Annotated in this window: 61 protein-coding genes and 1 riboswitch (2 of these 62 running past the window's edge); of the genes, 30 read left to right on the top strand and 31 right to left on the bottom strand. The window is 35.1% G+C overall.

The genetic code is table 11. From position 1 onward, the window contains the following. The 3 genes from AC2A1G_RS10855 to AC2A1G_RS10865 form a co-directional block, all read left to right on the top strand. Window positions 1-34 carry the end of a T9SS type B sorting domain-containing protein gene (locus tag AC2A1G_RS10855; RefSeq protein WP_484046935.1) on the top strand. The gene continues 4,166 nt to the left of window position 1, outside the view, so only the last 34 of its 4,200 coding nucleotides appear in the window; its start codon lies off the left edge, out of view; the stop codon is at window positions 32-34. Window positions 35-241: 207 nt separating this feature from the next. Next, entirely contained in the window at window positions 242-658 is a 417-nt protein-coding gene (locus AC2A1G_RS10860) for an endonuclease domain-containing protein (protein ID WP_484046936.1), read from the top strand. Between the two features lie 254 nt (window positions 659-912). Next, the gene (locus tag AC2A1G_RS10865; RefSeq protein ID WP_484046937.1) at window positions 913-2,898 is read left to right on the top strand and encodes a urocanate hydratase; all 1,986 of its coding nucleotides are present in this window, start codon (window positions 913-915) and stop codon (window positions 2,896-2,898) included. Window positions 2,899-3,091: 193 nt separating this feature from the next. On the opposite strand, the gene AC2A1G_RS10870 is transcribed toward AC2A1G_RS10865, so the two are convergent. Further along, entirely contained in the window at window positions 3,092-3,532 is a 441-nt protein-coding gene (locus AC2A1G_RS10870; RefSeq protein WP_484046938.1) for a hypothetical protein, read from the bottom strand. Between the two features lie 2 nt (window positions 3,533-3,534). Next, a complete protein-coding gene (locus AC2A1G_RS10875) occupies window positions 3,535-4,311 on the bottom strand; it encodes an exonuclease/endonuclease/phosphatase family protein (RefSeq protein WP_484046939.1) in 777 nt (258 codons plus the stop codon). Between the two features lie 489 nt (window positions 4,312-4,800). Here AC2A1G_RS10875 and AC2A1G_RS10880 point away from each other — a divergent pair, with 489 nt between their 5' ends. Next, window positions 4,801-5,496 (top strand): DUF6261 family protein, encoded by a 696-nt coding sequence (locus tag AC2A1G_RS10880; protein WP_484046940.1) that lies wholly within the window; start codon window positions 4,801-4,803, stop codon window positions 5,494-5,496. 970 nt (window positions 5,497-6,466) lie between these two features. Further along, window positions 6,467-6,787: a GIY-YIG nuclease family protein gene (locus tag AC2A1G_RS10885; RefSeq protein ID WP_484046941.1), complete on the top strand. Its 321-nt coding sequence runs from the start codon at window positions 6,467-6,469 to the stop codon at window positions 6,785-6,787. 374 nt (window positions 6,788-7,161) lie between these two features. Here the strand turns inward: AC2A1G_RS10885 and AC2A1G_RS10890 are convergent, their stop codons facing one another. Further along, window positions 7,162-7,797 (bottom strand): hypothetical protein, encoded by a 636-nt coding sequence (locus AC2A1G_RS10890; RefSeq protein ID WP_484046942.1) that lies wholly within the window; start codon window positions 7,795-7,797, stop codon window positions 7,162-7,164. Window positions 7,798-8,060: 263 nt separating this feature from the next. Here AC2A1G_RS10890 and AC2A1G_RS10895 point away from each other — a divergent pair, with 263 nt between their 5' ends. The 5 genes from AC2A1G_RS10895 to AC2A1G_RS10915 all read left to right on the top strand — a co-directional run bounded on the left by AC2A1G_RS10895 (window position 8,061) and on the right by AC2A1G_RS10915 (window position 11,233). Further along, window positions 8,061-8,516: a hypothetical protein gene (locus AC2A1G_RS10895; protein WP_484046943.1), complete on the top strand. Its 456-nt coding sequence runs from the start codon at window positions 8,061-8,063 to the stop codon at window positions 8,514-8,516. Between the two features lie 51 nt (window positions 8,517-8,567). Beyond that, on the top strand, window positions 8,568-9,326 hold the full coding sequence (locus AC2A1G_RS10900) for an NAD(P)-binding domain-containing protein (RefSeq protein WP_484046944.1): 759 nt from the start codon (window positions 8,568-8,570) through the stop codon (window positions 9,324-9,326). 259 nt (window positions 9,327-9,585) lie between these two features. After that, the gene (locus AC2A1G_RS10905; protein WP_484046945.1) at window positions 9,586-9,927 is read left to right on the top strand and encodes a hypothetical protein; all 342 of its coding nucleotides are present in this window, start codon (window positions 9,586-9,588) and stop codon (window positions 9,925-9,927) included. Next, window positions 9,911-10,213, top strand: a complete 303-nt coding sequence (locus tag AC2A1G_RS10910; RefSeq protein WP_484046946.1) for a type II toxin-antitoxin system RelE/ParE family toxin — start codon at window positions 9,911-9,913, stop codon at window positions 10,211-10,213. Before AC2A1G_RS10905 ends, AC2A1G_RS10910 begins: the two co-directional genes overlap by 17 nt. 12 nt (window positions 10,214-10,225) lie before the next feature. After that, a complete protein-coding gene (locus tag AC2A1G_RS10915) occupies window positions 10,226-11,233 on the top strand; it encodes a cytochrome-c peroxidase (protein ID WP_484046947.1) in 1,008 nt (335 codons plus the stop codon). 46 nt (window positions 11,234-11,279) lie between these two features. Here AC2A1G_RS10915 and AC2A1G_RS10920 read toward each other — a convergent pair whose 3' ends face one another. The 3 genes from AC2A1G_RS10920 to AC2A1G_RS10930 all read right to left on the bottom strand — a co-directional run bounded on the left by AC2A1G_RS10920 (window position 11,280) and on the right by AC2A1G_RS10930 (window position 13,055). After that, a complete protein-coding gene (locus tag AC2A1G_RS10920) occupies window positions 11,280-11,780 on the bottom strand; it encodes a hypothetical protein (protein ID WP_484046948.1) in 501 nt (166 codons plus the stop codon). 47 nt (window positions 11,781-11,827) lie between these two features. After that, window positions 11,828-12,505, bottom strand: a complete 678-nt coding sequence (locus AC2A1G_RS10925) for an RDD family protein (protein ID WP_484046949.1) — start codon at window positions 12,503-12,505, stop codon at window positions 11,828-11,830. A 100-nt stretch (window positions 12,506-12,605) separates the two neighbouring features. Continuing rightward, the gene (locus AC2A1G_RS10930; protein WP_484046950.1) at window positions 12,606-13,055 is read right to left on the bottom strand and encodes a GNAT family N-acetyltransferase; all 450 of its coding nucleotides are present in this window, start codon (window positions 13,053-13,055) and stop codon (window positions 12,606-12,608) included. Window positions 13,056-13,224: 169 nt separating this feature from the next. Between AC2A1G_RS10930 and AC2A1G_RS10935 the strand changes: the two genes are divergently transcribed. Then, on the top strand, window positions 13,225-14,253 hold the full coding sequence (locus AC2A1G_RS10935) for a hypothetical protein (RefSeq protein ID WP_484046951.1): 1,029 nt from the start codon (window positions 13,225-13,227) through the stop codon (window positions 14,251-14,253). Between the two features lie 59 nt (window positions 14,254-14,312). On the opposite strand, the gene AC2A1G_RS10940 is transcribed toward AC2A1G_RS10935, so the two are convergent. After that, window positions 14,313-14,831: a thioredoxin family protein gene (locus tag AC2A1G_RS10940; RefSeq protein ID WP_484046952.1), complete on the bottom strand. Its 519-nt coding sequence runs from the start codon at window positions 14,829-14,831 to the stop codon at window positions 14,313-14,315. A 272-nt stretch (window positions 14,832-15,103) separates the two neighbouring features. Here AC2A1G_RS10940 and AC2A1G_RS10945 point away from each other — a divergent pair, with 272 nt between their 5' ends. The 3 genes from AC2A1G_RS10945 to AC2A1G_RS10955 all read left to right on the top strand — a co-directional run bounded on the left by AC2A1G_RS10945 (window position 15,104) and on the right by AC2A1G_RS10955 (window position 18,992). Further along, window positions 15,104-15,556 carry a T9SS type A sorting domain-containing protein gene (locus AC2A1G_RS10945; RefSeq protein ID WP_484046953.1) on the top strand — a complete coding sequence of 151 codons (453 nt, stop codon included), beginning with the start codon at window positions 15,104-15,106 and terminating at the stop codon, window positions 15,554-15,556. 17 nt (window positions 15,557-15,573) lie between these two features. Continuing rightward, window positions 15,574-16,662: an NHL repeat-containing protein gene (locus tag AC2A1G_RS10950; RefSeq protein ID WP_484046954.1), complete on the top strand. Its 1,089-nt coding sequence runs from the start codon at window positions 15,574-15,576 to the stop codon at window positions 16,660-16,662. Between the two features lie 110 nt (window positions 16,663-16,772). Beyond that, a complete protein-coding gene (locus AC2A1G_RS10955) occupies window positions 16,773-18,992 on the top strand; it encodes an NADP-dependent isocitrate dehydrogenase (protein ID WP_484046955.1) in 2,220 nt (739 codons plus the stop codon). Between the two features lie 102 nt (window positions 18,993-19,094). Here AC2A1G_RS10955 and AC2A1G_RS10960 read toward each other — a convergent pair whose 3' ends face one another. The 15 genes from AC2A1G_RS10960 to AC2A1G_RS11030 form a co-directional block, all read right to left on the bottom strand. After that, window positions 19,095-19,535 carry a nuclear transport factor 2 family protein gene (locus AC2A1G_RS10960; RefSeq protein ID WP_484046956.1) on the bottom strand — a complete coding sequence of 147 codons (441 nt, stop codon included), beginning with the start codon at window positions 19,533-19,535 and terminating at the stop codon, window positions 19,095-19,097. A 207-nt stretch (window positions 19,536-19,742) separates the two neighbouring features. Then, a complete protein-coding gene (locus AC2A1G_RS10965) occupies window positions 19,743-20,165 on the bottom strand; it encodes a hypothetical protein (protein ID WP_484046957.1) in 423 nt (140 codons plus the stop codon). Between the two features lie 243 nt (window positions 20,166-20,408). Further along, on the bottom strand, window positions 20,409-21,470 hold the full coding sequence (locus tag AC2A1G_RS10970; protein WP_484046958.1) for a diphosphomevalonate decarboxylase: 1,062 nt from the start codon (window positions 21,468-21,470) through the stop codon (window positions 20,409-20,411). Window positions 21,471-21,472: 2 nt separating this feature from the next. Beyond that, complete coding sequence (locus AC2A1G_RS10975; protein ID WP_484046959.1) at window positions 21,473-22,186, bottom strand: hypothetical protein; 714 nt, start codon at window positions 22,184-22,186, stop codon at window positions 21,473-21,475. A gap of 46 nt (window positions 22,187-22,232) precedes the next feature. After that, window positions 22,233-24,002: an AMP-dependent synthetase/ligase gene (locus AC2A1G_RS10980; protein ID WP_484046960.1), complete on the bottom strand. Its 1,770-nt coding sequence runs from the start codon at window positions 24,000-24,002 to the stop codon at window positions 22,233-22,235. Continuing rightward, on the bottom strand, window positions 24,003-25,016 hold the full coding sequence (locus AC2A1G_RS10985) for an NAD-dependent epimerase/dehydratase family protein (protein WP_484046961.1): 1,014 nt from the start codon (window positions 25,014-25,016) through the stop codon (window positions 24,003-24,005). A gap of 4 nt (window positions 25,017-25,020) precedes the next feature. Then, complete coding sequence (locus AC2A1G_RS10990) at window positions 25,021-27,177, bottom strand: peptidase domain-containing ABC transporter (protein ID WP_484046962.1); 2,157 nt, start codon at window positions 27,175-27,177, stop codon at window positions 25,021-25,023. Between the two features lie 4 nt (window positions 27,178-27,181). Continuing rightward, entirely contained in the window at window positions 27,182-28,189 is a 1,008-nt protein-coding gene (locus AC2A1G_RS10995) for an MvdC/MvdD family ATP grasp protein (protein ID WP_484046963.1), read from the bottom strand. Then, window positions 28,179-29,138, bottom strand: coding sequence for an MvdC/MvdD family ATP grasp protein (locus AC2A1G_RS11000; protein WP_484046964.1), 960 nt, complete (start codon window positions 29,136-29,138; stop codon window positions 28,179-28,181). Before AC2A1G_RS11000 ends, AC2A1G_RS10995 begins: the two co-directional genes overlap by 11 nt. A gap of 80 nt (window positions 29,139-29,218) precedes the next feature. Then, complete coding sequence (locus tag AC2A1G_RS11005; RefSeq protein WP_484046965.1) at window positions 29,219-29,413, bottom strand: microviridin/marinostatin family tricyclic proteinase inhibitor; 195 nt, start codon at window positions 29,411-29,413, stop codon at window positions 29,219-29,221. A gap of 114 nt (window positions 29,414-29,527) precedes the next feature. Next, window positions 29,528-30,313, bottom strand: coding sequence for an alpha/beta fold hydrolase (locus AC2A1G_RS11010; protein WP_484046966.1), 786 nt, complete (start codon window positions 30,311-30,313; stop codon window positions 29,528-29,530). Between the two features lie 90 nt (window positions 30,314-30,403). Then, window positions 30,404-31,123, bottom strand: coding sequence for a pyridoxine 5'-phosphate synthase (locus AC2A1G_RS11015; RefSeq protein WP_484046967.1), 720 nt, complete (start codon window positions 31,121-31,123; stop codon window positions 30,404-30,406). 115 nt (window positions 31,124-31,238) lie between these two features. Next, entirely contained in the window at window positions 31,239-31,460 is a 222-nt protein-coding gene (locus AC2A1G_RS11020) for a hypothetical protein (protein WP_484046968.1), read from the bottom strand. A 10-nt stretch (window positions 31,461-31,470) separates the two neighbouring features. Further along, a complete protein-coding gene (locus tag AC2A1G_RS11025) occupies window positions 31,471-31,803 on the bottom strand; it encodes a DUF2085 domain-containing protein (RefSeq protein ID WP_484046969.1) in 333 nt (110 codons plus the stop codon). Between the two features lie 23 nt (window positions 31,804-31,826). Further along, a complete protein-coding gene (locus AC2A1G_RS11030) occupies window positions 31,827-33,092 on the bottom strand; it encodes a mechanosensitive ion channel family protein (protein ID WP_484046970.1) in 1,266 nt (421 codons plus the stop codon). A gap of 169 nt (window positions 33,093-33,261) precedes the next feature. Here AC2A1G_RS11030 and AC2A1G_RS11035 point away from each other — a divergent pair, with 169 nt between their 5' ends. The 3 genes from AC2A1G_RS11035 (at window position 33,262) to AC2A1G_RS11045 (ending at window position 35,496) form a co-directional block, all read left to right on the top strand. Next, a complete protein-coding gene (locus AC2A1G_RS11035) occupies window positions 33,262-34,437 on the top strand; it encodes a carboxypeptidase-like regulatory domain-containing protein (protein WP_484046971.1) in 1,176 nt (391 codons plus the stop codon). A gap of 69 nt (window positions 34,438-34,506) precedes the next feature. Beyond that, entirely contained in the window at window positions 34,507-34,998 is a 492-nt protein-coding gene (locus AC2A1G_RS11040) for a DUF456 domain-containing protein (protein WP_484046972.1), read from the top strand. Between the two features lie 3 nt (window positions 34,999-35,001). Beyond that, window positions 35,002-35,496 carry a hypothetical protein gene (locus AC2A1G_RS11045; protein ID WP_484046973.1) on the top strand — a complete coding sequence of 165 codons (495 nt, stop codon included), beginning with the start codon at window positions 35,002-35,004 and terminating at the stop codon, window positions 35,494-35,496. Here the strand turns inward: AC2A1G_RS11045 and AC2A1G_RS11050 are convergent. Together AC2A1G_RS11050 and AC2A1G_RS11055 are read right to left on the bottom strand one after the other, a co-directional pair. Next, window positions 35,483-36,124, bottom strand: a complete 642-nt coding sequence (locus AC2A1G_RS11050) for a uracil-DNA glycosylase (RefSeq protein WP_484046974.1) — start codon at window positions 36,122-36,124, stop codon at window positions 35,483-35,485. The two genes, AC2A1G_RS11045 and AC2A1G_RS11050, sit on opposite strands and share 14 nt — an antisense overlap. Window positions 36,125-36,208: 84 nt before the next feature. After that, the gene (locus AC2A1G_RS11055) at window positions 36,209-36,712 is read right to left on the bottom strand and encodes a GNAT family N-acetyltransferase (RefSeq protein ID WP_484046975.1); all 504 of its coding nucleotides are present in this window, start codon (window positions 36,710-36,712) and stop codon (window positions 36,209-36,211) included. A gap of 342 nt (window positions 36,713-37,054) precedes the next feature. Here AC2A1G_RS11055 and AC2A1G_RS11060 point away from each other — a divergent pair, with 342 nt between their 5' ends. Next, window positions 37,055-39,202 carry an endonuclease MutS2 gene (locus AC2A1G_RS11060; protein ID WP_484046976.1) on the top strand — a complete coding sequence of 716 codons (2,148 nt, stop codon included), beginning with the start codon at window positions 37,055-37,057 and terminating at the stop codon, window positions 39,200-39,202. A 5-nt stretch (window positions 39,203-39,207) separates the two neighbouring features. Then, a complete protein-coding gene (locus tag AC2A1G_RS11065) occupies window positions 39,208-39,696 on the top strand; it encodes a YcxB family protein (RefSeq protein ID WP_484046977.1) in 489 nt (162 codons plus the stop codon). Between the two features lie 39 nt (window positions 39,697-39,735). Here AC2A1G_RS11065 and AC2A1G_RS11070 read toward each other — a convergent pair whose 3' ends face one another. Then, window positions 39,736-41,292 carry a T9SS type A sorting domain-containing protein gene (locus AC2A1G_RS11070; RefSeq protein ID WP_484046978.1) on the bottom strand — a complete coding sequence of 519 codons (1,557 nt, stop codon included), beginning with the start codon at window positions 41,290-41,292 and terminating at the stop codon, window positions 39,736-39,738. Between the two features lie 239 nt (window positions 41,293-41,531). Here AC2A1G_RS11070 and AC2A1G_RS11075 point away from each other — a divergent pair, with 239 nt between their 5' ends. Both AC2A1G_RS11075 and AC2A1G_RS11080 read left to right on the top strand, forming a co-directional pair. Then, window positions 41,532-42,326: a hypothetical protein gene (locus tag AC2A1G_RS11075; RefSeq protein WP_484046979.1), complete on the top strand. Its 795-nt coding sequence runs from the start codon at window positions 41,532-41,534 to the stop codon at window positions 42,324-42,326. A gap of 241 nt (window positions 42,327-42,567) precedes the next feature. After that, window positions 42,568-42,746: riboswitch (cobalamin riboswitch) on the top strand. Between the two features lie 112 nt (window positions 42,747-42,858). Further along, a complete protein-coding gene (locus AC2A1G_RS11080; RefSeq protein WP_056032228.1) occupies window positions 42,859-43,242 on the top strand; it encodes an acyl-CoA thioesterase in 384 nt (127 codons plus the stop codon). A 184-nt stretch (window positions 43,243-43,426) separates the two neighbouring features. Here the strand turns inward: AC2A1G_RS11080 and AC2A1G_RS11085 are convergent, their stop codons facing one another. Beyond that, window positions 43,427-43,948: a DUF6624 domain-containing protein gene (locus tag AC2A1G_RS11085; RefSeq protein WP_484046980.1), complete on the bottom strand. Its 522-nt coding sequence runs from the start codon at window positions 43,946-43,948 to the stop codon at window positions 43,427-43,429. Window positions 43,949-44,423: 475 nt separating this feature from the next. Further along, window positions 44,424-45,014, bottom strand: a complete 591-nt coding sequence (locus AC2A1G_RS11090) for an HD domain-containing protein (RefSeq protein ID WP_484046981.1) — start codon at window positions 45,012-45,014, stop codon at window positions 44,424-44,426. Window positions 45,015-45,342: 328 nt separating this feature from the next. Between AC2A1G_RS11090 and AC2A1G_RS11095 the strand changes: the two genes are divergently transcribed. The 9 genes from AC2A1G_RS11095 (at window position 45,343) to AC2A1G_RS11135 (ending at window position 53,544) form a co-directional block, all read left to right on the top strand. Then, window positions 45,343-45,672 carry a PadR family transcriptional regulator gene (locus tag AC2A1G_RS11095; protein ID WP_484046982.1) on the top strand — a complete coding sequence of 110 codons (330 nt, stop codon included), beginning with the start codon at window positions 45,343-45,345 and terminating at the stop codon, window positions 45,670-45,672. A gap of 11 nt (window positions 45,673-45,683) precedes the next feature. Then, window positions 45,684-47,369, top strand: a complete 1,686-nt coding sequence (locus AC2A1G_RS11100; protein ID WP_484046983.1) for a PspC domain-containing protein — start codon at window positions 45,684-45,686, stop codon at window positions 47,367-47,369. A gap of 312 nt (window positions 47,370-47,681) precedes the next feature. Continuing rightward, window positions 47,682-48,275 (top strand): 1-acyl-sn-glycerol-3-phosphate acyltransferase, encoded by a 594-nt coding sequence (locus AC2A1G_RS11105; RefSeq protein ID WP_484046984.1) that lies wholly within the window; start codon window positions 47,682-47,684, stop codon window positions 48,273-48,275. Window positions 48,276-48,419: 144 nt separating this feature from the next. Further along, window positions 48,420-48,854, top strand: coding sequence for a PaaI family thioesterase (locus tag AC2A1G_RS11110; RefSeq protein ID WP_484046985.1), 435 nt, complete (start codon window positions 48,420-48,422; stop codon window positions 48,852-48,854). A 116-nt stretch (window positions 48,855-48,970) separates the two neighbouring features. Continuing rightward, a complete protein-coding gene (locus AC2A1G_RS11115) occupies window positions 48,971-49,429 on the top strand; it encodes a protease complex subunit PrcB family protein (RefSeq protein WP_484046986.1) in 459 nt (152 codons plus the stop codon). 51 nt (window positions 49,430-49,480) lie between these two features. After that, window positions 49,481-50,557 (top strand): hypothetical protein, encoded by a 1,077-nt coding sequence (locus AC2A1G_RS11120; RefSeq protein ID WP_484046987.1) that lies wholly within the window; start codon window positions 49,481-49,483, stop codon window positions 50,555-50,557. A 3-nt stretch (window positions 50,558-50,560) separates the two neighbouring features. Then, window positions 50,561-51,658 carry an RNA polymerase sigma factor gene (locus tag AC2A1G_RS11125; RefSeq protein ID WP_484046988.1) on the top strand — a complete coding sequence of 366 codons (1,098 nt, stop codon included), beginning with the start codon at window positions 50,561-50,563 and terminating at the stop codon, window positions 51,656-51,658. Window positions 51,659-51,669: 11 nt separating this feature from the next. Continuing rightward, window positions 51,670-52,551 (top strand): outer membrane beta-barrel protein, encoded by an 882-nt coding sequence (locus AC2A1G_RS11130; protein WP_484046989.1) that lies wholly within the window; start codon window positions 51,670-51,672, stop codon window positions 52,549-52,551. Between the two features lie 24 nt (window positions 52,552-52,575). Next, the gene (locus AC2A1G_RS11135) at window positions 52,576-53,544 is read left to right on the top strand and encodes a chorismate-binding protein (RefSeq protein WP_484046990.1); all 969 of its coding nucleotides are present in this window, start codon (window positions 52,576-52,578) and stop codon (window positions 53,542-53,544) included. 54 nt (window positions 53,545-53,598) lie between these two features. Here the strand turns inward: AC2A1G_RS11135 and AC2A1G_RS11140 are convergent, their stop codons facing one another. The 4 genes in view from AC2A1G_RS11140 to AC2A1G_RS11155 are tightly spaced (at most 43 nt apart) and all read right to left on the bottom strand, a layout consistent with a single transcriptional unit that may run on beyond the window. Beyond that, window positions 53,599-53,793 carry a hypothetical protein gene (locus tag AC2A1G_RS11140; RefSeq protein ID WP_484046991.1) on the bottom strand — a complete coding sequence of 65 codons (195 nt, stop codon included), beginning with the start codon at window positions 53,791-53,793 and terminating at the stop codon, window positions 53,599-53,601. 2 nt (window positions 53,794-53,795) lie between these two features. Then, window positions 53,796-54,401, bottom strand: coding sequence for a MarC family protein (locus tag AC2A1G_RS11145; protein ID WP_484046992.1), 606 nt, complete (start codon window positions 54,399-54,401; stop codon window positions 53,796-53,798). Between the two features lie 43 nt (window positions 54,402-54,444). Beyond that, window positions 54,445-56,184 (bottom strand): BatD family protein, encoded by a 1,740-nt coding sequence (locus tag AC2A1G_RS11150; RefSeq protein ID WP_484046993.1) that lies wholly within the window; start codon window positions 56,182-56,184, stop codon window positions 54,445-54,447. Continuing rightward, on the bottom strand, window positions 56,184-56,445 hold the 3' end of the coding sequence (locus AC2A1G_RS11155; protein WP_484046994.1) for a tetratricopeptide repeat protein. The gene runs 476 nt beyond the window's last position; the window shows 262 of its 738 coding nt (coding positions 477-738); its start codon lies off the right edge, out of view — the gene reads right to left on this strand; it ends in the stop codon at window positions 56,184-56,186. The genes AC2A1G_RS11150 and AC2A1G_RS11155 overlap by 1 nt, the downstream gene beginning before the upstream one ends.

The raw sequence follows: 56,445 nt of genomic DNA on the forward strand, positions 1-56,445 counted from the left end.
TACCGGTTGGATCTTGGTTAAGAACACAAATTAATTATATATATTGAACGATAAAACCTCACTTTTGTGGGGTTTTGTTGTTTTGTACTTTGCCAAACTTATTCTTTGGAGCATGAGAATTCCCCTCCTTTGGAGGGGTGGATTCGATTGAAAATCGAAGACGGGGTGGTTATGCGCGATTTAATTCATTAAAATTTCCACTTTCTAAAAAAATACTTATCTTTCATTAAACACTTACACAATGAAAGAAATACTCACAGAAATAAAAGGAATTCCCATCTACAAAAATTCCGTTTACAATCTTCCATACAATCCCAATTTAAAGAAATTGCTATCGCAAAAAAGAAAAGCCGGAATCTTAAATGAAGTCATATTCTGGAAAAAAGTTCGGGCAAAAACATTTCATAAAATTGATTTTGACAGACAGAGAATCATTGGAAATTATATTGTTGATTTTTATGTAAAAAATCTTGGCTTAATCGTAGAAATCAATGGTTCAAGCCATGATAAAAAAGAGATTTATGATGGCATCAGACAAGATTATCTGGAATCATTGGGATTGAAAATGTTCAGAATTTCAGATTTTGATATTAAAAACAATCTGTGCGTAGTTATGAAAGAACTGGAAGATTTTATTATCAAAAACTATAGCATGTAAAATTCCTCTCCTCTGGAGGGTTGGATTCAATCAAAGGGAAAAAGTAAGGGTGGTTTAATTGCGCATAAACCAACCCGTCAAAAAATCAAAGATTTTTCGCCACCCCTCCAAAGGAGGGGAATTTTCATCGCCCCTTTATATTCTCTTTCTTTATTTGCAGGGATTTTCTAATTTGAATATCTTTAAAACCTTAATTAATTTCAAATATCAACCTGTCATCCTGAGCTTGTCGAAGGATCTAATGTAAGTACATAATGACATTTAAAGAACAAATACAACAAGGAATCCCAACAGAATTACCACAGCCAAAACCATACGAAACCCAAATCAACCACGCTCCGAAACGTAAAGAGATTTTATCCGAAGAAGAGAAAAAACTCGCTCTGAAAAACGCTTTACGTTATTTCGAACCAAAATTACACGCAGAATTGTTGCCGGAATTTAAAGAAGAACTGGAAAAATACGGAAGAATTTATATGTACCGCTTCCGTCCCGATTATGAGATGAAAGCGAGAGACATTGCCGAATATCCAGGAAAATCTGAGCAGGCAAAAGCCATTATGCTGATGATTCAGAACAATCTGGATTATGCCGTGGCTCAACATCCTCACGAACTGATTACTTACGGTGGAAATGGTGCGGTGTTCAGCAATTGGGCGCAGTATCTTCTGACGATGAAATATTTGTCGGAAATGACAGACGAACAAACATTAACAATGTATTCCGGTCATCCGATGGGATTATTTCCTTCGCATAAAGATGCACCGAGAGTAGTCGTGACCAACGGAATGATGATTCCAAATTATTCCAAGCCGGATGATTGGGAAAAATTCAATGCGCTGGGTGTTTCACAGTATGGACAAATGACTGCAGGATCTTATATGTACATCGGTCCGCAGGGAATTGTGCACGGAACAACGATTACCGTTTTAAATGCTTTCAGAAAAATTAATAAAGAACCAAAAGGCGGATTATTCGTTACTTCAGGTTTAGGCGGAATGTCCGGAGCTCAGCCAAAAGCCGGAAATATCGCAGGTTGCATTACGGTGATTGCGGAAGTGAATCCAAAGATTACCAAAATCCGTCACGAACAGAAATGGGTGAATGAAATCCACGAAAATCTGGGTGAACTGGTGGTAAGAGTAAGAAAAGCTCAGGAAAATCGGGAGACGGTTTCTTTAGCTTACCTTGGAAACATCGTCGATATCTGGGAGAAATTTGATGAAGAAAATTTAAGAATCGATATCGGTTCAGACCAGACTTCGCTTCACAATCCTTGGGCGGGCGGTTATTATCCGGTCGGGCAAACCTTTGAGGAATCGAATACGATGATGGCAGAAAACCCTGAGTTATTTAAAGAAAAAGTTCAGGAAACCTTGAGAAGACACGCTTCCGCCATCAATAAACATACAGCAAAAGGAACTTATTTCTTCGATTACGGAAATGCTTTTTTACTCGAAGCTTCCAGAGCCGGAGCCGATGTAATGTCAGACAATCCTACGATTGGAAGGGAGTTCAAATATCCTTCGTACGTTCAGGATATTATGGGGCCGATGTGTTTTGATTATGGTTTCGGACCGTTCCGTTGGGTTTGTACCAGCGGAAAACCGGAAGATTTACAGAAAACCGATGATATTGCGTGTGCCGTTTTAGAGGAAATGATTAAAACATCGCCGGAGGAAATTCAGCAGCAGATGAAAGACAATATCACGTGGATAAAAGGCGCTCAGGAAAACAATCTGGTCGTTGGTTCGCAGGCGAGAATTCTGTACGCCGATGCGGAAGGGAGAATGAAGATCGCTGAAGCCTTCAACAAAGCCATTGCCAACGGAGAAATCGGAGCGGTGGTTTTGGGAAGAGACCATCACGATGTTTCGGGGACGGACTCGCCGTACAGAGAGACTTCCAATATTTATGACGGCTCGAGATTTACGGCAGATATGGCGATTCACAATGTGATTGGCGACAGTTTCCGTGGGGCGACCTGGGTGAGTATTCACAACGGTGGTGGCGTTGGCTGGGGCGAAGTGATCAACGGTGGTTTCGGGATGTTGCTCGATGGAAGCGATGATGCCGACAGAAGATTAAAATCAATGCTTTTCTGGGACGTCAACAATGGAATTTCCCGCCGAAGCTGGGCAAGAAATGAAGGTGCTGTTTTTGCGATTAAAAGAGCAATGGAAGCCGAACCAAATTTGAAGGTGACGTTGCCGAATTTTGTGGATGAGAGTTTGTTTTAAACGTCATTGCGAGCAAAGCGAAGCAATATGTTGAACTTGCTTAATAAGCTCGAAAGATTGCTTCGTCCCTAGCAATGACAGAAAATAGGAAACCTGCTGTGAGGCAGGTTTTATTGGTTATAATGATTTCGATTATATTCTAATTAATTTTTATGTTTGCTCAGGGATCGCAAACCATTAAATCCACGTTGTTTTATTTAGAAAGAAATGTACTAGCAATCTTCATTATACCAGAAACAATTTCAACGAATTTTTCACCTTTAAATATTTTTTCTACTTTTTCTTTAAACAATTCTTCTGAATCGAAAACTTCAACCTTTGGGGTAAAGGGCCAATTCGGATCTTCAACATTTTCAAATATATTATCAGAGACTTCCAACTTAACAGGATAAATTTCTATATCATATCCAAACTTAAACACAGTCATTCTGTAATCAGGTATAAATTCGCTATATAATATTACCTCAAATTGAAATAGAGTTTCTAAACTTGAACTTAAACGTCTACTATTCGCAGCTTTTTTAATTCCAAGATCAGCTAGCCCTTTTGTTGCTTTTGAAAATCCTTCAAGTAGTGAATTTACAGTACTTTCGGGTAAATCAACTTTCTTTTCTTCAAATTGGTTCCATTCCATATCTATTTTATTTTAAATTTATAATGTAAAGGTAGATGATCAGATATTTCTAATCTAAATGTTTCCTGGTTTAAAAATACATTATTTTCTGTTTTTTCTATCACTGAAATGAATTCATATTCTAAATGATCCTTTAATTTCAAACTTATCAAGACCTGATCTAAAATATGATGTTCCAAGATATCGTATGAAGTCGCAGATGGTCTTTGGTAATAATGAGTTCCTGGAAATTGATTACGACTAAATAATTGCCAAGTAGGATTATAGTACAGTGATTTTTTTATCTGCAAGCTTGTTATGCTATTTCTGGATTTACTAGCATTTGTCGCACCAAATCCATCAAAATCTATCATTGACTTATCGTAAGGACTCATGTTAAAGTCTCCAATAAATATAATATCCTTTTCAGTTGAATCACCAATTTCATAATCAATCGACTCTCTCAAGTTTCGAATATAATTTTTCAAGGATTCAAGTGATTGGTACATTTGAGAAGGTAAGTGTACTGCAATGATATTAATATCATTCTCTGTCTTTACTGATGTATAATATTTATTTTGTAAAGATAAATTTAAGATTATTAATTTCTTTTTAAGAATCTTAACTCTGTCACACCCTGGATTTTCGAAAATTTCATAATTAATTTTTTCAAAATCAATTTGTAAGATTTCGTCACTAACTTCAGAAATAAAGAATATATCAGGTTCATGTTCTATTATTATTTCTAAAATCGCTTGTTGATTAGTTGTTTTATTGGTATTCCAATAAATTATTTCCATAATTAATAATACAATTTTAAATAATAATATTATGCAGTGATTTATTAATCTTTTGGTTCAAATATAAGGAAACCCTAGTCATAATAAAATTTAATTTCAAATATTTTTACAAACAACTAATTTACATTTCCGTTTATTTACAACAATCTGCGATGGTCTGAGCATCTTGCTCGTACTAGAATAATACAATATGAAATATTTATTTAAATATCCCCAATCAAAACCATCCATATCCGTACAACTTCACAATTACACTTAAAACAAACCTCCCAACACCTCCGTTTGTTTAAAACAACCCTGTTTGTAACTTCCGTACTCCTCCGGAAGTCTCCTGCAAGTTGCGGGAAACCTCCGGAGAACTTCTTTGGTTTAAAACAACAGTGTTTGTAACTTCCGGAGCACTCCGTTGGTTTAAAATAAGACTGTTTGCTACCACAGAAGTTTTTTATATATTTGATTACTAATTTATTAATTAAAAAACGCAAACGTATGAAAATTGCACTCACTAAGCTGAGCACTAAAGACCTTGCGACTTTGGCTCAAAGAATTATGACCAACATTCAGTCAGGAAAATATCCTGTGATTTCCAACCATCCTCTTACCGCAACTTTGCAGACTTCCTACAACGAATACGATGCGGTCTACACCAAACAGATTTACAGCGGAAAGGGAAAAGATGTTGCCACGGCAGACCATGAAAGAGATGTCGCTTATACCAGTTTCAAAGCTTTTCTGGATGGTTACCGAAAGCTACAGTCGGCACCCAATTCTCAGTCGGCGGAAGATCTGTACAGTGTTTTCAAAACTTTCGGACTGGATCTCGACCGTCTCAGCTACTCCTCACAAACCGCCCAGATGACCAAACTCATTGAAGCTTTGGAAAGTCAGGATAACCATCAGAAAATTGGCATTCTTTCTGTGAACACCGCATTCGCCGATATGAAAACAAAACACGAAACTTTTGAAACCGTATTTGGCGAGCAGGCAGAAGCCAATGCCGACCTTAGACAGATGACCAGCGCAAGCGCCATTCGTAAGGATTTGGAGAAAAACCTCAAAACTTATCTGAATATGCTGACTGCCATGAAAGATGTATCAGGTTGGGAACTTCTCTACAATGATACCAATGAACTGGTAAAAGCAGCGAAAAATTCAGCGAAACCGAAAGATGAAAAACCATCTTAATTGATAATGACTCGGCTAAGTGCTGAGTTTTTTATTTAAATATGATGAAGCAGATTTGTCGCCCAGTTTGTCATCCTGAAAGGATCTAAGCCCGAATCGCTCCATGCAACTTCTCTAATACTACGTCGAGATCCCTACGGGATGACAAAGTGGGCGTAAATAAATCATAAAAAATAAGCATCATATTTGTCATCCTGTAAGGATCTAAACCCGAATCTTTCGTAGCAATTCTCTAATACTATGTTGAGATCCCTGCGGGATGACAAAGTGAGCGTAAATAAATCATAAAAAATAAGCATCATATTTGTCATCCTGTAAGGATCTAAACCCGAATCTTTCCAAGCGATTCTCTAATACTACGTTGAGATCCCTACGGGATGACAAAGTGAGCGTAAATAAATCATAAAAAAAAGCATCATATTTGTCATCCTGTAAGGATCTAAACCCGAATCGCTCCATGCAACTTCTCTAATAATTATGTCGAGATCCCTACGGGATGACAAAGTGGACGCACAGTTTTGTGGTAATCAGCAGGCATAACCACAACGTTTGTCATTCTGTAAGGATCTGAACCCGAATCTTTCCAAGCGATTCTCTAATACTATGTTGAGATCCCTGCGGGATGACAAAGTGGGCGTAAATAAATCATAAAAAATAAGCATCATATTTGTCATCCTGTAAGGGTCTAAACCAGAATCGCTCCATGCAACTTCTCTAATAATTATGTCGAGATCCCTGCGGGATGACAAAGTGGGTGCAGAAGTGGGTGGATATGAGTTATGATGAAGAGTAAGATTAAGCGTCATGTTTGTCATCCTGCAAGGATCTAACTCCGAATCATTCCATACAGTTTTCTATTACTACATTGAGATCCCTACGCAATGACAAAGTGTGCGTGTGTGTGTGCGTGATTGTGTACAGAGTATGTGGTAAAAATTATTTATATTGGCTTAAATAAAAACAACACATAATGATTGAATTCACTGAAGGAATATACACATTCTATGTTTATATTCTCACTAATAAAAGTAAAACTGTTCTATACACAGGTGTAACCAACAATCTGCATAAAAGATTACATCAACATAAGACGAAATCAAATCCTAACTCATTTACCACAAAATATAATGTAGAATTCTTGGTTTACTATGAAAAATTTGGGTGGATTCAACAAGCAATTGAACGGGAAAAAGAAATAAAAAATTTATGTAGGATTAAGAAATTAGAGTTGATAAGAATTCAAAATCCCAATATGGATTTTTTGAATGATTTGTTTCGACAAGAGTTTTAGGAGTTTTAGTTATCATTGCGGAAGTTTTAAGGGTAAAACATCTCTAATACTACATTGAGATCCCTACGTGATGACAAACTGGGTATAGAAGTAAGTGGAGATTTTTTTTTACAAAAAAATTAACGCAACGTTTGTCATCCTGAAAGGATCTGAACTCGAATCTTTCCAAGCAGTTTTCTAAAACTATGTTGAGATCCCTACGGGATGACAAATTGGACGCACAGTTTTGTGGTAATCAGCAGGCATAACCACAACGTTTGTCATTCTGCAAGAACCTCAACACGAATCGCTCCATGTAACATCTAATACTACGTTGAGATCCCTGCGGGATGACAAAGTGGGGGATAATGATTTTATCTGAAAAAATAGAAAGCTTATTTATCCCCTTTAATCGTAATACCTAAAGAAAATACTGGTTTGGAAAACTGATTTCCATTGAGAAAATCTCCTTTCCCGATGACGTGTTGGTATCCTGCGCGTGATGTCAGATAAATTGATACGCTTTCCTCTGTTATTTTAGCCAGTTTTACAGAAACATCCAGCCCCGCCTGTACATTAAAGAAAATATCCCGGGTAAGTTTTGTAGGAACATCATATTCATTTTCCGTTACGACACCATCGACTTCTGTGTAGCTGATTTCTGTTGTTTTTTCGTCGGGATTCACGAGCCTGAAAAAGTAAAGGCCGGTAGAAAAGTACATGCCAAAAACTACTTTATCACTGCTGATAAAATCATTCTGCGCCAAAACATTAAGAAGAATATGATTGGAACGTGTTCTGTCCGCAGAATAGCCAAAACCTTCATTGTATTTTTTGCTGGTAAAACTGAATGCTCCACCCAAGGAAACCTTGTCATTAATGTAAGAACGTACATTGATATGGGCTGCAGGTTGATATTTATAAATTGTAGGTTGCAGTTCGACTCCCGCGTAGACTGCAATCTTGTCCTGTTGGGCAAAAAATAATGAAGTGGTTAATAAGAATGCTAATAACAGATGTATTTTTTTCATAGGAAGATTTTAAGGTTAACGAAAAAGAATCATTCTTTACTGTTAAGACATTGAAAATAGCAAAAAGGTTGCATTGAACTGAAGTTTTATTGAAAATATTTCCTTGAAAAAGGAGAAATTGAGAGGGAAGCAGGTTTGTTTTAAACTCATGGGTTTTCGATACATTTTTTTCTTCACATTGACTTAAAAAACACTTATCCCACGGAATGATTATCATCAGTATTTATATGAAAATATTTGTATTTAAATGATACTTTTGAAATATGAAATTATTTACCGCTAAGGAGATTAAAAATTCGTGGAACCTGTATGATGAGAATAATAGTCTTGTTGGTGAAAGAATGTTTGTTGGTTTTTTAGGAAACGGCACACAGTTGAAATTAAATGATAAAATCTATAAAATCAGAGATATAGGGTTTTTCAGAAAGGAGATCCATTACGAAGATGAGAATGGAAAATTGCTGGTAAGGATTGATTACGTTCATCAAAGAATATTTTATTATGGTCAACCTTTTACAGAAATCTACTATTTAAAATCTAAATTCTGGTCGAAAAATTTTTCACTGTATCAATTTGAAAATGACAAATTAGTCATGAGTTTTAAACATAAAAGATCGTTTTTAAAATCTGTATTTGAAATTGAGACTGATGAAAACTTTGATAACAGTTTACTTACATTGGCATTTCTCGACTTTAATTTGAGAAATTTTGAAGATTGATTTCTGTAAATTTACGTTCTTAAATCTAAAGTAATTATCAAAAATAAATTAATGAAAAAACTAGGCATCATCGGCTGCGGCTGGCTCGGAAGTCATATCGCAGAACGGTTATCAAACCAATATCAAATTTACGCTACAACGACGACGGAATCTAAAGTCGAAAAATTTAAATTGAAAGGTTTTCAGGCAACATTGGTCAGTTTCCCAACAGAATTGGATTCTGACATGAAAGAATGGGAAGCTACAAAAGAATTAGATGCCATCATTATCAGCGTTCCGTTTTCGGGAATCAGAGGTGCGCAAATTCCTATGAATGACAAGAGAGAAAATCTGTTGAATTTTCTTGGGGATTTTAAAGGTCAGCTTTTTCTGATGAGCTCCACTGGCGTTTATGCTCAGGAAGATAAAGAATTTACAGAAGACGATCAGCCTGCAAAAGATGTGGAAAGTGAAAGTTTTATTTTAGAAAAATTTCCTAAAACAAATATCCTGAGATTGGCCGGATTGATGGGCGGTGAAAGGCTTTTAAAGAATTATAATATCTCAGGTCTGGATCAGCTCGTGAATCATATTCATTTTTCGGATATTGCTTCGGTGATCGAAAAAATGCTGGAAAATCATTCTGAATCGAAAGTTTACAATGTTGTTGCCCCAATTCATCCTAATAAAGAAGAGGTGATTAATGCGCAGAAAGATTTGCCTTACGATGGCGAGAGAACAACGGTTGGAAGAACTATTTCTCCTGAAAAATTAATTAAAGAACTGGATTTTGAGTTTCAATATCCTGATCCAAGGTATTTTCATTTGTAAATTTAATGAAGAAAGTTTTTCACGCAAGAGGGCGCAAGGTTTTTGTTAAATTTTCTGAAAATATTTTCGGTCGCAAAGGCGTTTCACTCAGCGATGATTGCTCAAAGCCGTAGCTTAACGAAGTGCCTTTGCGAACGGATAATTATGTAGTTTTTTTTAAGAATCCTGGCGAACTTGGCGTTAAAAATTGCAGTTCAAATATTCTGATTGAATATTTTATTATATTTGTCTCATAAAATGATACCAAAAATATAAAATTATGATAGCTGATATAGAAAAATATATAGAGATTCAAAATAATATTGATGAGATTCTGAAAAATTCTCCTTTTAAAATGTCTTATATTATCGAGAAATCCGGAATTAAGAAGCCTACATTTTTCAAGAAATTAAAGGAAAAGAGATTTACGCCTGAAGAACTTTTGGTGATTTCAAAAACCATCGAACCGAAAGAGTGGAGAAACGAAACCAAGGAAGAAATTCTGGAGTCATTTGTAAGAGCTGAGGAGGATTTTAAAAACGGAAGAATCTATAGCTATGATCAGGTAAAAGAGCGTTCCAGAAAAAGATTAGAAGATTACAGAAATGGAAATTCAATTTAGTAAGGAGGCTTTTGATGATCTTGACAGAATTGAAGACTATCTTTTGAATAGATGGAATGATAAGGTGTTGGAAAATTTTAATTTTGAACTTGACCATTGTTTAGAAATCATAATTGATGGAATAGCTGTATTTCAGAAATATGAAGATACAAAATATCAGAAAATACTTATTACAAAGCACAATACACTCATCTATTATATTGAAAATGATGTTGTAAAAGTGATCCGCATCCTCCAAAACTTCCAAAATCCAGAAGATAATTACGATTCTCTGAAAGATATGTAAAAAAACAAACTCTTGTATTCAAAACTTAAATATTTAGCCTTTGCATCTTTTTTACTGCTGTTGTTTTCTTACAGTCTGCAGGATATTGGGTTAATTTATCCTTCCTATTTTCCGAAACCAGTTTATGATTTTAAAAAGAAGCCTCTGAAAAAGGCCACGATTGATTTGGGAAGAAAACTCTTTTATGATCCCATTTTATCGAGGAATAATACGATTTCCTGTTCGTCCTGTCATAATTCCAATCAGGCTTTTTCGCATGCGGGAAATCATTTGAGTAAAGGGATTGATGAAGGAATTGGGGACAGAAATTCTCCTGCGATCTTCAATCTTGCGTGGCAGAAAAATTTTATGTGGGATGGCGTGATTCCAAATATTGATGCACAGGCTTTGGCTCCAATCAATCATCCCGCGGAAATGGGGGAAGATATTAATACTGCTGTTCGAAAACTCAATAAATCCAAAGAATACAGGACGCTTTTCTATAAAAGTTTTGGCGACAGTTTAGCAACTTCTGAACGTCTGATGAAAGCACTTTCACAATTTCAGCTGACGATTGTTTCAGCCAATTCGAAGTATGATAAAGTGAAACAGAAAAAGGCGGAATTTACTGATTCTGAAAAGAAGGGTTATCTTCTGTATCAGCAAAACTGCAGTTCATGTCACAGCGAACCTCTTTTCTCAACCTACAGTTTTGCGAATAACGGACTTCCTGTCAATCCCAAATTAGACGATCACGGAAAATGGAACAAATCTTTTGAGCCTGCAGATCAGTGGATGTTTAAAATTCCCAGTTTGAGAAATCTTGGCTACACTTATCCCTACATGCACGACGGCAGATTTAAAACTTTAAATGAAGTTTTGGATCATTACGAAAAAGGAATTGTAAAAAGCGCGACTTTAGCGAAACAGCTGGAAAAACCGCTAGTTTTTAATGTAAAAGAAAGAGAAGATTTGCTGTCTTTTTTGGCAACTTTAAATGATTCGGTAATGGTTTCAAATCGTAATTATCAGAAAAAATAATATTAAGATTTAAACTAAAAAACCTGCAATGATGCAGGTTTTCTTTTTATTTATTAACCAAAATATTCTCAACCGATTCCAGAATTTCTCTTTCAATATCTTCCTCTGAAAGATTATCGAGTGTGTAATTTTTTTCTTTCAGAGCTGCATTTCCTGTTCCGTTTTGGAAAATCATGTCCTGATGAATGACAATTCTTTTTAAATTCTTGTCAGCCACAAACATAATATGCGGAAACTTATCATTAGCATAAAAATTAGAATCTACATTTCGCGAAATCTGAAGTTTAATGTTGGTTTGAGAGTTGATGCCCAAACCATTTTTAATCTCTTCATTAAAAGAAATCTTGCACCCAAAACCGTTTTCCCGAAGCATTCTTCTGAATTCCTGCATTTTGGGATCTATAAAATTCTTACACAAGGTTCTGAAACCTTCGATAAACAAATCATCTTCGCTTTTTTTCTTTTCCATGCTCTCTTTAAGCTTCTGCTCTTCAGATTTCAAATTGGAAAATAAGGAATTCAGTTTATTAATATTTTCTTCTTTCATTTTATGGAGTGAGGTTGGGGTTTAAAGTGGTAAAATTAATTTTTTATTTAATATCTTCCTTCTCGTCTCAGTTCTGAAACTACGATGGTGCTTGAAATACTGTCGTGCAAGCATTGATTTTTTTTGTTGAAGAAGAACATAAAATATCCGATAAAAAAGGTCATCACGTTGAGAATATTGGCAAAAAAACGCCCGGTTGCCTGTCCGAAATTCACTTTCATACCGTCTGTGCTCAGCAGTTTAATGTTTGCGGCTTTCTGACCAAGCGTTTGCTGATCGTTACTGCTGTGCATCAATGAGAAATAAAGCCATCCCGGCAATACCGGAATAATCATCGCAGGTAAAATAATCACCAAAATATCTAAGAATCTTGCGCCCAATCTTTCGCCGAAATTAGCATAACGATACTGAACAATTTCGGTCTCGTAATACACTTTGATGGTATTATCTTTCAGATATTCTATATTCCCTATTCGGTAATCCACATTATTGGTTGTCTGAGGAAGTCTGGGTGGTACAACCTGAAGCTCTTTGCTTAAGTTAATCGTTGGTGCAGCAGTTTCAAAAAGGCTTTTCAGTTCGTAGAGTTTTTCGGCTTCTGTCCAGTTATTGAGACCGCCGTGCCAAATGAGGGTATATCTTTTTACATCCTGCAACCTAAGCTCTTCTAAAGTATAAGGTCCTTTCTTATCCATACCGTCGTGAATAAAATATTTTTGTTCCATAATTTCTTCTTTTTCATATTTATGAGGGCGTAAATATATAAAATACCGACAATTTTTCAATTATTTTTTCACAATATGAAGAATATACAAAGTCAATGTATTATTCTGTAAGTTTCATTCTCAGTAGCGGATACGCTCTACCCTGATCATCTTTTTCAGTTCTTTCTATTATTTTAAATCCGAATTTTTGATAAAATTTAAAAGCATTTTCGTTATGTTCGTTTACGTCAAGCTGATTTGCATTTAAATCATTTACAGCAAACTCCAGCAAAAACTTTCCCATACCCTGACCAATATATTGAGGGTCTAAAAACAGCATTTCAATCTTTCTGTCAGCCACTCCTACAAAGCCTAAAACGAGGTCGTCATCAGCAAGACAAAACACCTGAAATGTATTAAAATCAATATTGCTGACCAATATTTTTATTTCTTCAAAATCTGTCGGATCTAAAAAATGATGTGTTGCAAGAACCGATTTCTCCCAAACCGTAAGAATCTGAGGCCGATAGAAGTTTCTGTAGGGATTGATTTTCAAATTGTTTTCGTTCATTTTTATGATATCATTTAGTATTGTTCATAAAACTACTTTGTATTTAAAGTAATTTGGATATCAATTTAACCAAAAACTACTTCGAGCAATCAATTTAAAATGTTTCAAATTCAAAAATCATTTTAATGAATATATTTCCTATTTTCGGGAAGTTATAATTATCTATTTGATGAACAGAATCTTTTTTACAATCATTCTAATATTAAACTTTTCAACGTTTCATTCTCAGAAAAAAATCAGGGATAAACACGTTTCTTTTTCTGAAGGAAAGTACTACTATAAAAACAAGATTATGGATGGCGAATTTCTGATAAAATGGGAAAAGCCAAAAGAAATTTTTTCAGAGAAATCATACTACAGCAAGGGTATTAAAAGTGGATTAAGTTCTATTTACAGATTTGGAAAACTGGAAGAAAACGGAAAGTATAACAATAATTTAAAAGAAGGATTATGGTTCAGATATTTTCATCACGATACGGAAGTTGTGCAAATTAGCTATTATGAAAATGGCAAAAAAGAACGATTAGAATTAAAAAATAATATCTCCGGATCAATTGACAGCCTATACTACAAATATGGCGAATTGGATGGTCGAAGTAAAATTGGCGGTCAATATGAAACTTATAAATCCGGAAAACTGGTTTTCAGAGAAGTGAAAGACAAATATAATAATCCTGAGCTACAATGTAAGTACACAGATACGGCTTCACTTTGCGTGAGAAAACAGCCCTCGGATGAGCAGGTTGAAGGATATGTGATTATTGATTCGATCTCCAAAAAAGACAATTTTACAGAAATGAAGACTTTTGTGAATGGAAATTACCATCGGAAAGTAACTTTTTTTAAGGAAAAACTCAAGGATGTTTATCACTACCAAATTAAGATTTATAATGTCGACAGCCTCACAAAGGTTTATGATTTAACAGAATATGACACTGAAAATGAATCTTTTTATTTCACCCAATATAATTACAGAACTTATTATTCAAAAGAAAATAAAGAATTTATTGACACAGATATCAGCGAATGTAACTTGTATCAATTGAAATTTTGTGAAGATAATTATTCGGCGCAGTTCAAAGTCACCTACATTAAAAAAAATCCCGCAGGAAATACTATCATTGAAACTAAAGAAATTGAACGTGCTAACTTCCCTTACCGTTGTCGCTGTGATAAAGAAAATTTTATTTTAGACTGAAAAAGAAATCCCAAAACTTATACTTTGGGATTTCTTCTTATTACATCTGAGTTGTTTTTCTATTTTTTTGCTGTAAAAACAGTTTTAATTTTTTCTAATTCTTCCTTTTTTAATTTTGTTGTTTTGGCAAGTTTTTTAATAAAACTTTCCACTTCTTCAGGCGCAGACGGGCATCCTATATTTTCCTTCTTTTCGTCGATTGAATTTTCCTCCATTTTACCGTCTGAATTTATAATTACCCAAAACGGAATCCCCTGATCTTCATCACCGCCATACTTTTTCAAAACCTGATCGCCTCCAGCATTCTCAAGATTTTTCTTGTTTGGAGATTCCATCACAGTTAGATGTGTTGTAACAAAGTTTTTTGTAAAATAAGGTTCAACTTCAGGTTTCTGAAGATTCTGATCCATCTTTTTGCACCATCCACACCATGAAGCATGAAAAATGAGAAGCACTTTTTTCTGTTCTTTTTTAGCCTGCGCCAAAGCTTTAGACATCACGAGATCCGCACTTTCCTGAGCACTGACGAATGAAAGACTGAAGAGACAAATGATGAGTGAGAGAATTAATTTTTTCATTGAATTAAGAATTAGTTTTTGTAAATATAGGGAAAGTAGTTTTTCGTTATCTTAATTAACATCATTTTTTTAAATGAAAAACTATATCCATAATTGTTAAATTTCAGATTTTCAAGAAAAAAAAAACAGAATCACTATTGAATTTTCACACCTATAGTCAGTAGTTCATCAGTATATTAACTCACTTTAATGAGTTTTAAAAATATGTTTTCACGCATATTTGAATATTAAAAAAAAGAATTATATTCACGCACTTTTTTAAACAAAAAACAATGGAAAGAAAAATTACATTATTAATGTTTGCAATTCCTTTTTTGGGATACAGCCAGTCGGCTATTGGAAGCATTAATTCCGGTGCATTGTCTGGGAATGACCTAGCCCATTCCGTCGGAGAAATTTATGTGATTCCCGACAACCCTGATCAGGCAGCCTCTGGGACGATAGGTCTTTTGCAGTCAACAACCGTTCAGCTTTTGGGAATCAGTGAGGTTGTGAAAGACAACACTAAGGTTTATCCTAATCCAACTGCAGATTTTATCTACATCAAACTTGAATCTAAAACGAAAGTTGATGAATTTGAAATCTATGATATCGCTGGAAGATTAGTATCAAAAGGGAAACTTGATTCTGGAAAACTTGATCTCCGTCATTTGAAAGAGGGAAATTATATGATTAAATTCAGAAATCCTGATATCAAAGCAATTAAAATTATTAAAAAACATTAAAATATTTTTGAGAAAAAATGAAAAAACTCTACATTACTTTAGGATTATTTATCGCATCATTAGTAAGTGCACAGGTACCACAGGCGTTCAGCTACCAAACCATCGCTTTTAACTCAGCGGGAGCTCCAATTGCCAACGGAAATGTGGCTTTAAAAATCAGCATCCTCGAAAATTCAGCGACGGGAAATGTACTTTATACAGAAACTCAAACCAAAACTACCAATGCCAAAGGATTGGTTAATCTGAATATCGGACAGGGAACGGCGACTGTTGGTAATTTTGGAGGAATCAACTGGGGAACAAACACAAAATTTGTAAAAGTTGAAATGGATCCACTTGGAGGCTCAAATTACACAAATGTTGGCGTTAATCAATTGATGAGTGTGCCTTATGCTTTGGTTGCAGAAAATGTAAATATCAATTCAGCTAACTCAACTTTAAATGATGATATCGTTGAAAATATGAGTACAAATTATGCTTTTGGAGATAATATTGAACATAAGATACATGCTTTCAGTTCTAAAACTGGAAATTGGTCTACAAAGACATATAATATAAATATTTCAAATGTTCCTACTATCAATGCCTCTGTTGGAAATTTTGTTTTTGGTGATTATATAGAAGATAAGGTACATGCTTTTAGTGCAAAATCAGGAAGTTGGATAACTCAATCATACAATATAAATCTTACGAATGTTCCAACAATAACATCTTCTAATGGAAGTTTTGTATTTGGGGATTATATAGAACACAAAATTCATGCATTTAATCCAAAATTTAGCACTTGGAATACGCAAACATATAATATAAATATTTCAAATGTTCCTACAATACTAGCATCGAACGGAAATTTTGCTTTTGGAGATAGCATAAATCACAAAATATATGTTTTTAGCTCCAAAACAGGATTATGGGTAGAAAAAGCATATAATATTAATATTGCAAATGTGCCTACAATATCTGCGGCAAATGGAAATTTCATTTTTGGAGATAATATAGAACATAAAATTCATACTTTTAATTCAAAAACTGGAGCTTGGACTACACAAAATTATAATATCAATATTTCAAATATTCCAACCATAATATCATCTGAAACTAATTAATTTATTCTAAAGAGGCATTCGCCTCTTTTTTTATGCAAAGACTCCAAATAAAACAATCATATTTACTAAATTTGTGAATCTTAAAAATGAAACAATAAACTAACATAATAATGTCAGAAAAATCAACAATCTATTACACACTTACAGATGAGGCTCCAATGCTGGCTACACACTCGTTTTTACCGATTGTAAAAGCGTTTACAAAACCAGCAAACATCGAAATTGCCGTTCCGGATATTTCTTTGGCAGGGAGAATTTTAGCCAACTTCCCTGAGTTTTTGAAAGACGACCAAAAAACCGTTGATGCTTTGGCTCAATTGGGAGAATTAGCAACTCAGCCGGATGCTAACATTATCAAATTGCCAAATATTTCTGCTTCTGCACCTCAGTTGGATGCTGCAATCGCTGAATTACAGGCTAAAGGTTTCGCAGTTCCAAACTATCCTGCAGAACCGAAAAATGATGAGGAAAAAGCAATCAAAGCGAAATATGCGAAAGTTTTAGGAAGTGCTGTAAACCCTGTTTTAAGAGAAGGAAATTCTGACAGACGTGCTCCAAAAGCCGTTAAAAACTACGCGAAAGCAAACCCTCACAGAATGGGTAACTGGGCTTCTGACAGCAAAACTGACGTTGCTCACATGAACAGCGGAGATTTCTACGGCACAGAAACTTCGACTACTCTTGAGAATGCTACAAAATATAAAATCGTTTTCAAAGGAAATGACGGTGCAGAAACTTTATTAAAAGATTTCGCAGGTCTTCAGGCTGGTGAAGTGATTGATTCTTCTGTAATGAATTTAAATTCTTTGAAATCTTTCGTACAGGAAGCGATTGAAGAAGCAAAAAACAGAAATGTATTGCTTTCTGCTCACCTGAAAGCGACGATGATGAAAATCTCTGATCCAATCGTTTTCGGAGCTATCGTTGAGACTTTCTTCAAAGATGTTTTCGCTAAATACGCTGAGACTTTCGATTCTTTAGATGTAAATCCAAACAACGGTTTGGCTGATCTTTTCGATAAAATCAAAGGAAATGCTCAGGAAGCTGAGATCAAAGCTGATATCGAAACTGCTTTGGCAAACGGACCAAGAGTGGCAATGGTAAATTCTGATAAAGGAATTACGAATTTCCACGTTCCTTCAGACATTATCGTTGATGCTTCTATGGCTGCTTTGGTAAGAGGTGGCGGAAAAATGTGGAACAAAGAAGGAAACGAAGAAGATACAGTTTGTATTATTCCGGACCGTTCTTATGCAGGTTTCTATCAGTCTGTAATTGATGATATGAAAGCGCACGGAAAATTAGATCCTACTACAATGGGTTCAGTTCCAAACGTTGGTTTGATGGCTCAAAAAGCTGAAGAATACGGATCTCACGACAAAACTTTCCAGGCTACAGCTGAAGGAACAGTTGAAGTTCAGGACGAAGCTGGAACTGTTTTACTTTCTCAAAAAGTTGAAGCTGGAGATATTTTCAGAATGTGTCAGACGAAAGACGCTCCAATTCAGGACTGGGTAAAACTGGCTGTAAACAGAGCAAGACTTTCTGATACTCCAGCAATTTTCTGGTTGGATAAAGGAAGAGCGCACGACAGAGAAATGATCAAAAAAGTTGAAAAATATTTAGCTGATCACGATACAAACGGACTTGACATCAAAATTCTTGATGTAAAAGACGCAATGACTGAAACCCTACAGAGAGCAAGAGAAGGAAAAGACACGATTTCTGTTTCAGGAAACGTTTTGAGAGATTATCTTACTGACCTTTTCCCAATTCTTGAACTTGGAACTTCTGCAAAAATGCTTTCTATCGTTCCATTGATGAACGGTGGTGGTTTATTTGAAACAGGTGCCGGAGGTTCTGCTCCAAAACACGTTGAGCAGTTCATCGAAGAAGGATATTTGAGATGGGATTCTCTAGGTGAATTCTTAGCTCTACAGGCTTCTTTAGAGCATTTGGCACAAACTCAGGGCAATAATAAAGCTCAGGTTTTGGCAGATGCACTGGATGAAGCGAATGCTAAATTCTTAGCGACTGACAAATCTCCTGCAAGAAAAGTAGGACAAATCGACAACAGAGGTTCTCATTTCTATCTGGCAATGTACTGGGCCGAAGCTTTGGCAAACCAAACTGCTGATGCTGAACTGGCTCAACAGTTCGCTCCGGTAGCAGAAGCGATGCAGGAAAGTGAAGATGTAATCAATTCTGAATTGATCGGTGCTCAGGGTAAGCCTCAAAACATTGACGGTTACTTTAAAACTGACACTTACAAAACGTATGAGGCCATGAGACCAAGTACTGTTTTAAATGAAATTATTGACGGGATTTAATTTAATACGAATTATTCGAATTTTTTCGAATTTCCCCGAAGTATTATAAAATAGAGGAACACGCAGATTTATTTTGCGTGTTCTTTTTATTTTTAGAGAAAATTATTTTAATTCTTTGCAGTTATCTTTCCTTCTCGTATCAATTAGATACTGAATTTTCCATTCATTATTCACCTTAATCAGTTGAAAACTGTTGGCGCCGCAGTGCGAAAATTTCCCTTTAAAATAAAATGAGTACGGCGTAAAAACACTCGCTAGATTTCCGTCGGTATGAATGCCTTCAACCGAAATTCTTTCATCCAGATCATCTTTTTTCATTTTGGAAATTGACCCAATGAAATCGTTGATGTTTTCAGTTTTCACACCATCTTTTGTAATGGTTTGAAGAATGGCTGCATCCGAAAAAACCGTTTTCAATAATTCAGAATCTGCATTTTTCATGGCTGAAAATAAATTCCTTATCGGTTTTTCTATCTCCGGATTTGAGGTCTGCGCGAATGAGAGGCTTCCAAGAAATAATGTGAGTGCAAATATTTTTTTCATTTTAACGATTTAAACTTGGTTTAAAATTATATAATTTTTTGACATTAAATAACGTAAATAAATAATTGAACAATAACTGCAATAACATAATTTCCGAAAAACTACCTCAAACTTAATATCACTTTCTAATTTATTCTGATTGACAGAAAAAACAAAATGACTGCACTTTCGTACAGCCATCTTTTAGTTTCAATTTTTATAGAATTATTATCTATTTCCTTTTGCCTTTTTAACTTTATAAACCTTTGCTTTTTTATTCATGTGTTTATATCGCTTATCATTGTTTTTGCTACTGTTATATACAGCTACAGGATTTTTTCCTTTGTAATACTTGGTTTTAAACTTTGTATATTTATCCCTTCCCATGATTCTTTCCAGCTCAGAATATCTGTCTGTAGACCACCTGTCGGGTTGGTTTGAATATACTCTGTTCCATCCGTCGTAATCATTGTACCTGTTGTTCAGAGCGTTAATTTCATTAGCCTGTGTGGCCGAAAGTAGCAGATCTGAAACCACAGTCTGCCAGTTGACATCTGTAACACTTCTTCGGTAATCATTATAATAATCTGACTGCGCATATCCCAAACTAAAAGTTCCAAGGAGTAATGCTGTGATGAATATTTTTTTCATTTTGTATAAACTTGTAGTTGCATAGTTTCAACATCAATGCCAAAAAATTGAATCAGATTATAATATCTTGTTAAATGTCAAGAGTATAAATTATTAATCAAATATATTTAATTAAAATCACCATTATATTTTTTTTCTGGAAACAAACAGATTCAAACTACAAAATATGAAAGCAGACTAAAGCCCGCTCCAATTAATTTTCCAAAATATTTAAATCCTTTATTAAAGAAACGGTACTATCCTTTACCATTTCATAACATCCTTCACCACCCCATTTTTTTGAGTGTGCTGCAACAATTCAGATTCAATAAAAGAATTGATCTTTTCTTCTGAACCATCGTTCGGGAAAAGCAAGTGAACATTTGCTCCCGCATCCAAAGTGAAGAATAAAGGCAGATTGGTTTCTCTTCTGAAATCCCAGATTTTGTTGATGACTTCCAAAGTTCCGGTTTTCATTAAAATAAATGCAGGATCGCTCATCATCATCATCGCGTGAAGGGTTAAAGCTTCGTGCTCAACCAATTTGATAAACTCATCCATGTTTCCGGATTTCAGAATTTCTTTCATCGGAACAAAGTTTTCTCTCGCTTCCTGAAATCTTCTTTCTGCGTAAGGATTGGTATTCATCAAACCATGACCGACCGTTGAAGAAACGCTTTTTACACCTTCATGAATCAATAAAACCCAATCATTGAAATCTTTAAAGACAGGATGAATTTCCTCATCTGAATATTTGACAGCAAACAAGTCTGAACTTCCTTCCACCTCATCAGATTCGCCCCAAACTACTAAGCCGTTGTACAGACTTCTGCACGCACTTCCGCTTCCCAATCTTGCCAAAAATGAAGCTTTTGATAGGTTTGATGATGGATGATGGATGTCGGAGGAAAAATGCTCATCTAAACTAATCAGACATTTTGCAATCGCCCCAAAACCCGAAGCTGAACTGGCAATTCCTGAGCTGTGAGGAAATGTATTCTCTGTTTTGATGATGTATTTTCCTTTTAAGATCCAAGGCAGATACTGCTCGATATTTTTGAAATATTTTTCAATTTTTTCAGCAAATTTCACTTCTTCATTTCCTGCTAAAAAAGTCTGAACAGAAAATGGTTCGTTTGCGATAAACTCCATCTCAGTATTGGTTTTACAGTGATTTAAAGTAAAACTAATGCTTGGATTTGCAGGAATCTGATCTTTATATTTCCCCCAATATTTGATTAAAGCAATATTTGACGGACAGCTTTCTGAAACTGTTTTATTCTGTATTGTAAATTCGTTTCTTCCTAAAAAATCGTTTGTTGTCATACCTATTTTTCGTGCTTTTTTATATAATTATTTAGTGTGGCCTGAATATAAATTACTCCTAAAAAAAATGTCCCGACCGAATTCATCTCTATTCCTTTTAGTTTTTCGACAATCAGCTTTTGAAGCGAAAAAATGCCCACCAAAAAGCTGACAGCATAGCCAATTTGTCCCAGCCAATACATCGTCATCAAAAAATCATCTGGGTTGGAGAATGAGTCGAAAAAATGAATCACACTTACATGTGAACATGAAAGAAAAAAGATCATTAAAATAATCCATACAGTTAGATTACCATTGAATTTAATATTCTTTTTGATAAACCAATACGGAATGTAAAGTCCAAAACTCAGAACTGAATATATGATCATCAAAAAAATATTTTCTCTTTTTATATCGTTTTTGAGGATTTCAAATTTTAGAAGATAAGTGATAATTCCATAAAAAATAAGTTTGTAGCCAAACCCTCCCAGCAGACTCATCACCGGATACCATTTTTTTATTCCTGAAGCAGAATCAAAACTGTCATATTGCAATACTAAATATTTGGTTACATAATATTGAAAAACGTGACTTACAACAGTAAAAATCAACCCCAAAAGTAAGAAATGATTTATTTTTTCTTTTGAAATTCTATTGGAAAAATACAGGTAAAAAGCAATAGCAATAAGACTTAAAATAGGAATATAACTCAGTAAATCAGGAAGGACCTTTTGCATGATCAATGATAATTTTAAATTTGATTATAAATTAGATAATTAAAAACTAATACATTTTTTCAATAATATCCGAGTATTTTTTCATCACAACATTTCTTTTTACCTTCAGAGTAGGTGTGATTTCTCCGCTGCTGATTTCAAATTCTGATGGCAGTAAAGTAAACTTCTTCACTTTTTCATAATCCGAAACCTGATGCTGCAGTTCGCTTATTTTTTCCTTGTAAAAGTCGATGACCTCTTTCTTTTTCACTACTTCTTCCCAACTTGAAAACGGAATATTTTTCTTTTTTAAATAATCCTTCAGAAACTCAAAATTCGGAACAATCAAAGCTGAAACAAACTGTCGACCTTCTGCGATTAAGGTAATCTGACTGATGAAATTATTGTTTGTTAAAAGATTTTCAATCATTTGCGGAGCGATGTATTTTCCGTTGGATGTTTTCATCAAATCCTTGATTCGGTCGGTAATGAAAAGATTTCCGTTTTCATCAAACTTTCCTGCATCGCCTGTCTTGAACCAGCCATCCTGCGTAAAAACTTTTTCGGTTTCTTCAGGTCGGTTGTAGTAGCCTTTCATGATGCCGTTTCCTTTAGCCTGAATTTCATCCAGTTCACCAATTCGAAGTTCCACACCCGGCAAAGGTTTTCCGCAACTTCCGTGCTCAAAATTCGTCAGTGGAAAAGCGGTTAAAGTCGCCGTTGTTTCCGTCAATCCGTAACCAACAGTCACGTGAATGTCAACCGATTCAAAAAACTGAGTGACTTCCGGCGAAAGAGATGCTCCACCACAAGGAATAAACCACAGTCTTCCGCCCAGTTTCTCTTTTATTTTACTGAAAACCAACAGATCTGCAACGGTTTCTTTAGCTTTTAAACCAAAAGGAATCGATTTTTCTGTTCTTTTATATTCTGAGGTTTCTTTTCCAACTTTCAAGGCCCAATTGAAGATTTTCTTTTTTAAAGATGAACCTTCGTCTGCTTTTTCCAAAACTCCAGCATACACTTTCTGTAAAAACCTTGGTACGACGCACATCATCGTAGGTTTTACCTCTGTCAGAGCCTTTGCAATATCTTTCGGATCTTCCAGAAAATACACTCTTGCGCCACCGTACAGACACAGTAAACTCCAGCTTCTTTCAAAAACGTGAGTCAGCGGTAAGAAGGCCAGTGAAACTTCATCTTCGAAATTTTTAAACTTAAAAAACTCAAAATGAGCATCGCATATTTTAATAAAATTGGCATGAGGAAGCATTACCCCTTTCGGATTTCCCGTGGTTCCGGAGGTGTAAATTATGGTTGCGGTATCGTCTTCATTTTTTTCCGAAAACTCAAATTCGGAAGAAGACTTGGCAATAAAATCTTCCAGATAAAAACTGCTGAATTCTTTTTTAATCCAAACCGCTTTCTTGGAAATAATGATGGATTTTAAATCTGCACTTTCTTTTTTTAAAATTTCAAGACAAGAATCATACTGAGCCTGACTGGCAACTAAAACCGATTTGGCTCCTGAATCCTTAAGAATAAATTCCGCCTGCTCGGTATTGTTGGTTGAATAAATCGGAACGGTAATCGCCCCTAACGACAAAACTGCCAAATCGAAAATCATCCATTCTGCAGAATTATCGGCGTAAATTGCCACTTTATCATTCTCAGAAATTCCTGATTCTTTTAAAGCATTGGATGTTTTAAAAATAATTTCGCTGAATTTATTCCAACTCAGTTCTTTCCACTTGCCATCTTTTTTCTTAAAGCCAATTGCTGATTTTAAAGGATGCTTTTCTACATTTTTTTTGATAATTGCCTCTGCAAGATTCATTTATTTTTTCAGCTTTTTGTCGTTGATGTAATTGTTGAGATGAAAGTCGATGCTTTCTGAAACAGGAGTGAACTGATAATTTAATTCCTTTTTAATTTTCTGATTTGAAATAACATTTAGAGAAGAAACAGATTCAATATTCGATTTTGTAGCCATTTTAAGTTGTGGAATGATCCAGCCTAAAAACAGATTGGCAATTCTTCCAATTTGCATGGTTGATTTCGAAAGAATTTTGGCTTCTTTTAAACCTAATTTTGTTCTGATCTGTCTTCCCAAATCAGCATATTTTTTCGTTTCGGAAACGATGATAAACCGCTCGCCGAAAGCATTTTTCTCCATCAATTCGATAGAAATTCTGGCAACGTCTCTCACATCAATATAACTTGTTCCGCCAGAAAATGTAAAACTGTTATTTTCAAAAGTTGGGAAAATATCGCCGCTGCTTTTTCCCCAGTTTCCGCTTCCGATGATCATTCCAGGATTGATGATGATGGTATTTAAACCTTCGGCAGAAGCTCTCCAGACTTCCATTTCGGAAAGGTGTTTTGAGATGGCATAAGCAGAATGTTCGATTTTCGGATTAAAATCTGATTCTTCATCCAGCTCACCTTTTTCGTTAAAACTATCCAGAACTGCAATCGAACTGACGTGGAGAAATTTCTTCACAACTGAATTTTCGCAGGCGTACAAAAGTTGCTTTGTTCCTTCAATATTAGTATGATAAAGTTCTTTTTCGTCCTGAGGTTTGAAGCTGACTTTCGCAGCACAATGATACACCTCCTCAACATTTTCCAGGGCGGATTGAATTGAGTGAATATCGTTAAAATCTACGTCTACCCATTCAATCTGATCGAAAACAGAATCAGGATTCTCTGTGTAAAACTGAAAAGAATGCTTTACTTCACCGATATTGCTCTGAGGTCTTTTGGCTGCACGCACTTTTTTTCCCTTATTTAAAAGTTCCAAAACGATGACTCTGCCTAAAATTCCTGTTGCTCCTGTTACAAAAACCATGAAACTATATTCCTACTTGATTGTTGACTAAGTTATGATAATATTTTTTACGGTTCAAAAGTTCCTGATGAGTTCCGCTTTCTACAAATTCGCCGTTGTGAAGCACCAGAATCTGGTCTGCATTTTTGATGGTACTCAGGCGGTGCGCAATGATAACCACTGTGCGGCCTTTGAAAAACTCAAAAAGATTCTCCATGATTTCTTTTTCATTTCGGGAATCGAGTGCGCTTGTGGCCTCATCCAGAAGAAAAATATCAGGATTTCTATAGATAGAGCGGGCAATCAAAATACGCTGCTTCTGCCCTGTGCTTAAGTTTATTCCGTCGTTTCCCACCAAAGTATCAAGACCCCGAGGATACTTCTGTACAAATTTCTGCAAATTTGCAACTTTTACGGCATAAGTCAGCAGATTTTCATCAATATTATCAGTTTTGAGCGTGATATTTTTACGGATGGTTTCGGAGAAAATAAAGCCTTCCTGCATCACAGTTCCTGTGGTTTCCCGCCACTCTGAAAGTGGAATCTCTGAGAGATTCTGTTTGCCAAAGATGACTGATCCGCTGTCCGGCTCATAAAACCTCAGCAAAAGTTTGAATAAAGTGGTTTTTCCACTGCCACTTTCGCCGACGATAGCCGTTATTTTACCTTTCGGAATGGTTACATTTAAATTTTTTAAAATCTGAAAATCGCCAAATCCGAAATCTACATTTTCGAGAATAATATCTTCATTGCTCAGCGTTTTTGGGGTTTGTTCAATCGTATCTTCAACAGGTTTGGTGTGCACTTCGGCAATTCTTTCAAGACTTAACTTGGCATCCTGCGTTATCTGAATTACATAAAGAAGCTGGTCGAAAGGTGAATTCATCTGCCCAACGATAAAACTGATGGCCAGCATCATTCCGAGCGTAAGATCACCATCGATCACGGCATAGGCAGAAAATCCGGTGATGAGAATATTTTTGAGCTGAGAAATGAAACCAGATCCGATCATCTGATATTGTGAAAGTTTCAGCGCTTTTTTGTTGCGTTCAAAGAGTTCCTGCTGAATATTTTCCCATTTTGCCTGCTGAAAGTTTTCAGACTGATTGATTTTAATTTCAGCCATTCCCAAAACCATTTCATTCAAAATATTCTGATTCTGACTGTTGAGAATAAATTCTTTCTGGTCTAAAACTTTTCTTTTATTTAAAAATATAAAAATCCAGACAACAGAAAGAAAACTGAATGTGAAAAACAGAATCAGAATAATGAGATTGTAAGTTCCCAAAACCACTGAAAAAACCAAAAGATTGATAAAAGAAAAAAGAATCGCCAAAGTATTGGTAGAAAGAAACGAGCTGATTCTCTGATGATCGAGAATACGCTGCTGAATGTCTCCCACTCTTTTAGACTCAAAATAAGCCACCGGAAGACGGATCAGTTTGGTAATAAAATCGCTGATGAGCCTGATATTGACTTTTGTGTTTACTTTCAGCATAATCCAGCTTCTGACGAGATCCATAAAGCTGTTTCCGAGGAAAAGCACAATCTGGGCACCCACAATCATGAGTACAAGATTTTTATCTTTAAATTTAATTGCTTCATCAACAAGATTCTGCGTCAGAAAAGGAAATACAAGCGTTATCACACTGGTAACCAGCAAAGTTAATAACAGAAAAAAGAGGGCTTTGCGGTGAGGCTTGAGGTATTTAAACAGAAAACTAAACCCGTTGACCGAACGGTCTTCTTCTTTCTGAAAAAAAGCTTCTGAAGTTTCAAAAAGAAGTGCCTTTCCTTTACCATTTTCCTGAAGCCAGTGTTTTTTAAATTCTTTCTCCGTAAGCTCTGTTTTGCCATATTCGGGGTTGGCAACGGTAATTTTCCCTGAAGATTCCTGAGGCACCAGCACTACGAAATGACTGTTTTCCCAATGAAGGATACAGGGTTTCGGAGCTTCTGACATTAATTTTTCGAAAGTGATCTCCACAGCCAGAGTTTCCAGATGCAGTTCCGCCGACGCGGCCATGAGATCGTGAAAACTAACGCCCGTTCTCGACTGAAATGTAATCAGCCGGAGGTATTCGGGAGAAAAATTTTTACCGAAATATTTGGTTATTATCCTAAGACAGGTCGGGCCGCAGTCCATCGAATCGAGCTGTCTGTAAAAGGTAATTTTTGCCACTTTTTTAGATTAAAACCGCGTTGTTCCTGCGCTGGGATTTGTCACACAGCAGATCAGCTATACTTTTTGAGATAAGATTTCCTTCCGTTAAATTATCAAGCCAGAAAAACTCACCGGCTGCATTAATTTCGATAAAATAATATTCATCGTCGGGAGAAACAATAATATCGATGGCGCCGTAATCGACGTTGTAAACATCGAGAAGTGTGTTGATTTTGGTTTCGATATCAGGCGGCAGGTCGGCAGGCACCCATTTCTGTAAAAGATTGAGACCATCTTTCCGCCAGTCTACTTTAGCATCTTCAGACTGCTGAGAATCGATTTCAAAAGTGTAAATATCTTTCCCCACAACTGTTACTCGCAGCTCTTTTTTCTTCTCTATTTTCTTTTGAAACTGCATCGGGCAGTAAATCAACCCATCCAGTTCATCCAAATTATCTTCATTAACAAGATTGGTAAAAACCACGTTTTCCACACCATCTTCGTAGATGGCAAAACCCGTCTGCATCTTGGTAATAACTTCGCCGTTTTCTGCTATGAAAGCTCTTGCCTCATCAGGATTATTGGTAATGCAGGTCCCGGGAATTTTAAAACCTATTTTTGAAGCAATCTTCAGCTGCTCTTCCTTGCTGTCTAATCTTCTGTAAACGCTTGGTTTCCCGAGAGAATAACAGTCTAAAGATTCTAAAAATCCGAAAAGTGTATTTCTGATTTCGCCCATCGCTGCGCCGAAGAATTTTGTTTCCAGCTCATCTCTCAGGCCATTTCCAATATTGTAGGCCCGGCGGTACCAAACTGTTGCGATATCATCCAAACGGAATTTACCGTTGGCATTTTCAAGATACGTTTCCCAGCTTCCATTCTGGTAGATTGTGCTAAGTCTGTTGTTTAAAGGATAAAGATTCACATCGAAACGGATCACTTCAAATCCGTTGGCCTCAATATATTCGGTGACTTTATCAATTGAAAAATTATCTTCTGTGTGAGTTATAATTAAAATTTTATTCTTCATGGTCTTCTATTCTTTTTAAAAGATGGTCAGCAATTGTTTCAGCAATCGGAAATCCCAGCTCTTTCTGCAGCATTCCCCATTCTCCCTGCGGATTGACTTCCAGAAAATAATAAAGTCCGTCTGAACTTTTTATCATATCTATGGCGCCAAAATACAATCCCATTTCTTTCATCATCAAAGTCAGTTTCATTTGAATTTCATTGGGAAGCTCATAGACAGACCATAAATAATCGTTCTGAGTGATGCGCCAGTCTGTATTTTCACTGTTGTTGATTTTCCCTGCAAAAAACTCACCATCAATATACACAATTCTGAGTTCATACTCTTTTTCAATATATGGCTGAAAAATCATCGGACTGTAAGCGATATCTGAAAGACTTTCAATATTGGAACCGTCGACAGTCATCGTAGAAACCATATTTTCACCAGTCATATTTTTAGACAAAACTCCGTGCAGCTTTGCAATGCCTTTACCTCCGCATTTTTCATTTAAAAACTTCCTGACTTCAGCTTCATCGTTCGAGAAGATCGTTTCCGGAATCTTTAATCCATTTTTTTCTGCTATTTTCAACTGAAGCATTTTGTGAAGATCAATTTTTTTTTCGTTTTCAAAAGGATTGATCCACGGTAAATGTTCGAGAAGAGTAAAAATGTTTGATTTTAAAGTTTCATATTCATTGATAAAAATATGGTGAAAATTTTCATCCAGATCTTCCGGAGCACTTACTTTCCACGATTTCCTGTGCCAGACAGCTTTGATGTCTTTAGAGTGGACGGTATTTCCCAATGAGTCAGTGATAACGAAAGTTTTCGGACCTGTGCTGATTTTCTGACTGTGATTGAGCTGGTCAGAATTTAATCTGTAATAAGGAATATTTTTCGACGACAGATAATCAAAAAACAGGTCAACGGTATAAAAATCCTGAGAGTGTGTAATGCAGAGAATCATAGTTGCTGTATTAAAAAGAGGAAACTTAAAGCTAAGTTTCCTCGAATATCAATTTGTCAATATGAATAATATTAAACGGTTTATACCGTAGATTCGTCACCGTCTGAAGGATACTTCATTGTCTGCTGCGAATCGTAAGCAGGTTTAGTGATGCCATCGCGCAGAGGACTTGTTGCACCTACACTGCTGCTTCCACCTTTTACCTCCTTCGAATCTTTAATCTGATTTTCTAAAAATGAAGCAAAGAACGGTTTTTTTAACTTTTTCTTTTCCATAACACATTTTTTTTATTGATTTGATAAGACTAAGGTACAAAAAATTTGCATCGAAAAAGAAAATACATACAGTTTATGAAAATTTTAACCTAATTTTAAGAAAGGTAGAAATCTTTAAATTCCTAAAAATTCTTTGACCACCTTGCTGAATTCCAATGGATTATCTGCCTGAACCCAATGCGCTGCGTTTTTAATTTTCACAAATTGGGCTTTTGGAAACTGTTGTTTGGTTGAAAATTCATCCTGCGGTAGGATGTAATTTGATTTTTCACCCGCGATAAATAAAGCCTCACCATCAAAAACGCCAAATTTAATAGCGTTGGAGACAAACTGGTTGTATTTTTCTGCCAAAGTTTTCAGATTAAATCTCCAATTGAGTTTTTTTGAATCGCCATTTTCTTCCCAGTACAGATTTTTAGCTAAAAACTGAATCGTAGATTTTTCCGGAATGTATTGGCTTAAAACATTTTCCACCTCACCTCTTGATTTAACCTCATCGAAATTTACCGTTTCCAAAGCTTTAATAATCCCCTGATGATGCGGGGGATATGCTTTTGGGGTAATATCTACAACAATCAGTTTTTCGACTTTTTCAGGATATTTTATGGCAAACTGCATCACGGCTTTTCCGCCCAAAGAGTGACCTAAAACGTGGGCTTTTTCAATTCCGAAATGATTCATGTAGTTGGCGATATCATCGGCCAGATCATCATGAGACATATTTTCGGAATGAAAACTTCTGCCGTGATTTCTTAAATCAATAAGATGAACGGGCAAAATTTCGCCCAGTTCTTTCCCGAAACTTCCCCAATTATCGAGCATTCCAAATAAACCGTGGAATACTAAAAGCGGTGTTAACGAAAGGTTTTCGCCGAATATTTTTGAATGTAAGATTTCCATTTTTTTTATTTTTGGTTGGATGATTGATGTCTGATATTGGATGGTTAAGTTGCATTAACATCTATCTTCCAACATCCCACATCCCACAAATTACCATTTCGCCAATCTCTTCAAATAAGCCTGAACTGTATTTTCCATGCCCATGTACAAAGCTTCGGAAACCAAAGCATGACCGATGGAGACTTCCAGAAGATTAGGAATATTTTCTGCGAAATATTTTAAATTCTCTAAACTCAAATCGTGACCCGCGTTAATTCCCAATCCGAATTTCTCAGCTTCAACGGCTGTTTCTATATACGGTTTAATGGCTTCCTCCTTATTTTTTGAATAATTTGATGCGTAAGCTTCGGTATACAGCTCAATTCTGTCTGCGCCTGTTTCTGCGGCAAATTTCACCATTTCAGGATTTGGATCTAAGAAAACAGATGTTCTGACACCAGCATTTTTAAATTCTGCAATAACAGCTTTCAGGAAATCCATATTTTTTTCACAGTCCCAACCTGCATTTGATGTAATTGCATCGTCTGCATCCGGTACCAGAGTTACCTGCTCAGGTTTTACCTCCAAAACCATATCGATAAAATCTCTGTGCGGATTTCCTTCAATATTGAATTCGGTATGAACAATCGGTTTTAAATCGTACACATCTTTTCTTGTGATGTGTCTTTCGTCTGGTCTTGGATGAATGGTAATCCCATGAGCACCAAATTCCTGAATTTTAATTGCAGCTTCAGTTACGCTTGGAGTTTCGCCACCTCTTGCGTTTCTTAAAGTGGCAATTTTATTAATGTTTACGCTTAGTTTTGTCATGATTTTGATTAAGTAAGAGGCTGAGATTACATTTATTTAAATTAAAATATCAAATTCTCGTCAATTAAAGTGCAAAAATAAAAAAACCACTCGAAAGTGGCTTCATAAAAGTTATTTAACTTCCAGTGATTAAAATCCTCACCAACGAGGCAACACAACCGACTGCAAAACCAATTAAGGCAAAATTGCAGGCAGACTTAGCAGCTACAGGTTCATTTTCTTTTTTAACAAAATAAAGTATTGCTCCTGCTAAAGGAATACAAAACGATAATACTTTTAAGCCAACATGCAAATCTTCATTAGATTTTTGTGGCAAATTTTGGTTAAATTCTGACATAGTTTATATTTTATAATAATGATTGTATAAATTTATAAGAATGAAAAATAATTCTATCGCTGAAACCAAGCATTCCTATTCCAGCTATCAAACCTGTAGAAAAACGTAAAAAATTATTACTTTCTCTATTGAGATAAGCCTGCGTAAGACCATCGATTAATGTAGGACAAATAAGAAGTATGCTTAAGATAATTCCTATCTGATGAAACCACAGCAAGGGAATCATTATTGAAAACCCCAAATAAATCCCTGTACATCTTGCACAAACAGGAAACTGCTTCTTTTTATAAAAAAAAGATCGCGAAGGCATTCTGTGACAATCTACCCATTCAATTTTTGGCATACAGCTAAAGTACTTAAAAATATTTATTTCGGCAATCCAATCTGCATAATCTGAAGATCAAATTCTTTTGAAGCAACCAAGAGGTGGTCAAAAATATCAGCCTGGATTTGCTCAAACTTTTCCCATTTCGAGTCGTTAGCAAAGCAATAAACCTCCATTGGAAGCCCCTGCGTTGTGATTTCTAACTGGCGAACCATAATCTGGCTTTCTTTATCAATTTCAGGATCATTTTCAAGATACTTCTGAGCGTAATATCTGAATACTCCAATATTGGTCAGTTGCCTTCCGTTGATGATTTTGTCTTTATGATCTATTGATTGTTTTTCAAGGTTGATTTCCGAAGTTTTTTTGTTTAAATAATCTGAAATAAGATTAATGTCTTTTAATTTTTCAATCTCTTCATTATTCAAAAATTTAAATGAATTAATATTAAAGAAAATCGATTTTTTAATCCTTCTGGTATTCGATTCAGACATGACCTGAAGATTTTTAATTTCCGTAGTCAACAAATCATAAGTTGGAATCGAGGAGATTGTTTTATCAAAATTAGAAATTTTAGTCGTCAACAAACTGATGTCTAAAATATTACCTTCAATATTGTATTTCGGAACTCCAATCCAATCGCCCACTTTCAGACTTTTTGAGGTAGCTACATGAATTCCGGTAATAAAACCTAATATAGTATCTCTGAAAACCAAAACCAAAACCGCTGTAATGGCACCTAAACTTCCAACAATTGTTGTTCCTTTAATACCAAAAACCACACAGATACTTACGATGGTAAAGACGAAAATACCCAGAATTTTAACTGTTTCAGAAATAGCATTGATCGCCATTACTTTGTAATAATCCTGTTTGATGGTAAAGAAATATCTAAAACCGGACAGAGACCGGTACAACATCCCCGCAAGAATAAGCACCAAACCAAGATTTACTGAACGATGAATAAAAATAGTAGTATTCTTTAACGCACCCACAAAAATAGATTCATGAAGAGATCCTATAACCGCCAATGCGATAAAATGAGCAACAGAATTGGTTATTTTAGACTGATAAACAGATTTTAAAAGAGGAAATTTACTCTCGTTTCTGAAGAATTTGAAAGTATAATTGATGATAAGCTTAAATAAAAAATCCAGTATAAAGAAAATTGCAGTCAGCAAAGCTAATTTCACAATGATATGAAAAATCCACTCCGTTCCCGACGGAGAAATTTTGCTTATGTAAATATAAAGCTGCTCGCTAAGTTCCTGAAAAAAACTTTTGGTGTCTTTTATTTCATCTTTCATCGCCTACAAATTTAAGGAATTAAAAAAAACTTTCAAGCCTCAATAATAAAGGAAAAATCAACAACAGTCACCTATTTTAATTAAAAATACCATAAAAAAATCAAATAATTTATAAATTATTGATAATAAATATTTAATTTAGTCGAAATAATCCACAAAACTACATCCTATGAAAAAATTCAACTTATTATTCATTTTAATCCTTATTTTATCGCTTGGCTCCTGCAGATCAGATTCTGAAACAGCTGAAAATCCAACAGCAATCTCTGTGCAAAACGGAAAGGTGAAAGGTAAAATCACATCACAAAACGGAACAAAATCTATTGGTGGTGCTTCTGTTTTTACTTTTGACGAAAAGTATAAAATTTATCACACCACATCAGATTCAGATGGAAACTTTACTTTAGAAGCTCCTGAAGGAAATCACACGATTTACATCCAGACCGGAAACGGAAGCAATTTCCGAACGCAGGCAACGGCAAATATCAAAGCCAATGAAACAGTAAATCTTGAACTGACACAAACCAAACTGACGCAGGTTGCAAAAATTGCTTATGTAAAAGGAACTTACGATAAAATCGAAGACATCATCCAGACTTTAGGCTACACTGCGACGGAGATTACCAATACAGATCTGGCCAATTTGAATACGCTTGCTCAGTACGACATCGTATTTCTGAATTGCGGATCGAGAAAATTCTCACAGTTCGCCAATCTTTATCCCGTAATAGAAAACAACCTTGCTGTTTTCGTTGCGAATGGCGGAAGTATTTATGCTTCAGACTGGGACGTTGCCTATCTGGTAGGAGGAAACGACAATACCAACAACTGCAATCTTGCCGGAGGTTTCATCCCTGATTCTAAATTATGCTCTAAAAACATCGGTTCCTCGGGAATTGTTCCGGGTACAGTGAGCAACGCGCCTCTTGCAACAGCTTTAGGGTTTAACACACTAAATCTTGATTTTGATTTGGGAGCATGGCAGAAAATCACCAGTTATGACCCAGCTTATTGGGAAGTTTTGGTGAAAGAAACTGCTACAAATGACCCATTGATGATCAGAACCAACCAATTCACAGACAATACTTTACCTAATATTCCGATTGGAAATGCTCCAACTTTAAACTTTGTAACGGTTTGCATCACGCTTTCCAATAATGTTCAAATCAGTGTTTCTGTTCCACAAGTTGCTGTGCCTGCTTTATTAGCTTTAGGTGCAACTTTAGGTTCTTGTTCTGGTGCAGGAAATAGCGGATATATTTACTACACCGCTTTCCATAATCATGCTTCAGGAAACATTGGGAACGCTGCAGGAATTCTTCAGTACGTGATTTTAAATCTTTAAAAATTCGGCTTAGAAATTGATACACAAAAGTGGCCTGAAAAGGTCACTTTTTTTATTAAAATTTAAATTATGGAATACTCTCTCATCGTTTTAATCAGTATTGTTCTATTGATTTTAGGAATTATAGGAACAATTCTTCCCGTTTTGCCGGGACTTGTTTTAAGTCTTGCAGGATTGTTAATTTATAAATTCGGGACAGATTCAGATCTGTCGATGATTTATGTTTGGGCATTTGCTGTTTTAACTTTAGCCTCGGTGATTCTGAGTTATGCCATACCTGCCAAAACCACAAAAAAATATGGAGGAACACGCTGGGGAAGCATCGGGTCGGTGATTGGAACCATTGTAGGAATGTTTATCCCGATTCCACTCGGATTTTTGGTGGGAATGTTTGCCGGAGTTTTTATTGGTGAACTTTTACACGACAGCAAAGACATGACAAAAGCCTGGAAATCTACCAAAGGAGCTTTCGTAGGATTTCTATACGGAACCGGATTTAGCTTTGTAGTTGGTGTGGCAATGTTTTTAGTTGTAGTTTTGGATCTTACAAATGTTATTTAAAAAATGTATTACAAAGCAATTATTCTGAGTCTTGGATTTTTAAGTTTAATCAACTGTAAATCTCAAAAAATAAAAAACGACGACATTAAAGTTCAGGCCGCTGAAAATGGTGATGTGAAAACAAATACCAAAGAAGGTGAAATCATCTATTTTAAAGAAGGCGAAAACAAATTTCTGAAAGAGTATCAAATGAATGTAACCTTCAAAGGCATTTCTGAAGACAGCCGCTGTCCGATAGATGTGCAATGCATCTGGAGCGGTGTTGCCGTTGCACAGGTTGAAGTGATGGCAACTACTTCAAGACCCGTGACCTTGCAAATTTCAAGCATCGAAAATAAAGGAAGAAACTATCACAAATCAGCTGATTTTAATGGTTATACAATCTCTCTTGCAGATGTAAATCCATATCCTGAGTCATCTAACTCAAAGTCGATGAAAGGAAATTATAAAATCGGAATTATCATTAAAAAAGCCGGAGAAACTACTACCACGAGATAGGTTTTTTACCTTTTGATACCAAATATTCATTGATTTTTGAGAAAGGTTTGCTTCCATAAAATCCTCTGTAAACAGAAAATGGTGAAGGATGTGCAGACTTGATAATAAAATGTTTAGCCGGATTGATTAATTCGGCTTTTTTCTGTGCAAAAGCACCCCACAAAACGAAAACAACATTCTCTTTTTTATCTGAAATTTCTTTAATGATATAATTTGTAAACGTTTCCCAACCCAAATCTTTGTGAGAATTTGGAGAATGCGCACGAACGGTCAACGTTGCATTGAGCATTAAAACACCCTGTTTCCCCCAGTCATCAAGCTCTTTTGAAGTTCGGTCGATTCCCAAGTCATCTTTTAATTCCGTGAAAATATTTTTAAGCGAAGGCGGAGCAGCAACCTGTTCGGAAACCGAAAAACACAATCCATTAGCCTGAAAATCATTATGATAAGGATCCTGACCGAGAATTACCACTTCAATATCATCAAAAGGCGTGATTTCCAATGCTCTGAAAATCTGTTTTTTGGGTGGGAAAACTTTTGTGGCGGCGTATTCCTGTTTTACTTTTTCCCAAAGCTGTTCAAAGTAAGGGGTGTTTTTTATTGGTGCTAAGATTTCGGTCCAGGTCATATTTGATTTGATATTTGAAGTTTGAGATTTGAGATTTGAGATTACGGGAGTTATCACTTTTTTGAAGTTGCAATTCAAATACCATCATTGTTTGATACTGAACACCAAATTATCCGGAAAACCTTCGTCTTCTCTCCCATACTCCAAAACAAATCCGGTTTTTAAGAGCAGACCTTTAGAATTTTCATTAAATGTATTGGTCATTGCAACGATTTCCTGTAAATGTACATCTGTAAAACCAAAATCTACAACCACTTTCAACGCTTCTGACATCAATCCCTGATGATGAAACTCCGGCAACAGTTCATAGCCAACCTCTGCTTTTTTTCTGTCTTCGGTAAAATTATAAAGACAAATTGTTCCGATTAAATTCTGTTGATTTTTAAGCGAAATTCCAAAATAAAAAGATTCATTATTCATCGTTCGTTCTTTGATCATCAGAATAAACTGCAATGCATCGTAATTGTTTTTGGGTGCATTTCTAATTACATATTTGTTGGTAATTTCATTGCTGCGGATCTTTAAAATATCTTCAACATGATTTTCGCTGAGGGGTTTTAGATGAAGTCTTTCGGTTTCCAGTTTCATATTTCAAATGTAATAAAAACTAATCATGTGTAAGAAGTTTTATATACTAACAAATATGAAATAAAACGCTCTTACTTTTCATTTATTCATCCAAAAAATCAACCGTACGATTTGTCATCCCGTAGGGATCTAAACCCGAATCTCTCCAATGCATTCTTTAATATTAAGTTGGGTTCCCTACGGGATGACAAACTTTGTGGCAAATCTGAGATAAAAATTTCTGTATTAAATTTCCTGAATTTTTAATATTAAATTAACTCTTAAAAAAACACATTTTCAAATTCTCAAATTAAACACATTTTCAAATTAAATTCTCATTTCCAAATTAATTATCTTTGCATTGTGTATATAAATAAAGAAGATTTAGACGAACTGGAGTTTCCGCAGTTGCTCGCGGAGATTGCTCCTTTTGCATATTCCCATAAAACGAGAGAAAAAATCCTTGAACTTCGTCCGATGAAGATTGACGAAGCTGAAATTTCGTTAAAAAAGACCTCAGAATATCTTTCAAGTTTTGAAAGTTCGAATGCAATTCCGTTTGATGAATACGAAGATATTGAGAACGAACTCAAACTGATGCTGATCGAAAATTACAGGTTGGAAAACGTTGCTTTCATTAAAATAAAAACGCTGACCGAACAGATCGGAAAACTGCAGAAGTTCTTCCCGACCATGCCTGAAACTTTCCCGAATTTAATTGAGGATGTTTCTGCTTTGGAGTTTAAAAAAGAAATCATTGATAAAATTGATAAAGTTTTCAACCGTTTTGGCGAAGTAAAAAGTGAAGCTTCACCGATTTTAAAAGTGTTGAGAACGGAAATTCAGCACGCTAAAAAAGCGATTACGGAAAATTTCAACAGAGCTTTATTCAATTATAACCAAAGTGAATTTCTGGATGATATCAAAGAGACCATCATAGATGACATGAGAGTTTTGGCTGTGAAATCTGCGTACAAAAAAAGAGTTGTCGGTAGAGTTTTAGGCCTTTCAAAAACAGGTTCTATCACTTACATGCAGCCGGATTCTGTGGTGAAGCATTATTTTAAACTTAAAGAAAGCGAAGAAGAAGAGAAAAAGGAAATCGATAAAATCCTGAGAAAACTTACTGCGGAACTGGCAGAATTTCAGCCTCAGCTTTGGCGATATCAGATGTATATTTTTGACCTTGACCTCACGAGAGCCAAATCGAAGTTTGCCGAGCTGATCAACGGAGTTTTACCGAAAATAAACCGTCACAAGACTTTAAAACTCAAAGATGCTTTCCATCCTTTGTTGTTTTTGAGAAATAAGATTGAAAATAAAACCATTTACCCTCAAACTTTAGCGTTAACCGAGCACAACAGAATCATCTGTATTTCGGGGCCGAATGCCGGTGGAAAATCAATTACTTTAAAAACGGTTGGATTGCTTCAACTGATGATTCAGAGCGGGATTCTGGTTCCTACGCATCCGAAATCTGAAATGTTTTTCTTTGATAAAATCATGACCGATATCGGCGATAATCAATCCATTGAAAACCATCTTTCTACCTACTCTTCGAGACTGAAGAAAATGGGCGGAATCATCCGTGAAGCCGATGGAGAAACACTTTTACTGATTGACGAATTTGGTACAGGCTCAGATCCTGAATTGGGTGGTGCTTTGGCGGAAAGTTTCCTTGAATTTTTCTATGACAAAAAGAGTTTCGCCATTATCACAACGCATTACACCAACATCAAACTGGTTGTAGAACAGCTTCCGAATGCTCAGAATGCCGCGATGCTTTTTAATGAAGAAACTTTGGAGCCAATGTACAAACTGGAAGTGGGATCTGCAGGAAGTTCGTTCACCTTTGAGGTTGCGGAAAAAAACAAAATTCCGAGGTTTATCATTCATTCTGCGAAGAAAAAAGTGGAACATGATATTGTTAATTTAGATAAAACCATCGTCAAGCTTCAGCAGGAAAAATATGAAGTTGAAAAACTGAAAACCGACCTTGCCGAAAGAAAAGAATCGGTGGAAGACAAGCGTGATAATCTTCAGAAACTGAATGAACAACTGCAGCAGAAACTCTTTAATTTCCAGAAATTATATGAGGATGAGCACCGTAAACTTCAGTTTGGAAGCAAGATTGAAGCTTTTATCGACAGTTATGTAAAAGGCAGATCGAGGAAAGATGTCGTTAAAGATTTTGTGAAGATTCTGGAGCAGGAAAAATTCAGAAAAATTGGTGCTGATAAGGATGAAACCAAGAGACTTCAGGTTGTGAAAAGAAAAATCACGCAGCAGCTGAAGAAAGAAGATGTCATCGAAAAAATCACAGAAACTAACGAAAAAATAGAGGAAAAACGCAAATCTGATCGCGAACTGTGGATGAAAATCGGACAGCGCGTGAGAATAACGGGAAGTACGAGCGTGGGAACGATTGAGAAAATTTCGAGGAATAAAGTTACCGTGAATTACGGAACTTTCAAGACTTTGATTAATGCGGATGAGCTGGAAAGGATTTAATATAAATGACGGTAAAAACGCATATCAGTTTTAATGATTTTCTGAATTTTAATATTAAAAATTCGTTGCCGAGAATTATTATTTTTTCTTTGGTTTTACTTCTGTTTTTTGGATTAAATTTTTATAATTCTGAAAATGGTTCAAATGAAATCTATAAATATATTCTGATCTGGTTTCCTGCGATTGTAATTTTCATTTTTATCCGTTCCTATCTGAGTCTGAAAAACGCATTTTACTCAAATCTGAAAATTCAGGAAGAAATTATCTATACTTTCACTGATGAAAAAGTTTATACCAAAGGAGAAACTTTCGAAAGTGATTTTGCGTGGAATACGGTTTACAAGATCAAAGAAAACAGAGATTGGTTTCTGATTTATCAAAGTAAAACGGTTATGAATATGATTCCGAAAAAATATTTTTCCGTAAATGAAGTTTCGGAAGTGAGAAAATTAATTAAAAACAGTTGCGTGAAGGCAAAGCTTTTGAATAATTAAAATTAAAAGAGAGCAACTTTAAATTGCTCTCTTTTTGCCTTATTTCTTTATAAATTTCTGTGTTATATTTTTAATTTCAATGAAATAAATTCCCTTTGCCAAATCATGTACATCTACGAATGATTGCGATGTCTTTCCCGTCTTTACTATTTGTCCGGTAACTGAATAAATTTCATATTTTTCATCAGAAAAAAGATCCGAAATAAAGAGTTTTTCAGTTGTGGGATTGGGGTAAATATTAAATTTTTCATACTCTGTTTCATCGGTTGACAAAACTTCGGGGGCAACTTTAACTACCCAAATGTCGGAATAAGTAGGATTTCCATAATGAAAAGAAACATCACCATTATTAGAAAAAGAACGGCCATTCATAATAAATCCACCATCAGTTGTTTGGCTCATAGATTGTCCATAATCGAGTAACCTGCCACCCATGGATTTTTGCCATATAATATTTCCTACATTGTTTATTCTTACAATCCAAAAATTTCCCGATCCACCTGAATTCCCAACTGTATCGCCATCTGTGGACGAAGAGTATCCTGCAAATGTATACCCACCATTTGGCATCTCTTTAATAGAATACGCACCATCACCACCGGTACCACCTAGCGATTTTTGCCACTGAATAATTCCGTTTACATTTAGCTTGACGATCCAGGCGTCATAAGATATCGCCGAGCCATGATGTCCCGATACGTCACCATCATTTGACTGACTTGAACCAGCAAATATATATCCGCCATCGTTTGTTTGAATTATAGACTGTGGAATATCATTACCGCTCCCACCATATGATTTTTGCCATTGAATAACTCCATTACTACCTAATTTTACAATCCAGGTATCGTTACCCCCGTAATGAGAAGTTACATCGCCACTTATCGCATCTGTCACCCCGGCTACAATATATCCACCGTCAATCGTTTGTCGTATGGAAGAAGAATAATCATAACCTGAAATATTCCCCAAGGTTTTATCCCACTGAATTATACCCGTACTATCAATTTTTACAATCCAATAATTTGAATAATTAACAGGTGGCACTGTAATATCACCATTATTAGACATTGTTGAACCGCCAATAATATATCCACCATCTGCAGTTTGCATTATTGAAGATCCAATATCGACGCTTGAACCACCAATTGATTTCTGCCATTCAATATTTCCAGTATCACTCAATTTCACAATCCAAATATCACTGTAAGTTCCTACCGTTCCATGATGATTTGTTATATCACCATCTACAGAACTAGATTCTCCTACTACAACATATCCACCATCTGCAGTTTGCTGAACTGCATGAGGCATATCATATCCACTACCACCTAACGACTTCTGCCATTGAATGTTACCTGCAACATCTAATTTTACAACCCAATAATCTCCATCACCATGATTTCCGGTAACATCACCATTTATTGATGGTGAATAACTTGCAAGAATTGATCCACCGTCTGTTGTAGCCCATACAGCCTGACCTTGATCCCAATCTGTTCCTCCTAATGTTTTTTGCCATTGGATAGGAGGTGCTATTTGAGCTTTTGTAAGAAAGCCTGACAATACAATTATAATCGAAAATAATTTTTTCATATAAAAAATCAGTTTTTTTTCAATGAGAACTTAATAGATAAATTTAACAGCAAAAATAAGATATTTTGTTTCCTTCGTACATGTGTTTGATCAATAAATCATATGTCATTGACAAATTAATTATAGATTAAAAAATATTAATTGAAAATGATGACATACATAATTTTAATGTATTAATTTTTGACAATTATCTCCCGAAAAATATTTAATTTATATCTTTGAGCTAAATATTCTTTCAAATGACTTTCATCAACAAAGCAGTTTTATCTTTATTCAGTATATTTTCGTTCAGTTTAATCGATGCGCAAAACAAAATTCCGTTTGGAGTTGTAAAGGCACAGGAAGGTTATGCGATGGTGCGTGTACACAAGGAAGATTACCGCAAAATCGTTGATAAAATCAGAATGAAAAAAGGCGATGTTTTCGTTTACGTAAAACCCGCTCCCGGAGAAACAGAATGGATTTGGATCAAATATCCTGAAAAAACCGACGACGAAAAACCATTCGTCAGATACGACAGCCTTACAAAAGAAGGTATGGTCAACAAAGACCGTGTCGCTTTCATCGATCAGCTTCCGAAATTTACACCTTCAAAATCTAAAAACGGAAGATCTTACACATTTACAGATAATTCCAATGAAAAACTTCCGACTGCACAACGTACGAAAGTAGTGATCGACATCTACCCTTCCAACGCCAGTTTTAAAAGACAGGAAAAAGATGCCGACGGAAACATCATTAAAATTGATAAAGCAAAACCTTGGGGCATCGGAAAAACCCTGCCTGAAGGCCTGACAGAAGTAAAATCCATTCGTGTACAGCAGCCAGGGCGAGGAACTGTTTTTGTGCGTGACGCTATTAAAAATTTATTTGATCCAACAACCGATTTCGAAAACATTGGTGTAACAGCGATGGATGCCGATCATATTTACATTTATATGATCAACGGAAAAGGCGAAAACAGATACACCACTTTCTGGACAGTGAAGGAAGGAAAAGTAATAAGTCAGATTATTTACAACAATCCTGAATAGTTTTGCAATTTTAAACGTTAAGATCATTAATCGGTTAAGCTTTTTTAAGAATCAATAAAATTGATTTAAGAGTAATGCTTAATCATTTACCTCGGTAAACCTTAAAAAATCTGCAGTCAGTTTGTTCTTAACAACTTAATCTTTCTTAATGGTTCAAATTTTCCGCAGCTACTTAGAAAAAAGATTACCCTAATTTAAATCAAACTTTATTTGTACTTTTGCCGACGGAAAATCACCGAAAATGATCTTCCAGGAAACTGGTTTTGCTTAGCCGCAAATGAAAAGGGAATCGTGTGAAAATCACGAACTGTCGCGCAACTGTAAAGTAACCTAAGTCTTTATAAAAACCACTGTGCACAAGGCATGGGAAGGAATAGAGATGTTACAAGTCAGGAGACCTGCCTGTTTCTTCAAACAAAAAACTTTCGCGATCTGAAGTTTATTGATCAAATGTTATTTCGGGAATTCTCGTTCCTGAAAGATTCTTTTTGTTTCAGTAAAGTTCATTTTTCGCACAAATTTATAATGAAATATGACTACAGAAGAAAGAATTGATGCCTCGGAAACCCGAATTTTCAAAGCCGTTTTTCCCAACACAACCAATCATTACGACACGCTTTTCGGAGGAACTGCCATGCAGCTGATGGACGAAGTTGCCTTTATCACGGCCACAAGATTTGCCAGAAAACGTGTGGTAACCGTAAGCAGTGATAAAATTGATTTTAAAAAACCAATTCCTGCCGGAACTATTGTAGAATTAATCGGAAAGGTTTCTCACGTGGGAAAAACGAGTATGAAAGTGAATGTTGAGATTTTTACCGAACAGATGTATTCTTACGAAAGAGAAAAGGCGATTACAGGCGATTTTACCTTTGTAGCCATCGACGAATTTAAGAAACCAATTCAAATTTTATAATAGATGAACGGTAGTTTTTGACTGCCACTTATCACTTTCAGTCTTTATTTAAAAGGTTTCGGAAAACTTAACTGTTCGCTGAAACCTTTTTCTATTTCTTTAAATAAGATCTAAATTTCGGTTTCTGAGAGACACAATCATTTAATGATGACTGGAGTCGTCTACATGATTATATATTGTATTGTTAATTCGGATTGAACTGAATATTGAAATTCTTTAAATAATCCTCAATGGGTTCCATTCCCATTTCTTTTCTTCTGTCGTTCACAGTTTCAGGATTTTCTAATTTATATAATTTACCATTTTTTATTTGTGAACCATATATTTGGGGGTTTCCTTCGTCCATTAACATCCTATCTTTCATCAATGCGTACTGTCCTTTAGATAAGTCTCCATTTTCAACAGCTTTCTCTACTTGTGGAAAATACTTTTTTCTGATTTCTTCAGTACTATGTTGCAGTCCCAACCAGATGGCGTCCATTTGTCTTTGATCGACCTCTTTTAATGTTGGCATACCACACTTTTCAATAATGCTGATCACTAATTCCTGATTCCTATGATCTTCTTTAGCGTATTTGATGAGTTCATTTGATTTTCTGATCCTCTGGTCACTTTCTAAAACTTCGCTCAGGATTTGACGTTTTTTGCTGCAATCGACTTCAATAATATTTACTGAACCTACATAGACAAATTTATCCTTATTCATATAAAGGAATATTGCTATCATTACAACAAGAGCGGTTAGTATGCTGAATAATATCTTTTTTATTTTCATTTCTATTTCTACTTTTGTACCATATTCCTAAATAGGTTGAACATTTTCGGAATATGACACAAAAGTAGGAATTATTATTAACTGTCGGAATAAAATATAGCTAATGTTTTCTTGCTTGGCCGAAAAAAGTTACCCACATTTTCTTACCGACTTTTTACCAACAACAACATTACTTTTTGAATCTATCTTATATATATATGGCTAAGATTATTTCAACTACTCATCACAAAGGAGGTGTTGCAAAATGCTTCGACAGGCTCAGCATGACATCTCTAATACTAAACGTTTAAAACTTATGTATTTTCAGGCTGAGTTCGTCGAAGCCTTAGTGTTTTAAATAAAATTTGAAATCAGACTAAACTTTAAGAAAATCAGCTCAATTACCAAAATCTGCGTGAGATTCCATTTATCTTAAAACTTTTAACGCTTCCAAATTAAGATTCATTAAGTGATGAAAGGCTTCTTCCATTTCTTCTGATGCTCTGCAGATAGCGTTTTCAAGGATTTTTCTTACCTGGGCTTCGGTTACTTTGGCTTCAGTCCAGCTTTTTCCGGAAGTGTGTGAGTTTAAAATGAAAGGCATAATTCTGTCGATGGCACAAGCAAAAATAGCATCCGGCGTTTCTTCTTCCTCAAATTCTAGCCAGAGATTAAAGAATTCTGAACGGATGGGTTCATCTAAAATTCCGAAAATCTTTTGTGCAGACAATTTTTCTCTTTCAAATTTTCCTACCATTGCAACTTCATCAAAAATGAACGTGTCGCCCGCTTCAATTTCCACCAAATCGTGAATGGAAAGCATTCTGATGACTCTCAAAAGATCAATATCTGCTCTGTTTTTAGCATAAGGAAATAAGATCTGAGCCAAAATAATAATCTGCCACGAATGTTCTGCAGTATTTTCTCTTCGGGAATCGTCGGCATTATAATTTCTTCGTTGAACGTTTTTCAAAGCATCAACAGCGATGATAAAATCGATTTCTTTTTGAATTTTCATGTGTAGATTTTATTTTTTTTTATTTGTCAGATGTTATCGCCCAATCTTCATAGTTGCTTGCTTATAAAGTTTTTTATGGGCGATTTCATGGTTCAAAAATAATAAAACAGGATGGAAATTTGGTTTTAATTAAAATTAAATATTTTTCAACTAAAAATTATTAAACTGAAAATCAACACATTAAATATAAATATAAATTTATTTTACTACTTTGTATTGCATAATACCATTCTATTTATATATCTTTGTAATGTAAAATCGAAATAGGTTCAACTAGCTAGGAGCTGAAAATCGAAAATTATAACCAATTAATTAAACCTTATTACCAATGAATACCGAAAATACCAAAGCGCAAATGCGAAAAGGGATTCTGGAATTCTGTATTTTGAGCCTCATCAATAACCGTGAAATGTATGTTTCTGATTTGATAGACGAGCTGAAAAAAGGAAAACTGGATGTAGTGGAAGGAACCCTCTACCCTCTTCTTACAAGACTGAAAAACGGAGAATTTCTCTCTTACAGATGGGAAGAATCTACAGGAGGACCACCCAGAAAGTATTACCAAATTACAGAAAAAGGCAAAATGTTTTTATCTGAACTTCAAATTACCTGGAAAGAATTGACAGATTCTGTAAACCAAATCACTCAAAAACTTTAAAAACAAAAGCTATGAACAAAACACTCTCTATAGGACTCGCCGGTTTTTCTTTCACGATAGAAGAACACGCATATATAAAACTCAGCGATTATCTGAATGCCCTGAGAAGCTCTCTGGATGTTGCTGAAGCAGACGAGGTAATGCACGACATCGAAATCAGAATGGTAGAAATCTTTAAAGAAACTCTTGCTAAAAGAGAAGTTATCAACGATTCTGATGTAGAAAAAGTAATTGCACAAATCGGAACTCCTGAAAAAATAGAAGAACAGGAAGAAGCTTATTACTCTGAAGGAAAGAAAAACAGCACAAAGTCTTCTTTTGGTTACAAATCTCAAAAACAATTATTCAGAAATCCTGAAGAAGCAAAATTGGGCGGTGTATGTGCCGGAGTGGCTTCCTATTTTGGAGTAGACGTTACCGTTATGAGATTGATCTGGATTGCTACCTTCATCGTAGGATTTCCGTTAGCTCCTTTATTTGTATTTGTAGGATTACTGTACGTAATTCTATGGGTAATTCTTCCGGAAGCACAAACAGCTTCAGATTTTTTGAAAATGAAAGGTAAGCCAATGAATTTTGACAACCTGAAAGAAGAATCGGGAAAGATTGTACAGTTTGCCAACGAATCTACGGAAAAAGTTGGGCAAGCATTGAAGTCACAATCAGGTAATATCAACAACCTTGGAAGCGTTTTGATAAGTATTATAAGAATATTTTGGGGAATCATCTTTGGACTAATGGGACTTTCATTACTTATTGGTTCTTTCGGTTTCTTCGGAATCAATTTCGGATCCGATTCCGTGAATGTGCCTGAAAGTATTTCTTTTTTCTTAGGAAGTGAAATGCCCAATTTCTTAATTACTGCAATTTTGGTATTAGCATTCTTAATTCCTGCAATTATCTTCACTTTAATTTCGATAAAATTGCTTGCTCCAAAATCCAGATTAAAATATACAGGATACATTATTGGAACACTTGTTTTTCTTTGGATTGCATTACTTGCGATAGGTGGCGTTACCGCAACAAAATTGTTCACCAAATATTCCGGAGAAAACAATGAAAGCGAACAAATAGCCATCAATACGAAATCTGACAGCATTCTTGTAGATGTAAAAAAAGTAAATATCCCATCAAACTTTAAATCTTATTTCGGCGACTATTTTTCTGACGGCAAAAGCATTTATGAAGAAGATTATCCTTACATCGAAGTAAAACATCAGGATGTTGCAAGCCCAGTATTGATCATCAAAAAAGAAGGTGATGGCTACAACCAACCGATTCAACTTACTGTACCTGTAGAAATTATTGATAACAAAATACTTCTGCCTAATTATTTCAGATATTCTTACAGCGAGAGAATGAGAGATTATAATGCTTATTATGAGCTTATTGTACCGCAAAACATGACTGTTGTAAAAGTTTCAGACAGAATCAATTTTAATGATGACCATGATAAGGATGATGACAACGATCTTGAGAATGGAATTATGATTGAAAAAAACAAAATCAATATCAACGGAACTACTATAGAATACACTGAAGGAGACAAAGACAGCGTAATCATCAACGGAAAAAAATATCCGAAAGAAAAAGCAAAACAGATGATGGATTCTGTAAAAGTAAATCTTGATAATGTAAAAGATTTAGACATAAAACTTGACGCCAACAAAAAACAAGTTTCTATACAAACCAAATAACCAACCAGAGAGAGTGGCAGGAAGTGTGGATGAATAGCCAAGTGTTTGAAGTTCACACTCTTCTTCTCTCAATAAAATCACAAAAAAAATCAACTTTTTGTGTATTATGATTAGAATTTTTCTTAAATTCGTACAAAATTAATTAACCCCAACACAAAAAATATTTACAAATGATACAGTTAGTTTTAGAAATTGCAGTAATGATCGCTGATTTCATTAGCAGTCTGTTTTAAGAGCCATAATATTTCAATATATTTGTAAAGTATAACCATGATGTTGGTTATACTTTTTTTGTTTTAAATCTGAATCTTCATGAAAAAGTTATTAGGCAAGTTGATTTTAAAAATCGTTGGATGGAAAGTTGTTTTGCAGGGCGATGAAAATGTTCTCAACAGATGCATTCTCGTCGTTGCACCACACACTCACAACGCTGAATATTTATTGGGAAACCTTGCCTATTGGGCATTGGAAAAACCTTTAAAAATAATCATCAAAGACGCTCACACAAAAGCTTGGTACGGTTCTGTAGTAAAAGGTTTAGGTGGTGTTGGAATTGACAGAAGTCAGAAAAACGACCTCGTGAATTTTGTTACAAAACAGTTTGAAAAAGAAGATTTCAGTTTGGTAATCACTCCGGAAGGTACCAGAAGCTGGGTTCCGAAATGGAGAAAAGGATTTTATCACATGGCACTGGCGGCAAAAGTTCCGATTGTTTTGGCGGCAGGAGATTTCAAAAGAAAAACAATGTTTTTGGGCTATACAATATCTTACGAAAAATTATCTACCCTTCCCTATGAAGAAATCATGCAGGAAATTGAAGATTACTATGTAAAATACGACATCGTCCCAAAAATCCCGGCCAACTGGAATCCGGATATTACGGGAAGCAGGCAAGCGGGGAGCTAGATTCGGGTTACGAGATGCGGGATACGTGATTCAAGTACCAAAATGTTAACCGCCAAAAGCAATCACCAAATGCCATAAGCCATAAGCCATAAGCATAAGCATAAGCATAAGCAAAATTACCCATTACTTATTACTCATATTACTATGTATACAAAAGACAAAACCAAAGAAGAAATACTGGCATTCATCAACAATTGGGGGAACGAAACGTTTGCCAAATGGATTGGTATCCATTTTACAGATATTGATTTGGAAAATGAAACTTTAACAGCGACAATGCCCGTTACGCCAAAAATTCATCAGCCTTTCGGGATTATGCATGGAGGTGCAACCTGCGTTTTAGCGGAAACGATGGGTTCAAGTCTTTCCAATATTTTTATTGATGGCGAAAAGTATTTTGGTGTGGGAACAAATATTAATTCCAATCATTTACGAAGCAAAAAAGACGGTGTGGTAACCGGATTTGCAAGGTTTATCCGAAAAGGAAAAACAATGCACGTTTCAGAAATTGAAATCAAAGATGAAAAAGGAAATCTCATCAGCCATACTACGATGACGAATAATATTATCAACAGATAAAATTTATTTTAAATTATAGTGAGCTCAATTTTTTTTTGAGCTTTTTTTGTTTTCTGCTGCAACCTTTCTCCAATTTTTCATCTTATATATAATTGAAACCCATAAATTTATACATTATGAAAAAACATTTATTAATTCTACTCAGTGCGCTGTTTATTATTCTGAATTCCTGTCAGGATAACGAAGAAACTGTGGCTGTACAAACACCCGTTAATTTTTCACTGATTGGAAAAGGAAACTTCTACGGAAGCACGTATGTAACACCGCAAAATTCAGTGATCAATAACACAACCGACTGGAATAATTTTCTTACACAGGTTAATGCGCAAACCAATGTTTCCGACAGTTTTACCGAAACCAACATCAACTTCAACCAATTTATGCTCATTGTAGTTGTCGATCAGGTTCAAAATAGCGGAGGTTATTCCATTGACATCATGACTGCAATTGAAAATTCTCAAAACATAACTGTCGATGTAGAAAAACTTCTCAATGGCAATGCAACCACGGTGATTACTCAGCCTTATCACATTGTTAAAATTCAGAAAAGTACAAAACCTGTGATATTTAATTAAAATCATCTGCAACCTTTTTATATTTTTCCATCTTTAGAGAAAAGAATATCTATGAAAAATTTAATCTTACCATTTTTAGTTTTACTGGCCTTTATTTTTTCGTGTACAACAAATAACGAAGATGAAATACTTGAGAAAAATGCTCCATCTTATGACGTTTATATCGCAGGGAGAGAAAACAACAAAGCCTGTTATTGGAAAAACAATATCAAAACTGAACTTAGCAACGGCGATGGTGTTAATACTTTAAATCTTAAAGTTGAAAATAATACTATTTACATTACCGGAATTATGGTGCCCAACAACGCAGACAATGGATTACAGTTTTTTTGGAAAAACAACGTGCGTACTGACATTAAACAATATCTCAACATTCCAAACAATGTTAAATACTATATTAAATCATTTACAGTAAACAATGGCGATATTTATTTTGGCGGCTATGTTGAAAATCCTACAGCTGCAACTAGTTTTGATAAATATGAAATGTGTGTATGGAAGAATGGTATAAAAACAATATTGCACAAAAGCTTGTATTATACTGCGCCAGAAAGCATTCTTATTGATGGACAAGACATCTATATCTCTATCGCAAAAATTGATAACAATCAAAATCTACAATTTGGATATTACAAGAATACTATATTTACCCCAGTACCCTCAACTTATGTTTATAATTTGACAAAAAACAGTAATGGAGTTCATTTATTGTTTCAGAACAACTTAAAATATTATTCCAAAAACATCAGTACAAATTCAGACTTTTTGATAGGAGATTATATGCATCCAGTTCCTGTATTAGGTAAAATTATTTCACACAATGATAATACCGATTTGTATACCATACAAAGCTCGACGGGAGGATTTTATTTTAAAAACAATTTACAAAACATTCCTACATTTTCTACATTACCTTATATTCAGGATATGTTTGTCTTAGATAATAATATCTACATGATTAAGTATGATAACAATCTTAACCCAAATCCCAACAATCCTAATTCAGATTACAATGCCAAAGTTTTTATCAACGGTACAGAATCGCAAAATATTGTGAGCATAAGCAATGCCGGAAGCAGTTTTTATCCTTTAGGAAGTTTTAATTCAATTTATGTAGTAGCAAACTAATAAATGTCAAAAACAAATCTCAACTGGCATAAAATATATCTCGACCATTCCCCAAAACTCTTGGGGATTTGTCGCAGATATGTACCTGATATTTTTGCGGCTGAAGATATTGTACACGACAGTTTTATTGCTGCAATTCAAAAGAACGGACAATTGAAAGATGAAAAAGCACTTTTTTCGTGGCTTAAAACCATCGTTGTAAACAATGCGTTGCAATATCTCAGAAAGCAAAGTAAAGAGACCCATTTAAATACAGAAACCTCAGAAATCCACGACAATCATGCAGAGATGGAACAGAATTTTTTAGAAGAGAAACATATTTTTGCCTACAATTTTACTAGAGAAGAACTTTTAGCGTCAATTGACCAGCTGCCTTCTTATCACAAATCGGTTTTCAATCTTTATTTTATTGAGAATTATTCTCACACAGAGATTTCTAAAGCATTGGAAATCCCTGTCAATACGTCAAAATCACATTTGATGAGAGCCAAAAAATCTGTGCAGAATTATCTGACGACTCATTTTGCAAATAAAGAAACTTCAAAAAATAAAACTGCTCAACTTCTAATTTTCTTTGGATTCAGCGGACTTTTGTGGGCGCAGACTTTTCAAAGTAAGTTTTCAGATTTCACAGTTTCTCCATCAAAAAGCTTAGAAATTCCTTCTGATATTAATGTAAATCAAATTACATTTTCGTCAGCCCATAATTTCTGGAAACAAAAAGCGGTTATCGGAACTACATTCTTCGTAATCATTATCGGTTCTGTTTTAGTTTTCAGTCCAAAAAACTCATTTCAAAAAGCATTCAACTTCAATGACTCAAAATCTGAAGCAGAAGAGAAAAATATAGTATTGAATGATGATTTAAAAAATATGAAGGCAGAAACACAGGCAAATGAAGATCAAAAAGAGGTTAAAATTTCACAGCAATTGATTTCAGAAAATAACGATGATTTAAAACCAGAAAGTGAATTGATTCCGGTAAAAAGCGTTGTATCTTCAAAAACCAAAATTAAAAAAGACTCTGCTGAAACTGCTTCTCACAAAGTAATTGTCGTGAAAAAAATCATCCAGAGAGACACCGTTTTCATCGAAAGATAAATTGCTGAATTATGTTGCAGAAAGTCCTTGTATTTCTTTTCATTTTTACTTTAAATTCCGTTTTTGCACAGCGGAAAAAGGTCGACACCGTTTACGTTTATGAAAAAGTAATCGTCTACGATACCGTTTTTGTCGAAAAAGCGATACCATTAAAACGTGCAGGAATTTTATTGCCATTCCTGAAAATTCATGCAAAAGAAATAAAATCAATCAACAAAAATGTTGATCAGGAAAAACTCAAAGAAGAAATAGACAAAATTGCAAACAGGAAATTCAAATATGGAATTTCAGCCGGAATCGGTTTTAAAAATGCAAGTTGGTCTGAAAATATTGCTGAGAAAAATGAACAGTTTGGACAAAATTTAGGAATCTGGGTTTCAAAAAGTATTCTTGATCCAAATTTATCTTTGATGCTTTCCGCAAATGTAAATTATTGGAATTCTTCATTCGATTTAGATGCTAACAATGAAGAAACTTATCTCAACGGATTTTACTTTTCAGAAGACGATCAGCCATTGCTTTTCCAAAGGTTTAATAACAAAAATTTTGAGTATAATTTGCAGTTGAAAGCATTGTATGAATGGAAAAATTTCAGACCTTTTGCCGGAATAGTTTTAAATAAAAACATCTATAAAATGCAGTTTTTAGTTCCTGAAAATAATGTTTTATCAAAATTAGACAATTTTAAAACCAATAAAATCAACGTCGGATTTTCTTTAGGATTACAATATCGAATTCTGAAGAGATTTTTGCTAGAATTGGAATATCAACAGTTTAAAATCAACAATCTTTCGTTAAAAAACTCTGCATTTGATTTTGACATTTTTAAGACTAACAATACCTTTGCTGAAAGAAAACTGGGTTTAGGAATTTCGTATTTTATTTCTAAATAAAAGTTTTCAAAATGCTTCAATATTATGATTTATTTCAAATTTCCATTTGACGAGAAACTATATTCTACTGATGAAAATTCAGATTTCAATTCTGTTATTTTTCACAGTTTTACGAATAACCAAAACATAAAAATACCAGGAAAAATCGTTGAAACAGATCAAAATGATTTTGATAGTTTAGATTTAAATTCCGAAATTCTTTCCGAAGATAAAACCAATTTTGAAGCAGAAACCAAAGAAGAATATCTTCAAAAACTGGAAGATGTAATCGAAATTATAAAAGAAAACAGTCTACCAAAACTGGTTCTTTCTAGACGGAAAATAGTAAATAACTTTAATGAAATTGATTTAAAAAACAGCTTTATTAATCTCTGTACAAATTATCCTAACGCTTTCAAATATCTTTTCAGCAACGGAGAAACCTCATGGATAGGCGGATTTTCCGAAGTTTTGGGGAAATTCAACAAGTCCACTCACGAATTTGAAACGATGAGTATTGCAGGAACAATTCCGGTTGCTGAAGAGTGGACTGAAAAGGAAGTCGAGGAACAAAAACCGGTTTCAAACTACATCAGAGAGATTTTGAAAAAGTACTCCGAAAATATAATTGAATCGGAAACTTACGATCATATTTCAGGAAATATTAAACATTTAAAGACGGATTTTAAAATAAAAATCAATCCTGAAAATTTAGATTCGATTATTCAGGAACTTCACCCAACGCCTGCCGTTTGCGGAATTCCTAAAGATTTTTGTGCGGAAATCATTCAAAAAGTCGAGAAATTTCCGAGAGAACTGTACGCTGGTTACATCAAAATTGAAACGGAAGATTTCATTCAGTATTTTGTAAATCTGCGTTGTGCGAGGCTGTATAAAAATTCTGTTCATCTCTTTGTTGGCGGCGGAATCACAGCCCAAAGCAACCCTGAAAAAGAATGGAACGAGACCGAACTGAAGTCTGAAGCCGTTTTGAAAAATCTGGTATTTAAATAACATAAAAAGCCTTTCATTTCTGAAAGGCTTTTTGTTTGAATGATAAAATTCAAATTATTTTTTTTCACCGATTTTACTCCATGTATTCAGTACGAAAATTATAGCAACACCCAAGATTCCGGCGATTGCTGAAAAAACGAATTTAGAATTGTCTTCTTCTGTAAGTTTCAAATTCCAATCAATTGCATAAACGTTGATTGCCGTAAACACAATAAAAACTACTAAAAATACTTTATAAAATTTCTGCATAACTAAAAATGAATATAATTCTGCACCAGCTGTGTAAAGTTGGCCGTAAATAATTTAACTGAAATGGCCAGCAATATAATCCCGAAAACTTTCTGTAGAATAGACAGTGTCGCCTCCCCCATTTTTTTCTCGAGCCATGGTGCCATTTTCAGCACCAAATATACAAAAATTGTATTGAGTACAATTCCCAAAATGATGTTAATATCATGATATTCCGCACGTAGAGAAAGTGTTGTTGTTAAAGTTCCGGCTCCTGCAACCAGCGGAAAAGCGATAGGAACAATAGATGCAGCTTTAGCTTCGGTAGTTTTGTTGATTTCGATACCGAGAATCATTTCTAATGCAATTACGAAAATAACGAAAGCTCCCGCCACCGCAAACGAGTTGATATCTACGCCGATAAATTTCAGAAGTTTATTCCCCACAAACAGGAAAGAGATCATGATCAAACCCGCAGTAATAGATGCTTTTTTGGAATCAATATGACCAAATTTCTGCTTTAAACTGACAATAATCGGAATTGATCCTAAAATATCAATCACCGCAAAAAGAACCATGAAACAGGTGATTATTTCCTTGATAGAAAAACCGTCAAAAATTTCATTCATAACCAATTTTTAATAATTTCGCAAAATTATGAATAAAAAATGATTATTTGCTAATTTTAGAATAAATATTAACGATATCTTTATACAGATCATCAAGCGAATGCTCGGAATGAACAGGTGAATATTTTTCCATCTGAATTCTTTGTTGCAGATTTTCATACTCTTCAGCAACAGAACGACCCTTAAATTTCTCAATAAAAGACACAAAACTTCCTCCCTGTCCTTGAAAATACTCGCTTCTCACTTCAGCATCGAGCTCTGAAACGGTAGAAAAGAAGGCTTCAAAATTCTGTTCGTTCTTAAGATTGTTCAGATATGAAAAGTAATCTGACACATCAGTTTTCAGTCTTTCTCTGATTTCAGCTTCGGTTTCTGCTACAGATCCCAATGGTTTTGTGCTTATGCTTTCAGCAGCCAATCGCTGCTTTTTTTGCCATTTTCTGAATGCAAAGTAGATAATCAACAATCCCAGAAGTATTGACGTATTGATGAGTAGAATATTCCAGTTGAACTTTCTTTTTTCTTTTACTTTGAATGCGGTTGTCTGTAAAACAGGGCTGTCTACTGTTTCAAGGAAATCGTTGGTATAGTCGTTCATCTTTTCTACAGTCGTTTTACTCGCATCGAGCTGTTCTGCAGTTAAAGCATGTAACACCAGAGATTTTCCACCAAGATCAACGTATTTTGCGTTTTCAGGATCAAAGAATGAAAATTGTTCAGTTTTAATATTTAAAGTACCGGCTTTATGAGGAATAATGATATAATTTGCCGAAATATCTCCTGTAAAACCACTTTGTCCTGCAATAAAGTTATTGACTATTTTCGGAGCAAAAATTTCGTATTCATCAGATTTTTCAATTTCAGGCAAATGCATATTCGCCAAATTTCCCTCCCCTGAGACCTTAACGGTAACATTAATGGGTTTTTTAGCTTCAACATTTTCGTCAGTAGATTTATAGATGTCTACTTTAAATTTGCCAACTGCATTTTTAAATCCTTCCGGCGCATCAGCCGGAAGTTTTTTTACGTTAAGTTTCACCTTATTCGAAGCAATTTTATTGCTGTTTGAATAGGAACTCACCGATGCCGAAACCGAAGGAACTTCTACATAACCTGCTTCATTAGGGAAAACCATAAATACTGCAAGAATCTGCGTCGGCATATTTGAAATTCCGGAAGGATCGATTTCAGATTTATTGAAATTGATTGGATGAACATCGAGATGATCATCTTCCGGGAGCGTAATGTTTTTAACCTTTCTGAGATTATCAATATTTTTAGAATACCCTCTCAAGATAGCAATGGTAGGCTGATCCTGATAAACTTCACGCTCCTCAATTTCCATATTCAGATAAACATCATTGGAGGCTACAGCCTTTGCAGGAATTTTTTTCTCAATATCTTTAATGAAAATATCGAAAGGTTCGGTCTTATAAATTTTATTGTTGATGGTTACCAACACAGATCCAATCCTGATTTTCCCTTTCTGTTTGGGTTCAAGAGCGATTCTGGTAATTGATTTTGAAGCGTTGGTATTGGTTTCAGGATCCAAAACTCCATCCCGGAAAGAAGCACTTCCCACCATATTGAATTTTGAAAGATCGGGTAACTGCAGACGACTTTGCTGAACGAGATTGTCACCGTCCAGCTCAAGAATAATGGTAAGATTTACCACATCGCGACCTTCGTAATCTGACTTATCAGGTTTCATCGTCAAATTTACCTGGCCATAAGAAGCTATGGAGGCAAATAATATCAGTATGTAAATAAATTTTTCTGTCATCACCAATCTTTCTCGTTGCTCTCTGGCATCGAATAAGAATTGTCATTTAGTATTCTTCTGGCAGTCTGTTTTTCTCTTTCGCCAATATGGTTAAGGAGCTTTCTCTGGTCTTCCTTAGAAAGTCTACCTTCTTTATCTCCCTTTTTGGCATCTTCAGGATTTTTCCCTTCTCCTTCATTCTGCTGCCCTTTTCCCTGACTTTGATTTTTTTCTTTGCTATCGCCGTCTTTTCCTTTGTTCTTATCATCGCCACCGCCCGAT

The organism is Chryseobacterium sp. HNCC26DJ240 (assembly GCF_057180485.1).

What these genes read in the sequence shown, in the direction of transcription:
- AC2A1G_RS10860 (WP_484046936.1), top strand. Translation starts at nt 242, where the DNA reads ATGAAAGAAATACTCACAGAAATAAAAGGAATTCCCATCTACAAAAAT.
- AC2A1G_RS10865 (WP_484046937.1), top strand. Translation starts at nt 913, where the DNA reads ATGACATTTAAAGAACAAATACAACAAGGAATCCCAACAGAATTACCA.
- AC2A1G_RS10870 (WP_484046938.1), bottom strand. Translation starts at nt 3,532, where the DNA reads ATGGAATGGAACCAATTTGAAGAAAAGAAAGTTGATTTACCCGAAAGT.
- AC2A1G_RS10875 (WP_484046939.1), bottom strand. Translation starts at nt 4,311, where the DNA reads ATGGAAATAATTTATTGGAATACCAATAAAACAACTAATCAACAAGCG.
- AC2A1G_RS10880 (WP_484046940.1), top strand. Translation starts at nt 4,801, where the DNA reads ATGAAAATTGCACTCACTAAGCTGAGCACTAAAGACCTTGCGACTTTG.
- AC2A1G_RS10885 (WP_484046941.1), top strand. Translation starts at nt 6,467, where the DNA reads ATGATTGAATTCACTGAAGGAATATACACATTCTATGTTTATATTCTC.
- AC2A1G_RS10890 (WP_484046942.1), bottom strand. Translation starts at nt 7,797, where the DNA reads ATGAAAAAAATACATCTGTTATTAGCATTCTTATTAACCACTTCATTA.
- AC2A1G_RS10895 (WP_484046943.1), top strand. Translation starts at nt 8,061, where the DNA reads ATGAAATTATTTACCGCTAAGGAGATTAAAAATTCGTGGAACCTGTAT.
- AC2A1G_RS10900 (WP_484046944.1), top strand. Translation starts at nt 8,568, where the DNA reads ATGAAAAAACTAGGCATCATCGGCTGCGGCTGGCTCGGAAGTCATATC.
- AC2A1G_RS10905 (WP_484046945.1), top strand. Translation starts at nt 9,586, where the DNA reads ATGATAGCTGATATAGAAAAATATATAGAGATTCAAAATAATATTGAT.
- AC2A1G_RS10910 (WP_484046946.1), top strand. Translation starts at nt 9,911, where the DNA reads ATGGAAATTCAATTTAGTAAGGAGGCTTTTGATGATCTTGACAGAATT.
- AC2A1G_RS10920 (WP_484046948.1), bottom strand. Translation starts at nt 11,780, where the DNA reads ATGAAAGAAGAAAATATTAATAAACTGAATTCCTTATTTTCCAATTTG.
- AC2A1G_RS10925 (WP_484046949.1), bottom strand. Translation starts at nt 12,505, where the DNA reads ATGGAACAAAAATATTTTATTCACGACGGTATGGATAAGAAAGGACCT.
- AC2A1G_RS10930 (WP_484046950.1), bottom strand. Translation starts at nt 13,055, where the DNA reads ATGAACGAAAACAATTTGAAAATCAATCCCTACAGAAACTTCTATCGG.
- AC2A1G_RS10935 (WP_484046951.1), top strand. Translation starts at nt 13,225, where the DNA reads ATGAACAGAATCTTTTTTACAATCATTCTAATATTAAACTTTTCAACG.
- AC2A1G_RS10940 (WP_484046952.1), bottom strand. Translation starts at nt 14,831, where the DNA reads ATGAAAAAATTAATTCTCTCACTCATCATTTGTCTCTTCAGTCTTTCA.
- AC2A1G_RS10945 (WP_484046953.1), top strand. Translation starts at nt 15,104, where the DNA reads ATGGAAAGAAAAATTACATTATTAATGTTTGCAATTCCTTTTTTGGGA.
- AC2A1G_RS10950 (WP_484046954.1), top strand. Translation starts at nt 15,574, where the DNA reads ATGAAAAAACTCTACATTACTTTAGGATTATTTATCGCATCATTAGTA.
- AC2A1G_RS10955 (WP_484046955.1), top strand. Translation starts at nt 16,773, where the DNA reads ATGTCAGAAAAATCAACAATCTATTACACACTTACAGATGAGGCTCCA.
- AC2A1G_RS10960 (WP_484046956.1), bottom strand. Translation starts at nt 19,535, where the DNA reads ATGAAAAAAATATTTGCACTCACATTATTTCTTGGAAGCCTCTCATTC.
- AC2A1G_RS10965 (WP_484046957.1), bottom strand. Translation starts at nt 20,165, where the DNA reads ATGAAAAAAATATTCATCACAGCATTACTCCTTGGAACTTTTAGTTTG.
- AC2A1G_RS10970 (WP_484046958.1), bottom strand. Translation starts at nt 21,470, where the DNA reads ATGACAACAAACGATTTTTTAGGAAGAAACGAATTTACAATACAGAAT.
- AC2A1G_RS10975 (WP_484046959.1), bottom strand. Translation starts at nt 22,186, where the DNA reads ATGCAAAAGGTCCTTCCTGATTTACTGAGTTATATTCCTATTTTAAGT.
- AC2A1G_RS10980 (WP_484046960.1), bottom strand. Translation starts at nt 24,002, where the DNA reads ATGAATCTTGCAGAGGCAATTATCAAAAAAAATGTAGAAAAGCATCCT.
- AC2A1G_RS10985 (WP_484046961.1), bottom strand. Translation starts at nt 25,016, where the DNA reads ATGGTTTTTGTAACAGGAGCAACAGGAATTTTAGGCAGAGTCATCGTT.
- AC2A1G_RS10995 (WP_484046963.1), bottom strand. Translation starts at nt 28,189, where the DNA reads ATGAAGAATAAAATTTTAATTATAACTCACACAGAAGATAATTTTTCA.
- AC2A1G_RS11000 (WP_484046964.1), bottom strand. Translation starts at nt 29,138, where the DNA reads ATGATTCTCTGCATTACACACTCTCAGGATTTTTATACCGTTGACCTG.
- AC2A1G_RS11005 (WP_484046965.1), bottom strand. Translation starts at nt 29,413, where the DNA reads ATGGAAAAGAAAAAGTTAAAAAAACCGTTCTTTGCTTCATTTTTAGAA.
- AC2A1G_RS11010 (WP_484046966.1), bottom strand. Translation starts at nt 30,313, where the DNA reads ATGGAAATCTTACATTCAAAAATATTCGGCGAAAACCTTTCGTTAACA.
- AC2A1G_RS11015 (WP_484046967.1), bottom strand. Translation starts at nt 31,123, where the DNA reads ATGACAAAACTAAGCGTAAACATTAATAAAATTGCCACTTTAAGAAAC.
- AC2A1G_RS11020 (WP_484046968.1), bottom strand. Translation starts at nt 31,460, where the DNA reads ATGTCAGAATTTAACCAAAATTTGCCACAAAAATCTAATGAAGATTTG.
- AC2A1G_RS11025 (WP_484046969.1), bottom strand. Translation starts at nt 31,803, where the DNA reads ATGCCAAAAATTGAATGGGTAGATTGTCACAGAATGCCTTCGCGATCT.
- AC2A1G_RS11030 (WP_484046970.1), bottom strand. Translation starts at nt 33,092, where the DNA reads ATGAAAGATGAAATAAAAGACACCAAAAGTTTTTTTCAGGAACTTAGC.
- AC2A1G_RS11035 (WP_484046971.1), top strand. Translation starts at nt 33,262, where the DNA reads ATGAAAAAATTCAACTTATTATTCATTTTAATCCTTATTTTATCGCTT.
- AC2A1G_RS11040 (WP_484046972.1), top strand. Translation starts at nt 34,507, where the DNA reads ATGGAATACTCTCTCATCGTTTTAATCAGTATTGTTCTATTGATTTTA.
- AC2A1G_RS11045 (WP_484046973.1), top strand. Translation starts at nt 35,002, where the DNA reads ATGTATTACAAAGCAATTATTCTGAGTCTTGGATTTTTAAGTTTAATC.
- AC2A1G_RS11050 (WP_484046974.1), bottom strand. Translation starts at nt 36,124, where the DNA reads ATGACCTGGACCGAAATCTTAGCACCAATAAAAAACACCCCTTACTTT.
- AC2A1G_RS11055 (WP_484046975.1), bottom strand. Translation starts at nt 36,712, where the DNA reads ATGAAACTGGAAACCGAAAGACTTCATCTAAAACCCCTCAGCGAAAAT.
- AC2A1G_RS11065 (WP_484046977.1), top strand. Translation starts at nt 39,208, where the DNA reads ATGACGGTAAAAACGCATATCAGTTTTAATGATTTTCTGAATTTTAAT.
- AC2A1G_RS11070 (WP_484046978.1), bottom strand. Translation starts at nt 41,292, where the DNA reads ATGAAAAAATTATTTTCGATTATAATTGTATTGTCAGGCTTTCTTACA.
- AC2A1G_RS11075 (WP_484046979.1), top strand. Translation starts at nt 41,532, where the DNA reads ATGACTTTCATCAACAAAGCAGTTTTATCTTTATTCAGTATATTTTCG.
- AC2A1G_RS11080 (WP_056032228.1), top strand. Translation starts at nt 42,859, where the DNA reads ATGACTACAGAAGAAAGAATTGATGCCTCGGAAACCCGAATTTTCAAA.
- AC2A1G_RS11085 (WP_484046980.1), bottom strand. Translation starts at nt 43,948, where the DNA reads ATGAATAAGGATAAATTTGTCTATGTAGGTTCAGTAAATATTATTGAA.
- AC2A1G_RS11090 (WP_484046981.1), bottom strand. Translation starts at nt 45,014, where the DNA reads ATGAAAATTCAAAAAGAAATCGATTTTATCATCGCTGTTGATGCTTTG.
- AC2A1G_RS11095 (WP_484046982.1), top strand. Translation starts at nt 45,343, where the DNA reads ATGAATACCGAAAATACCAAAGCGCAAATGCGAAAAGGGATTCTGGAA.
- AC2A1G_RS11100 (WP_484046983.1), top strand. Translation starts at nt 45,684, where the DNA reads ATGAACAAAACACTCTCTATAGGACTCGCCGGTTTTTCTTTCACGATA.
- AC2A1G_RS11105 (WP_484046984.1), top strand. Translation starts at nt 47,682, where the DNA reads ATGAAAAAGTTATTAGGCAAGTTGATTTTAAAAATCGTTGGATGGAAA.
- AC2A1G_RS11110 (WP_484046985.1), top strand. Translation starts at nt 48,420, where the DNA reads ATGTATACAAAAGACAAAACCAAAGAAGAAATACTGGCATTCATCAAC.
- AC2A1G_RS11115 (WP_484046986.1), top strand. Translation starts at nt 48,971, where the DNA reads ATGAAAAAACATTTATTAATTCTACTCAGTGCGCTGTTTATTATTCTG.
- AC2A1G_RS11120 (WP_484046987.1), top strand. Translation starts at nt 49,481, where the DNA reads ATGAAAAATTTAATCTTACCATTTTTAGTTTTACTGGCCTTTATTTTT.
- AC2A1G_RS11125 (WP_484046988.1), top strand. Translation starts at nt 50,561, where the DNA reads ATGTCAAAAACAAATCTCAACTGGCATAAAATATATCTCGACCATTCC.
- AC2A1G_RS11130 (WP_484046989.1), top strand. Translation starts at nt 51,670, where the DNA reads ATGTTGCAGAAAGTCCTTGTATTTCTTTTCATTTTTACTTTAAATTCC.
- AC2A1G_RS11135 (WP_484046990.1), top strand. Translation starts at nt 52,576, where the DNA reads ATGATTTATTTCAAATTTCCATTTGACGAGAAACTATATTCTACTGAT.
- AC2A1G_RS11140 (WP_484046991.1), bottom strand. Translation starts at nt 53,793, where the DNA reads ATGCAGAAATTTTATAAAGTATTTTTAGTAGTTTTTATTGTGTTTACG.
- AC2A1G_RS11145 (WP_484046992.1), bottom strand. Translation starts at nt 54,401, where the DNA reads ATGAATGAAATTTTTGACGGTTTTTCTATCAAGGAAATAATCACCTGT.
- AC2A1G_RS11150 (WP_484046993.1), bottom strand. Translation starts at nt 56,184, where the DNA reads ATGACAGAAAAATTTATTTACATACTGATATTATTTGCCTCCATAGCT.